The following is a 51,346-nucleotide window of genomic DNA, read 5'->3' as shown; positions in this document are numbered from 1 at the left end:
GGCTTTCACATCAGACTTAAGAGACCGCCTGCGCTCGCTTTACGCCCAATAAATCCGGACAACGCTTGCCACCTACGTATTACCGCGGCTGCTGGCACGTAGTTAGCCGTGGCTTTCTGGTTAGATACCGTCAAGGGGTGAACATTCTACTCTCACCCTTGTTCTTCTCTAACAACAGAGTTTTACGATCCGAAAACCTTCTTCACTCACGCGGCGTTGCTCGGTCAGACTTTCGTCCATTGCCGAAGATTCCCTACTGCTGCCTCCCGTAGGAGTCTGGGCCGTGTCTCAGTCCCAGTGTGGCCGATCACCCTCTCAGGTCGGCTATGCATCGTGGCCTTGGTGAGCCGTTACCTCACCAACTAGCTAATGCACCGCGGGTCCATCCTCAAGTGACGCAAAAGCGCCTTTCAAATCAAAATCATGCGATTCTGATTGTTATGCGGTATTAGCACCTGTTTCCAAGTGTTATCCCCCGCTTGAGGGCAGGTTACCCACGTGTTACTCACCCGTCCGCCACTCTTTTGTTTTCGGTGGAGCAAGCTCCGGTGAAAACAAAAGCGTTCGACTTGCATGTATTAGGCACGCCGCCAGCGTTCGTCCTGAGCCAGGATCAAACTCTCATAAAAAGTGTTTGAAATGAGATAAACTCGTTTAAGCTCATTTGTTAAAAATTGACTTTGCTAGCAATTGCTTGCAAATGTTGTTTGCTTTGATAAATCAAAGCGCCCTACACATTGGTTGTTTTGCTTTTTGTTCAGTTTTCAAAGGTCTACTGTGTCGCTATCAGCAACTCATTAATCATATCAGGTTGCTTTTCAAAAGTCAAACACTTTTTAAAACTTTTTTCGAAGTTTCAGTAGTGCTTTCATTCGAATGACGTTTCCGTCGAACAGCGACTTCGTTAGTTTAACAGGCTTAGACGACTCTGTCAACAGCAAATTTGAAATGTTTTTCAAGCTGTTTTCCAAAGTTGTTTTCTCACTTGCAACGTTGTCTAATTTATCATTTCTTAAAGAATTGGTCAAGGGAATTTTCAAAGTTTTTTTCAAAAAACAAAACACCTCGTAATTTACGAAGTGTTTTGTCGTTCAATTATTACTGTTGATCACGAGTTAAGAAATGAATTTGTTGCTCTTGATCCCGGTAAATCACCGTTTCCTCTTTTAAGTAGCGGAATTCTAACCGATCTAAGTCTTGGTTGGCCACCATTTTTTCATAGCCTTCAAAGATGTCGCGGATGTACTGCTTATACGCTTGTTTTTTTCGTTGTCGTTTCTTCATAATACACCTTCCTCAGAGGTATCATATCAATTGCCTTATTCCTTGACAAGTGTTTTCCAAGAGTCGCTGTAACTTTAGAATACTTACTAAAAAAACCGATGAAGTTAAAACTCCACCGGTTTACTGTATTAGGATGTTTTATTTTGGTTCAATATAGGTCACATTACTTGAACGAGCAATGGAGTTAGGAATCACGCGGTATGAAACAACCAGTGGACCTACTACATTCCCCTCTGAAACAAGGATTCCGTCTGAACCGACTGCTTCTACAAAGGCCACATGTCCATACTGAGTGCTGGAACCAGCTACTCCCGGATGGAAGCTCACTGCATAACCGGGTGTTGGTGTTTGCGTGGTGTGATAACCCATTCTCGCACCTTTTTGCCCCCACTCGCCGCCGTTACCCATAAAGTCATCCACCATGCCACCAAGCTGGTGAATCCGATTGTACGCATACCAGGTACATTGACCAACCGGATATGAACCACTGAAGTTGTAATTTACGCCGTTATAAGCAGGATAACGCATCTTACTACGATATTCAGCAGGAATTTGACTTGCATCCGAGATGATCATCCCCGCATCCGTTGCCAATGGTTCATCGTATTGAGTCAAATGGTAGGCTGCGATGATTGAATTCAGCTTGTTGTTGTACTGTGTGTCTGTAGCATAACGCCCAGTTAAGTATTCTGTAGCTTGTAGGTAGTTTTTAGCCTCAGACCGCCATGTCGGCTGGTAGAAAGATTTTAAACCAGCTGCTCCGTCACGGATTAGGGCCACATAGTCTTCTAGAGAAGCTTTCGCATTCGGATAATTGCGGAAACTTGCATCGATTGAAAACATGCTGCCTTGCCCATCGTCTTCCATCGTTTGCATGAGAACGGCATTTCCATTGTAAGAACCTTTGATTCCGAAAAGGTTGTAATAAGGTGCCCGAGACAGTCCACTCGTGCCGGACCCAGACTCCAAAATCGCCTGAGCAATCATCACAGAAGCGTAGACATCGTATTTCAGCCCTAGTTCTCGTGCATCTTCTGCAATTGTATCAATGAAAGCTTGCGTATTCTGATTCACACGGAAGTCAACGCTTGCCCCATAAGTTTTCAGCAGTTCTTTTCCCTTTTCCGTCAAAGTCCCGCTCGTAAAGCTATGAACTCCATAGCTAGGATTTTGAATGCTTCCGGACGTACGTGTGTCTGCTTGTTTTTCGATTGTTACACTACCATCTTCGGCTTCTTGGTATCCTTGGAGAGTGTAAATTGCCACTCCACCTTTTTCCTCTTTTTCTTCACCGTCTACCATCTGGGAGATTGGCGCTTCTGGATCAGCCATCAAATACTTTCCTTGTCCCAGATACAAAGCAACTCGGACAGGTCGCCCATTTTCTTCCCAAATAAGCAGATCCCCGATTTTCACTTGCTCTAAGTCGCATTTAGCCCCACTTTTCGCCTGAGCACTATACGTAGTTCCTAAATCTATACCGAGTACTTCTTGATACAGGTAGCGTGTCAAACTTAGATTGGTAAAGTTTTTGGGAACTCCTTGATCGTCTACTTCCTTTGTAAGGTTTCCATAAGCAGCCCCCAATGTTTTCAAACTTTGGGCAACTAAAGCCGCCTGACGCTCATCCTCATAAGAAGACAATAACGGCAATTCATAACCATTTAAGTTAGAATTTGTCAGACTATCCACTTGATAGCCGGCATCCAGTTCGTTTACCGTATCATCCCCAGAAGTAACCTCTCTTGCCTCTTGGCTTGAAGTACTTTCTGCAGGCTTTGTAGGAGCTGTTTTTTCGGTTGATTCTTCTACTGGTTTTTCCGGATTTTCTTTCGGTTGCTCTGGTGTAGTCTTTGGTGGCGTCGGTTTTGGCGTTTCCGGTTTTTCTACCGGCGCTTTAACCAAGGACGCCAAGGCTTTCTCCAATCCCGCCGTTATTGGCGCCAATTCTTCTGCTGTAGCATCGGCATTTTTTAAGATAGCTTGTGCTTTTTTGATCCACTGTTGTAATTCGGCAAAACTTTTCTCCGTATAATCACTGGCTTTAACTTGACCTGCTTGTTGGACCAATTTCGTCAACGAACTAGTATCCCCTTTTAAAACCAACGTTGCTAGCGCCTGCTGAATTTTTGCTGCACAAGCATCGACCATCCCTTGGTCAGCAGCAGAATTTGCCAATAAAGCAGAAGCCTCATCAACTAAAGCAGACAGTACGGCTTGATTAAAAGATGTACTCGTATAGGCTGCTTGATTTGCCAAGGCCGCTTTCAAGGCAGCCACTTGAGCTTGCAAACCACTTTGATCTACCGTTATTTCAGGTTCTTCCGGAGTAGTCTCTTCCGGTACCCCTGGCGTCGGTTCACTTGGATTTGGTTCACTTGGTTCTGGGGCTGTTTCTAACGGTTCTGACGGAATAGGAGCCGGCGTTGCCTCTGGTGTGACTTGTTCCGAAGCATTTGGACTATCAGAAACGCCCTCAGCTTCTATTGGTTGTTCTTCTGTTGCGGTATCTGCGGCAGGTGGTTCGGTTGGTGATGGCGCCACTTCTGTCGTGGCCGCCTCCTCTGACGCTGTATTTGTTGCCTGACTAACAGACGCTTCGTCCTCGCCTACTCCCCCGTCAGAAACACTGGCATAAACCGTGCTTCCTTGACCGAATAAAATGCACACCACACTAAAACTAGCTAATGCCTTGCGCATTCTCATGCTATTTTTCTTTTTCATCGAACTCCTCCTAACCAGGTATACTCCGCTTTCGGACCTTTCTGTTTTATTTTACCACACTTTCTCACTATATTCTAATTTAAAAAGGGCCTTTGTAAAAGAATACGCAATAAAGAGGATTTTTGTTCAAATGAAAAAGGTCAGGAATTTATCCTATGAAAAATTAAGCAGGAAAAACAAGTTGGTAAGCTACTCTTTCCCCGTGAGGAATCGGGAAATGTACTTTTCCTCGATAAATGAAGCCACAATTTTCAATTACTCGTCTCATTCCTAAATTAGCAGGATAAGTGTCGATTCGAATATCTCGGAATCCTTGACGCTTGCTTTCCTCCACCAGTGCCGACAAGAAACGACGACCAAGTCCTTTGCCAGCAGCGGACGTAGCCACAGCGAACCGATGAATCGACAGGTAGTCTCCTGCTTCTAACCACGCTCCTTCTGTGATAGCAGTATAAACAGCATCGACTCCCGGGATAAGGCACCCTACTGCAACGGGAACGTCATCGACTAATCCTAAATAACATTGTCCTTCTTGAATCATTTTCGCCATGCTCTCTGCACTTGGTCCCTGACCGTTTTGCCATTGAGGCAGACCTTGTTTTTGTAACGCCAGCCTTCCTGATTCGATGATTTCCATAACAGGAGTTAAATCATCAATCGTCCCTTGCCGAATTTCCATAACGTTTCCTCATTTCTAGAATCTAAAGAAGCAAAACTGCCTCTTCGAAAGGTTTGAAGTTTCGAGACAGTTTTGCCGTGTTTAGTTGCTTTAATTGATTGTTTTTACTTTTCCTCGAAAGTCAGCGATACTTTGGTAGCCTTTTTTCTTCATAATCGCTTCCAGCTCTTGGGCAATCCGTTCAAAAATTGCTGGGCCTTCTTTTTGCAATTGGGTCCCGATTTGTAGCATAGTCGCCCCACAAAGTAAGTGTTCATAGGCATCTTGACCGGTTAGAATGCCCCCGGTACCGATGATTTTGATTTCAGGTTTCAAACGGGTAGCAAAAGCCCGGACATTGGCTAAGGCCGTGGGTTTCACATATTCACCGCCAATTCCCCCGAAACCTTCTTTCGGCCGAATCACCACTTGATCGCTTTCAGGGTCAATGTATAACCCATTACCGATACTATTAATCGAGTTCACATAAGTTAGTGGAAACTTATTTAAAATTTCCGCCATTTGATCAAAATGAGCCATATCAAAATACGGAGGCAGTTTCACGCCTAATGGCTTTGTGAAAAACTGAAAAACTTCCGTCAAGATTTTTTCCGTCAATGGAAAGTCATAGGCCACTTGAGGTTTTCCGGGAACATTGGGACAAGAAAGGTTCAATTCCGTAATTCCTTGAAAATCACTGTCTTGGATTTTTTGCAATAAGGCGATATTTTCGTCCACACTGGTTCCCGCAACGGAGAAAAACAAAGGTGCTTCATGATTCATTTGATACTTTAGTGCATAGTCCAAATAATAATCCACGCCATTGTTCGGTAATCCCATAGAATTAATGCTTCCTAGAGGCACATCTGCATATCTTGGTTCTGGATTGCCTTCTCTGGGAGCTAGCGTTGCACTTTTAGTAATAAAAGCGCCGGCTGCGGAATTTTCCAAAGCGGTCAATTCTTCAACGGTCATACAATGAACACCGGAAGCATTCATCAATGGATTCTCGTAAATATAGTCTAAAAAGGTAGTCTGTAACATGGCGGAGTTGCCCCTTTCCAATCTTCTTTTTTTGTAGAATAGCGTGTTTACTTAGAAAAAGCAACATCTTTTCCGAACACTTCCACAAGTCTTGACCCAATCATTCACCTTTTACCCAAATGACCTGTTCGCTTTGTTCCAGTAAATCCCACGCTTAGCTTTCTTAGCCTTTCATAAAGCCGGAGAAAATCTGATTTACAAATTTTTGGAAACGCGGTATGATTTACGAAAGTTTACCAAAGGGGGAATTGGTCCATGAGTGAAGCTCGGACGGAACAAGAAATCGCAGAAATTAAAGAACGAATTTTAACAGCCCTAGAAACGGTAATCGATCCTGAATTAGGCATTGATATCGTCAACCTAGGTTTAGTATATGAAGTGGAATTTGAGGATGCAACGGGTGACACGGTGATTAAAATGACTTTGACCACCATGGGCTGCCCATTAGCAGATGTCCTAACCGACCAAATCCACCAAGCGCTAGCAGAAGTCCCAGAAGTCGGCAAAGCAGAAGTGAAGTTAGTTTGGTACCCGGCTTGGACTACCGATAAAATGAGCCGTTACGCTCGGATTGCTTTGGGGATTCGTTAAAACACCTTTCAAAGAACACAAAAATACCACCGCCAAAATTGGCAGTGGTATTTTTTTAGCGTCGTTTTCGTTGAGTCCGGACTTCTGGGAAAACTCCGGTCGCAGTAAACGTCCGCTGTTCATCTTGGGTAGCAAAACGACCGATAATCGACTGGGTCGCCAGCATATTCACGAAGGCATTTTCATCTGCTTCCAAAACTGCTTGTTCCAAATCATACAATTCATAGCGGGTAATGACCATCATAATGGTTTTACTTTCCACACCAGAATAACCCCCAATGGATGGCAACAGGGTCATCCCCCGAAAGACTCGTTGCGAAATACTTTTGCCCACTTCATCTGGTTTGGTCGTCACGATCAAGACCGTGAGTTTTTGGTGACTGGTGTGAATCATATCTACCACATAGCTCATTACATAGATACAAATAATCGTATACAAGGCACTTTCCCAAGAAAAGATAAAGCCGGCCACTACGACGATTAAGCCATTTAAGATAAACATGTATTTCCCTACCGTATTACCGGTGGTCTTGGATAGCACTAGAGACAGAATGTCCATGCCCCCAGTGGTAAAGCCCATTTTCAAAGCCAACCCGGCACCGATTCCCACGATGACCCCACCCATTAGTGAGTTCATCAAAATATTATCCGTTACGGCTCCTTGAGGAAAAATCATCGTCACCAATGAAATCGCCACGACATTGACGAAGCTCCAAATCGTGGCATCTTTTCCTAACTTCCAAAAACCTAAAGCAAAAACAGGAATGTTCAATAGGAAGATAAACAATCCAGTGCTCAAATGGAGGCCCAAGTGCTCGGCGCCGAGTGCCACGATGATTTGGGCTACTCCATTCATCCCCGCAGACATGACCTTTGCTGGAATCAAAAAGAAATTTAAAGACATGGCAGAAGTCAATGCACAAATAATGACGACGCCAATTCGTTTCATTAATTCGGTACTCTTATCGTTTGCGGTGATTCTCCTCATGGTGCCAACTCCTTATTCAAAAATTACCTTCTTAAGAATAACAATACTTTCGTTTTTTTCAACCATTTTCGCTTCAAAAAATGGACTTTTTAAATGGAACCCTTTCCCTGCGCTGTCCTTAGTCAATCTAAGCTCCCGCAAATGGAAAATGCTTGCTATAATAGAAAGGTCTACTAACCTAGAAAGGAAGGATCTAACATGGCAAAAGAAGTAAGCTTTGACATCGTGTCAGAAATCAATCTGGAAGAGGTAAAAAACGCCATTTCCATGACCACCAAAGAACTAAACAACCGTTTCGATTTCAAGAATTCCACTGTGGATATTTCATTGGAAGCAGACGGCTTGGTAATCCTAGGCGATGATGATTTTAAACTGGAACAGATTAAAGACGTGCTAATGGGCAAACTAATCAAGCGGGAAGTACCCGTAAAAAACTTACACTTTTCTGCAAGTGAACACGCTCTTGGAGGAAAAAGTCGTCAAAAAGCCACTTTGGTTAGCGGTATCGACCGGGAAAATAGCAAGAAAATCACCACGGCAATCAAAAATGCCAAATTAAAAGTCAAAACGCAAATTCAAGACGATCAAATTCGGGTCACTGGAAAAAGCCGGGACGACTTGCAAGCAGTCATCCAGCTTTTACGGAAAATGGACCTGCCTATTGAACTACAATTTACTAACTATCGTTAATTCATTTCGGTTGAATTCACTTAAAAAACAGTCGCAAGCGAGTTAGTTTGGGATCAGATAGACCCTTGGCCACAAGCTAAAGGACCTTAATCCCAGACCGAACTCGTTTTGCGACTTTTTTTGACTGTTTCTATTCATCTCGCTAATCAATCGGCTGCCTTTTGCTGTTGCCAAAAGGTCTGAAGCTCTGTTTGCAACCGCTGTGGGTTGTAAGCAATGCGGGCGTGTTGCCAATGAGCTGGAAATAACTTCCGGTACCGAGGCGTATTAAAGCGCTGATCTAAAAGTAACACCACCCCGTAATCGGTAGCATCTCGAATCACGCGACCGGCTGCCTGTAAGACTTTGTTCATCCCTGGTAGCTGATAGGCGTATTCAAAGCCTTGCTTTCTGGTTTCTTGAAAGTATTCTTTGATTAATTCCTGCTCGTGATTCATTTGAGGTAAGCCTACCCCTACCACGGCAGTGCCAATCAAACGACTGCCTTTCAAGTCAATCCCCTCAGAGAAGATACCACCTAAGACGCAAAAGCCCAAAAGTGTCGCTTGAGGATTTTCCTTAAAGCGGGCCAAGAATTGCTCCCGTTCGGTTTCATTCATTTGCGTATCTTGAATCAAAGTAGTCACTTCTGGATGCAGATCATGAAAAAGTGCAACAACCTCGTCTAAATACTGATAAGAAGGAAAGAAAACAAGGTAATTGCCTTGTTTTGCCTTGACCATTTCATAAACGGCATTGACCACCTCTGGCAAGCTAGATTGCCTTTGTTGATAAGTCGTCTGGATATAGTTGGCCAAGATAATCTTTTGCCGTGTGGGAGGAAAAGGACTGGGCAATTTGTAGCGCAAGGCCTCCCCACCGCCTCCGAGGACGTCTTGATAATAGTCCAAAGGTGAGAAACTAGCAGAAAACAATAACGCTCCTTTGCCTTTTTCTAGCATTCCTTCCAAAAACGGCGCCGGGGCAATGCAAAACAGTTTGATTTTCGTGCCTTGATAGCCCACTTCAATGGTCGTTTCAAAATGATCATCGTAAAGCTCGCTGATCTTTAAGAAATGCAAGACTTCAAAGTAATAGCTCAATCCTGTTGCTTCCCCTGGATCACTAGGATTGGCTGCTAACCACTCTTTCATCTTTTCGGCAAAGCGATACAGCTGATTGATCAAGGCTTCTGGCAGTAGTTTTTGATGTTTAAACTGCCATTTTTCGGTCTGAGCTTGTTCTTCTAGTAAGGCAAAGTGATTGTCGATTTTTCGTAATAACCGCCGCAAAGCCTTGTGCTCTTTTCCTAATTGCTGTTCAAAGGTTGCTCCCGTTCGCTGATTCAAAGTGGCAGAATACATTTCCCGGGAACGGCTCACCAAATTATGCGCTTCGTCCACCAAGAAAAAGTAGTCTTCTTTTGGATCCTCGAAAAAGCGGCGCAAGTACACCGTAGGATCAAATAGGTAGTTGTAATCCCCAACAATCACATCGCAAAACAAGCTCACATCTAAGGAAAATTCAAAAGGACAAAGTTGATGTTTTTCACTATAAGCCTCTATGACACTGCGGGTAATCTGGTTTTCGTGATGCAAGAGATCCCACAAGCCTTCATTGATTCGATCATAATACCCCGCCGCATAAGGACAGTGCTCCGGAGTACAATTACGTTCTGTTAAAAAGCAAATCTTATCTTTAGCAGTCAAGGTCACGGACTTCACTTCGCCGCCGGTTTTCCCTAAGGCTGCCAAGGCATCCTCCGCTACCTGACGCGTAATCGTCTTGGCCGTTAAGTAGAAGAGTCGATCCGCGGACTCCTCCCCCATGGCCTTTAGCGCTGGAAACAAGGTGGAGATCGTCTTTCCCGTACCTGTGGGCGCCTCCACGAATAAACGCCGGGAAGTCTTCAAAGTCTTGTAAGCCGCAGCGGCTAACTCCCGTTGTCCTTTACGAAATTCTTCGTAAGGAAAGGTCAGTTTTGTTAAGGAAGTATTTCGCACCCGGCGCCAGTCCCCTTGAAAGACCAGCCATTTATGATATTCTTCCAGCAGATGATTCATAAAAGCTGTTAACTCTTCCATGGTAAATTGCCGTTGGTTTCTCGTAATCAACTCTTCTGTGGTTTGATAGTAAGTCAGCTGGACACCGATTTCGCTGATGTCTTCTTCTAAGGCGTACAAATAGGCATACACCATCCCCTGGAAATAAAACAGCTCCACTTGGGATTCTGGTAAGTTTTCAAAATAGACTTCTGAAGTTTTAATCTCATCGATCACTACTTGCTCGTCTTTTGTAAAGATGCCATCCGCGCGCCCTTCAATGGTCAGGGTATCCTCATTTTCCAAAGTGAACTGCCTCTTTAAAGATACCTCTTTTTGATAGGCTTCCCCGGCGGCTTTTTGTAGCTTTCGGTGAATCCGTGCGCCTTCTAAAGCCGTATGGTTACTCGTGTGACGACTATCGATATCTCCCCGGCGCAAAACAAACTCAACAATCTTTCGCACCGATACACGACCATAGTCCATCAAATCTCCTCCTTTCACCATGGAATTTATTATAAGCCATTTGGTTACTTCGACAAAAAAATCCCCGAAAAAAATTCGAGGACTAAGGAAATATTGGATATGTTTTGGACTTTGTAACTATAACGTCTTCCCATGAGAAAATCATGAAGTATCCCTCATTCTTACCTTAAAAAATAGCCAAATCTCTCTCCAGTTATCAGAGAATTGTGAAAGTACATACAATTGCTATTTTCCTCGCTCCCGAATCGTTGAGTGGCTTTGGTCTTTGCGTTATACTGAAGAGGATAAATGAATGGAGTTGAAGAAAGATGAAAATCATTTCCTTGGTTACAGGTGTCATCCAAGAAAATTGCTATTTAGTCTATGATGAAAAAGATTTAGTAATCGTTGATCCCGGCGCAGAAGCCGACAAAATCAAGGCCGCGGTTAAAGAAACTGGTGCAACTCCCGTGGCGATTTTGCTGACCCATACCCATTACGACCATATCGGTGCCGTGGACGAGCTGCGGGATTTCTACCAAATTCCCGTTTATGTGAGCCCTTTGGAAGCCGACTGGTTAGGCGACCCTCAGATGAATCTCTCTGGCTTACCTCGTCACGACGATATGCCAGATGTAGTGGTACGTCCTGCCGACGAGCTTTTTGAGTTGCGGGAATACCAACTAGGTGGTCTGACCTTTACTGTGGTACCGACCCCCGGTCATTCCATCGGTAGTGTCAGCTTTGTCTTCCCAGAATTTGTCCTTTCAGGAGATGCTTTGTTTAATGGCAGCGTCGGTCGCACGGACTTGCCAACAGGTAATTTAGAGCAATTGTTAAATGGTATCCGGGATCAACTCTTCGTTTTGCCGGATGAATTTCCTGTTTATCCCGGTCATGGTCCTGCAACAACCATTCTCAAAGAAAAACGAACCAATCCCTTTTTTAACTAACCAATCGTTACACAACTGGAAAGGAGCAGCAAGATGACAACAACGGAACTATATGTGATTCGCCACGGTAAAACCATGTTCAACGCCTTACAGCGGGCCCAAGGTTGGTGCGATACCCCATTGACCAGTAAAGGTGCCCAAGACATTCACTACCTAGGACTGGGCTTACGGGACACGCAGTTCGTCGAAGCAATCTCCAGTGACTCCGGTCGGGCCATTGAAACTATGCGCCTTGTTCTAGGAGAAAATCGCGCCAAACCAAAACCACCGTACTCCGTAGATAGTCGCTTACGAGAGTGGTGCTGGGGTTCTTTGGAAGGCGGCTACGACTCCGAAATGTGGGGCGTCCTCCCTCGCGTCCTAGATTTTAAAACTAGTGAGCAGATGTGGGACACGGATATTACCTTTGAAGACATCGCCAACGCTGTAATGAAAGCCGATACCGCACACTGGGCCGAACCCTATGAACAAATTCGTGGGCGTGTCTTAAGCGGCATTGAAGATTTCGCTTATCGCATCGAAAAAAATGGTGGCGGAAAAGGCATCGTGGTCTCCCACGGGTTCACCATCGCTTTCTTATTAAATCTTTTAGACCCTAACCAACCGGTGCGTGTTGACTTGCAAAATGGTAGTGTCACCCGTTTGAGCTATCATGACGGTGACTTCACCATTGAAGAAATCGGCAGTACCGCCTTTATCGAAGCCGGTCGAGAAATTTCCACAAACTTACTTTCCTAAATCATTGTCTCCTCTGTTTTTTCGCCAGAGGAGGCTTTTTCTTTACTTTCTTTTAAGGAACGCCAGCCTAATAAAGAACTTTTTCGGAAAACATTTGGTTATCCTTAGAAAAAACGCTATACTGATTTTTGCAGGCTATCGTAGCCTTCAGTGATTGGGAAAGGAATGAAAACATGTTTTTTGCGAATATTATTAAAGCAATTATTTTAGGGATTATCGAAGGGATCACCGAGTGGCTACCCATCTCCAGTACCGGACACTTGATTTTAGTCGACGAGTTTATCAAACTCAAAATGTCGCCGGAATTCATGTCCATGTTCAATGTGGTAATTCAACTAGGAGCGATTCTTGCCGTAATCGTGCTGTACTTCCATAAATTAAATCCATTTGCCCCATCGAAGTCCAGCCAAGAGAAAAAAGATACTTGGAGCTTATGGTTCAAAGTTATCGTAGCGATTATTCCTTCTGGGATTTTGGGCATCTTATTGGACGACTGGCTAGATGCGAACTTGCACAAGTTCCTGCCCGTGGCCATCGTCTTAATCGTTTACGGGGTTGCTTTTATCTGGGTAGAAAAACGCAATCGCGGGGTCAAACCTGTTTACACGAGTTTACAAGGCTTTACCTATCGTGCATCGTTAATCGTCGGTTTCTTCCAAGTGCTTTCTTTAGTACCTGGGACTTCCCGTTCTGGTGCAACGATTCTCGGAGGAATTTTAATCGGCGCTTCTCGCTTTGTGGCTACGGAATTCTCCTTCTTTATGGGGATTCCTACCATGTTAGGGGCTAGCGGCTACAAGATTTTGAAATTCATCAAGCAAGGCAACAGCTTTGACTTTGAAACTAGCGTCATCTTGCTAGTAGGTACTGTGGTTTCTTTTGTAGTTTCCATCATCGCCATCAAATTCTTATTGAGCTATATTAAGAAAAATGACTTCACCGCTTTCGGTTGGTATCGAATCATTTTAGGGGCCATTTTGATTGGCTACTGGTTGATTGCGATGTAAGTATCCTTTCACTGACACCTTCTCCTTTTTTGGGGAAGGTGTTTTTTTATCTTTTCTGATTAATGAATCATTGAGAAACACTATCGTTATCAACTAAGGGATTTCTTTATCCATTCCCATTTTGCCTATGGTATGCTCAATGAGAAGGAAGGTGTTTTCTCATGGGAAAAAATGAAAAACGTGCACTAGTCGCAACTCTCGCTTGTCTGATCTTTATGTTGGTGGGCTGGTTCACCGAGAAAAGCGGGCTCTCCTGGTCCTGGGTCTTTTTCACCGTAGCCATCGTCAGCGGCGGTTTCAAGCAGACCTCGGAAGGAATCCAAGAACTACTAACTGATAAAACCGTCAATGTGGATTTATTAATGGCACTAGCCGCCATTGGAGCCTGTCTAACCGGCAATTGGTTTGAAGGGGCCATGTTGACCTTTATCTTTTGTCTAAGCGGTTATCTGGAAGAATACACGACGAATAAAAGTCGCAAGGAAATCACCGCTTTGATGAACTTGCAGCCCACCATGGCTCAGCGCTACAACGAGGCCGGAGAGTTAGAAACCGTTCCAGTCAGTGAATTGGCAATCGACGACGTACTGTTAGTACCAAAAGGCGATACGATTCCCATTGACAGTCTGATTTTGGAAGGAGCTTCCCCTATTAACGAAGCGGTGATCAACGGGGAATCCATGCCGGCAGATAAAACTGTGGGCGATGAAGTCTTCGGTGACACCCTCAATCTGGGAAATCCATTGACCATTCGGGTTACCAAAGATGTCGATGACACGATTATGGCGAAGATTCTCCGGCTGGTCGCCGAGGCCCAAGAAACTCCCACGAAGACCGCCAGTTTTATCGCCAGAATCGAAAATACCTATGTGAAAGTCGTCTTGATTGCCGTCCCTCTTTTGATTTTACTCTCCCACTTTCTCTTACAGTGGACTTGGGAAGAGAGTTTTTACCGGGGCATGGTCATGTTAGTAGTCGCATCTCCTTGTGCTTTAGTGGCCTCTGCTACTCCAGCGACCTTAGCGGCGATTTCCAGTAGCGCCCGCAATGGGATCTTATTGAAAAGCGGCGTGGCCTTGGAACAACTGGCGCACTTAAAAGCCATCGCCTTTGATAAAACCGGGACATTAACCAAGGGGCAGCCAGTGGTCACCGAAGCGATCTTTTTAGAAAAAGAGGCTTTAGCCAAAGAAATCATCGTCGCCATGGAGTCCGTCTCCACCCACCCTTTGGCAAAAGCCGTGGTGGATCATTTCGATGATGTAACCTTATCGGAGGCTTTAAAAGGAATCCAAGTCACAGATGTTACCGGCTTTGGCCTTGCCTGTGACTACAATGGCGCTACTTGGCGCATTGGGAAGCCAAGTTTTTCCGGAGAAACCTTTGCTTTTCCGGTGTCAGAAGAAGCCAATCTTGCGTACCTTCACGGACAAGGCAATACCATTGTCTACTTGACCCGGGACAATCAGCTAGTGGCTTATCTGGCCTTACAAGACGTAGCAAAACCAGAAGCTTTCCAAGTCGTCAAATACTTCAAAGAACAAGGAATCTATACCTGTATGCTCACTGGGGATAACGAAAAAACCGCCGCCGTCATCGCCAAAAACATCGGCGTTGACGAAGTACGGGCAGGCCTCTTGCCCCAAGACAAAGCAGCCATTACCGCTGAGTTCCATGAAACTTATGGCGTCAATGCCATGGTCGGCGACGGTATTAACGATGCTCCTGCTTTGGCCAATGCCACAGTAGGAGTTGCCATGGGAGACGGTACCGACCTAGCTGTGGAAGTAGCAGATTTAGTCTTAATGAAAAATGACTTAAACAAGTTGCAAATGGTGCATCAGCAATCACAAAAAATGGAGCGCATTATCAAGCAAAACGTCGCCTTCTCCATCGCTGTCATCTGCCTGTTGCTCCTCTCGAACTTCGTACAAATCCTCTCGCTTCCTTTTGGTGTGATTGGTCACGAAGGCAGCACCATTCTGGTTATCCTAAACGGCTTGCGAATGTTACGCATGACACCGATTCAAAGAACCAAGGAAGAATGTGCCACTTGTCCATTGCAACAAGCTACACCAGAAGACGCGCAGTAAACTAAAAAAGGGTAGCGACAAAATTAGTCGCTACCCTTTTTGGGTTAAGAGTTTTTAATGATGATTCCATCGATGATGTCTACTGCATCTTCACTGGCGTTGATGATTTCTTCAAACTTGTCATAGATTTCTTTCCATTTGATAATCGTCAAAAGATCGGTTTCTTCGCTGAAAAGACGCTTCTTCAACTTGGAATACAAGCGGTCAGCCTCGGATTCCGTGCTGTTCACTTCATCAATCATGGACTTCAATGTTTTGGATACTTTAAACTTCGGTAACTCTTCCGTGGCGGTGTGAACCCCTTTTGCCGCTGTGGCAATCATTTGGGCAAAGATTTCTGTTTCCGGACGCATTTCGGAGACTACCAAGTTTTCAAAAAGGTAAGTCAAGCCGTTGATGCCATCCAAGATATCATCGATGCGTTCGGAAATCACAAGGATATCTTCCCGATCGATTGGGGTAATAAACGCATCGTAAAGTTCATTGGTCAGCTCAGCGATTACTTGGTCGGAGTCTTTTTCCAAAGTGTGAATCTTTTCCGAATCCGCAATCAAGGTTGCCGGATCATAATTTTGCACTAGAACCGCAAAACTTTCCGCCGCCTGATGGGTATTATCCGCTAATTGTGCGATTGCTTTAAAAAAATCATACTGTTTCTTTCGTGCCATGTCTTTCACTCCTTAAAAGATTGCAATAAATAGCTTGGCCATAACAAAGGCAATTAAGCCACAGCCTGGGAAGGTCATCACCCAAGCAAAAACCATTTCTTTCACGATCCGCCAATCCACACTGGAAAGCCGTCTTGAAGCCCCGACACCCATGATTGCGGTTGTTTTCGTATGGGTTGTGGAAACCGGAATCCCGAAGACAGAAGCCGCAAACAGACAAATTGCCGCACTTAAATCCGCGGAGAAACCTTGGTAACGTTCTAACTTGACCATATCCATGCCTACTGATTTGATGATTTTCATACCACCTACAGAAGTCCCAAAGCCCATGGTCAAGGAACAAAAGGCCATGACCCAAATCGGAATCACAAAGCCATTGCCACTCTTCTCTGCTAAGCCATTATAGAACAGACCTAACATGAAGACCCCCATGAATTTCTGACCATCTTGCGCCCCGTGTAAAAAGGCGTTGGCCGCAGCTGCCGTCGCTTGACCAATGGTAAAAAACTTATTGGCTGTCCGCCGGCGCACGTTGGTAAAAATCAGAACGATTAATTTGGTTATCAGGTAACCCCCACCAAAACCGAAGACCGTGGAAACCACTAACCCAATCAATACTTTGATCCATTCTTGGCCATTTACCGCACCAATCCCGCCTAAAGCCATGGCTGATCCTGTCAGACCTGCAATTAAAGCATGGGATTCACTTGTCGGAATACCAAAATACCACGCCGCCACGGACCAAACTACGATGGAAAACAAGGACGCCGCTAAGGCCACTTGAGAGGCTTGGATGTTGCCCCCACCTTCAAAACTCACAATGTTACTGATTGTTTCAGCAACTTGGGAGTTGAAATAGGTCATGACTAAGGCCCCTAAAAAGTTCATAGCAACCGCTATCCAAATTGCCACATTTGGTTTTAAGACTCGGGTTGAAACAGCTGTCGCAATCGCGTTAGGCGCGTCCGTCCAACCGTTTACAAAAATAACCCCCATGACCAAAACCACTGTCACGACTAATGCAATACTCATATGCACACCACCAAAGTTATTTTTACATCAAGGATACCGTAACACGGCATCCTCGCTTTGTCACTTTTTTCTTGATATGATAGTACAAACCTAGATTATTCTATCTTGTTTTTTAGCCAGGCGCAATAGCTGATTCATGCTATTTTCATGAGAGATGGCTCATTTGCATCAAAAGTCTCTGGAAATTTTCTGGTGATTTCCTTTTACGGAAACGAATTTGGCTGTTAAGGAAAAATTCTTTACAACTTTTATTGCATTGGCGACAAGGTTTAGGTATAATGACTAGTGTTGATTTGTGTGAATTTGATTCACGCAAAACTTTTTATCCGGAGGTGAAACCCACATGCCAAACATTGAATCTGCTATCAAACGTGTGAAAACTAGCGACGCTGCAAATGCGAAGAACACATCTCAATTGAGCGCTATGCGTACAGCTGTCAAGAAATTTGAAGAAGCTGTTGCTGCTGGTGCCGACAACGTAGATGCGTTGTACAAAGAAGCGATTGTTGCTGTAGACAAAGCTGAAACGAAAGGCTTAATCCACAAAAACAAAGCAAACCGCGACAAATCTCGTCTAACTAGCAAACTTGCTAAATAATAAAGAAAACGACCTCTTCTGCGGAGGTCGTTTTTTTGTATCTATTTTTCACTAGTGGCGAGAATTTCCAAGAAGTCCTCCCCATATTTATCCAATTTATTGACCCCAACACCTTTTATTTGGAGCATCTCCAAACGGCTTTGGGGTTGTTTTTGTGCCAACTCCCGTAAAGTCTGGTCCGAAAAGACCACATAAGGGGGCAAGTTTTGTGCCTGAGCTAGCTGATTGCGCTTTAGGCGTAAACGTTCAAACAAGGCGTCATCCGTCTCTAACTGACGGACTTTCGGCTGCTTGCGATAAACGTTTTCTTCCCCTTTAAGTACCGCCACGCCACTATTCGTCAAGCGCAGCGCGGGAAACTGTCCATCCCCGGCATCTAAGTAGCCACTGGCCGTCAAGTATTCCACCAAATCCGTTAAATCCTTTTGACGCCAGTCTTTCATCAGGCCATAGGTGGATAAGGTTTCGAAATGCCACTGGGTAACTTTCTGATTTTTGGAACCACTGAGGACTTGCACTACCAGACCTTTACCAAAGCGTTCCCCCATGCGTTTCACACAGGAAAGGACCATTTGGGCCTCTCTGGTGATTTCCACGGTTTCTCCCTCATCTAGGCAATTACTACAGCGACCGCAATCACTGCCACTCTCCCCAAAATACCGCAAAATGTAGCGTTGCAAGCACATTTGGGTATGAGCGTATTGGTTCATCTCCCGCAGTTTTAAGTACTCTTGCTGTTTGTAAGCCAAGTCCCCCTCTGACTGCTGAATAAAGTAATGCTGAATCTGAATGTCTTGGGGACTATAGAGTAAGATTGCCTCACTTGGTCCCCCATCTCGGCCGGCACGTCCGGCTTCTTGATAGTAAGACTCTAAATTTCCAGGAATCTGCTGATGAATCACAAAGCGCACGTTGCTCTTGTCGATCCCCATGCCAAACGCATTCGTAGCCACCATGACCTGAATGCGATCATAGATAAAATCTTCTTGATTGCGGGTGCGTTCTTGCTCACTGAGGCCTCCATGATAGCGACCCACTTTAATACCGGCGTGTTGCAAGCGTTGGTATTGCTTTTCCACTTCTTTTCGCGTGGCACAGTACAAAATTCCCGCGGAAGACTGATTCATGCGTAAATACTCCAACAAAAAAGTATCCGGACTTTCTTTTACCACGGAAAAAGCTAAATTTTCCCGCTGAAAGCTCGTTTGCACGAGATTTTCATCAGGGATAGCTAACAGTTCCTGGATATCCTTGGCTACTTGAGGCGTGGCGGTGGCGGTCAAAGCAATCACTGGCACCTCTCCGGAAAATGTGGCCAATAAGGTCGGGAGCGCCAAATAACTAGGGCGAAAATCATGGCCCCACTGGGAAATACAATGCGCCTCGTCCACCGCAATCAAAGAAACTTGGATGCAGGAAAGTAAACGCACCAACTCCCCACTTTGCAAGCGTTCCGGAGCCACATACAAAAGTTTGTAGCGACCTTGGGCTAAGTCTTGCAGGCGACTTTGATTTTCCATCGCACTCAAAGAGCTATTGAGAAAAGTTGCGGGGATGCCATTGTCCACCAAGGCATCCACTTGATCTTTCATCAAAGCGATCAAAGGGGAGACTACTAAGGTCACTCCGGGCAAAAGTAGCGCCGGTAATTGATAACAAATCGACTTCCCGCCGCCTGTGGGCATGATCCCTAGAACATTTTTCTTCTCTAGGACATGACGAATCAGCTCTTCTTGGCCCGGGCGAAACCCTTGGTAGCCGAATGTTTCCTGTAAGAGCCGGGTTGCATTTTCCAAAAATCTTCCTCCTCCATGAAAAGAGCAGATCAAAATTGACCTGCTGCTTCCAGTACCGTTAATTCAAATAAAAGTTCTTTATCCATCCGACCGGTTTTCACCAAATAGTCATTTTCAATCAGACGATCATACAAGTGTTGCAACCGTTGTGGGGAAAATTTCCGCACTCGTTGCATGGCCAGCTTCACACGATAAGGATGAACCCCTAAAGTTTTGGCAATATTTGACTGCTGATATCCGAGCTTCATCAAAATCTGCGTCTGTAGGTACAAGCGCAGCTGACTGATTAACACCGCGTTGAGCTTAATGGTCTCTTCACCTTGCAAAAGCAGGTCCTGATACAAACGCAAAGCCTGCTCCGTGCGCCCTTGCAACAAGTGGTCGGTCAAATCAAAGAGATTGTGATCCAGACTCTTCGGAATCAAGGCCAGTAAATCTTTCTCAGTGATTTTTCCCTGTTTGCCGGCATAGATTCGCAGTTTTTGCAATTCATTCATGGCCTTGGTTAAGTCCAGATCGGTTAATTGAACGAATAAAGCCAAGGTTTTTCGGTCCATATCCAAGCCACTCGCTTCCACGGAGCGCTTAATGTAGACCTCCGCATCTTTTTCACCTAAAGGCTGGGTGTCGATTAACACGCTGGCTTTTTTCAAAATCTTCGTGATTTTCTTACGCTCATCTAGCTTTTCATAAGGAGCGAAAAAAACCATAATCGCCGTATCACTAGGATGCTCCAGATAGTTTAATAAATCCGCGAAGTCATGCTCTGGGGCATTGGTTTTCTTTTCCGCCGTTAGAAAATAGCAGTTTTCTACAAAAATCAAGCGCTTGTCCTCTGCCGAAAACAAAGGGAGTGCTTCTGCTTCGGCTACCGCAACGTTGACCAGATCTTCCTCCATATCAAAGAAGACAAAGTCCAAGTCATCCTTTTGCAACTGCAACCGACTGAAAAAGGCGGCTTTAATCTTATCAATCAAAAAACTTTCCGTGCCCAACACCAAATACACCGGTGCCAAGGGCTGCTCCTGAATGGCTTGAAGCGCCGTTTGCGTGTCCATCTGCTCACATCCTTACCGCATTATCCTACCACTTACGCCAGTCTTTTGCCAGTCCTTCCTGACCCATGCGGCTTGGGCGGACTGACTAGAAAAATAGATCATCCCCTGTTGATCCGTGCGCCAAACTTGCACTTGGGCTTTTTTTAATGCGGTGAGTACTTCTTCATGGGGATGTCCAAAGGAATTCTTCACTCCACAGGAAATGACCGCCTCTTTCACTTGCAACGCTTGTAAAAACACCGGATCCGTGCTACTCCGACTGCCGTGATGACCGACTTTTAAAACATCTGCCCGCAACTGGTGATAGTCTTTTAACAAACGGCGTTCCCCAGCTTGATCCAAATCTCCGGTAAATAAGAAACGGCGGTGATTCCAGTAGGCGGTGAGTACTAGGGAGTCTTCATTTTCCCCTTTTCCCACAGTTTCTGGCGCTAAGACTTCCAAGGAAAATACTCCGCCGATTCGTTCCGGCGCTAAAATCTCTCGGACCACAGTCTTTTCAGGGAGCAGTCTGATTAACTTTTGAATGTTTTCATGTTGATGACTGCCTGCTGGAAGGAGTACTTCCTCAACCACAAATGTTTCAAAGAGACTTTGGGCATCTCCCATGTGATCCACGTCCCCATGAGTTAAGATCAAACGAGAAATCCGCCGTACTCCTTGGGACTTCAAAAAAGGAATCAAGGTGTACTCACTATTAGGTGCTTGATAGCCTTGAGCCCAGTCTTCTTTAAAATTCAGACGCCCGCCAGTATCTAAAACCATAACTTCCCGATTACCTCGGCTACGAAAAACGACGCTGTCCCCTTGTCCTACATCCACAAAGCTAATTCGCTCATCGAAAGGAAAACTGCCCACAAAAAGGGGGAAGCACACACACAGCATCACCGTCCACTTACTCCGGCACTCATAGAGATACACCCCACCTAACAAGCAACCAATCACCAAAAGAACCGGTGGCTGACCGGTAATCCAAGAAAAACCACCGCCACCACTTAAAAGGTTTCCTAATACTTCAAAGAACCCTTCAACAATCTCCAGAAAAACTTTCGGCAAAGGAGTTATCAGGGAAGCGCCTAATAGCAGTAAGCTTCCCGGTAACAAAAGCCAACTGAATAACGGCACACAAAGTACCGTTAAAATACCGCCGACCCAGGACCATTCCGCAAATAAATACATCAACAAAGGTGCGGGTAAAAGCGACAGCCACAGACCTTGTCGCCATTTTCCTGGCCGTTGAGGGACGTAAAGTAGTAGCCAAGCCAAATACAAGGATAAGTGTCCCCCAGTGGTCAATAAATATGTGGGCCAGACTAGCTGTACCCCGACTAATACCAAGGAAAAGCGATCTAAAGAAGACAATCGCCAATGCCCTAGGGCTAAAACTCGCTGCAAAAAGACGGCACAAGTGGCCCGCAAAACGCTCGCACTGCCGCCAAATAACCAAAAACCACCGACTAAGACTAGAACCATAGGAAGAAAGGACTCCTCCTTGGTTAAGCCCACTCGTCGTAAGAATTTGTCCACCAAGCCGAAGAAAAACCAAAGATGTAGCCCGGAAATACTAAACAGATGTAAAATTCCCGTCTGCTTAAATCCTTGGGCGATACTTTGAAAAGCCCCGTCTTTGTGACCAAATAATAAAGCTTTTAAGTACAATCCCGTTTTTGGAGGAAAAGTGGTTTCCACATGACTGATTAAGTATCCTCTAAGCCTTTGCACCGAAAAAGAGGCCGGCGTTTCCGTTTTGCCAAGAATCTTCTTGATTTGAAAACTACCGCTGTAGCCATGGGCATAGAGATAGTAGCGATAGGAAAACCCACCGAGATTTCGTTGTGGTGTTCCTCTGGAGTACACGCCTTGCCCTTTTATCTGAAGCTCCTTATTCCGCAAAGTCCGCCACGTAGCCACTTCATCTTTAGCGGCATAAGTGGTTACCGCAAGTTTTCCTCTGGTGGTCCAAGCATCAAACGTGATTTTGTCGCCATTGATTTCAATCGTATCGCCTTTCACCGTACAAGTCAGTTGGCAGGTTTCATCTGCTACTGCGCCCAATTCCAAGGTAGGCCAGTAAGAGAGACGCCAAAGACAAAAAAAGCCGCAAAAGACCGCCACGGCCAAAAGCCGCCACTGTCTTTTACAGCAGAGTACAAGTAAAAAATAAATCGCCACTAACCAAAACCAGGAATTACCGGTGGTTGATGCTAGTAGCACGGATGAAACCAAGAGACTCGGGAAAATCAATTGGTTTAATCCGTTAGCTTTGGACATGTCCCTCCAAAGCTTTAGCAGAAAGCTTTTCGAAGTACTTCGGATCCAATGTCACCTGATGCACGGAAGAGCCAACTCGGGCGATCAACTCTCTGGCATACGTGTCATTGTTGTAATCGTGTAAATAATGAATCTTCCGCACCCCGGCTTGCAACAGCGCCTTAGTACAGTTCAAACATGGAAAATGGGTGACATAGATTTCCGATTGATCGGCGGAAATCCCTAATTTTGCACATTGCAATAATGCATTGATTTCTGCGTGGAGGGTGCGGATACAGTGGCCATCTACCATGTAACAACCCTCGTCGATACAATGCACGTCCCCGGAGACTGCACCGTTATAGCCTCCTGCAATGATTCGTTTGTCCTTTACTAACGTAGCCCCGACTTCAAGTCTCGTACAGGTACTACGTAGGGAAAGCAATACTGCCTGGGCCATAAAATACTGGTCCCAAGGTATTCGTTGATCACTCATATGTTTCTCCTTTGCTGACAATAGTCTAAACCTCTAGCTATATTGTAATGGAAGCCCGGAGTTTTTCAACTGTCTTTTCGCCAATTCCGGAAACTTCTTGAAGATCATCGACCGAAGCAAAGGGTCCATGTTCCTCCCGGTAGGCAATAATGGCTTCCGCTTTTTTGATCCCGATTCCCGATAGTGTTTGTAAGAGACTTGCATCTGCTGTGTTAATATTGACTTTGGCTTCACTTTGACCTGGGGTATTTCCAGTTGCCGGAGCGGTGGCCGGTAAAGGCGTGTCACTTTGGGTGGCTTCTACTTCTGTCATTACATAGATCAATTGTTGATCCTCCACTTTCGCCGCCAAGTTGACGTAAGCTGTCGCGGCATCCTCTCGCAGACCCCCGGCTAAGCCCACGATATCTTGTACTCGGGATCCTGGAGGCACTTGATAGACCCCTGGGGTTACCACCGCTCCTTTGATGTCCACAAAATAAGCCGACTCCGTGGTGGTCTCCCTAGTTTCTTGGCTGACTTGACTGGTTAACAAAAAGGGCGCTTCTTTTCCTGGTGCTTCCTTTTTTTCGACGAAGCCAAACCAAAAAATCGCTCCCGCAAGCAGTGCTAGTAACAGACCTATAGGAACGGCATACTTACGCACAGTTTCCTGCCACTGGTTCATGAACTCCCTCCTTTCTCCTTGGCATAAGATACGCAAAAAAAGCTGACCCTAGTCACGACTAAGGTCAGCTTTTTCCTGTTTACTTTTCTAATAGTGTCAAAATTTCTTTGGGGCTTCGACAAACAAAGTCCGCCGGAACATCGTTTAAGAGTTGCTCATTGTCAAAGAAGCAAGAAGCAATTCCCGCAGCGTTGCCAGCCAATACATCCATAAAGCGATCACCAATCATCACCGTTTGATTTTTTGGCATCTGATACTTGTCCACTAAATAGTTAATCGCCTCTGGATCTGGCTTTCTGGCAAAGTTCCGCTCAGGGCCCACGATTTCCTCAAAATAACCTTCCAGGCCATGGAGCGCTAATAAGCGTTTCGTATCATCCGCCATGCGGTGCGTCATGATAAACTGTCGGCCACCTTGAGCTTGAATTTCAGCCAAGGTTTCCGCCATCCCCTCAAAAGGCAAGGGCTCTCTTTGATCTGCATTTTCGAAAGTATGGAGATCTTCTGTAAAAGCCGCAAAATCAAGATCATAAGTTTCAGCAACTTTTTTTGAAGAAAATTCTTTTAACATCCGATAGACATCCCGCTCTGGTGCTTCAACGTGATTTTTTACTAAAACTTTCATCACTGCGGGTAAAATCATTGGATAGGTGTCGTACAATGTGCCATCAAAATCCCAAATGAAAAACTTCATATAACTCTTGCATCTCCTAGTTTTTAAATGAATGAATCGGTGCCGGAATTCGGCCACCCCGTTGAATAAAATCAGCTGAAGCCGCTGGATTGGTTTTCATCACCGGTGCTTGACCTAATAATCCACCAAACTCCACCATGTCACCGACTTTCGTACCTTTAGCGGGAATAATCCGCACCGCCGTAGTTTTTTGATTGATTACCCCAATCGCCGCTTCATCGGCAATCATAGCCGCAATCGTTGTCGCCGGGGTGTCTCCTGGAATGGCAATCATGTCCAAGCCTACAGAACAAATCGCTGTCATGGCTTCTAATTTTTCCAAGTTTAACAAGCCTTTTTCCACTGCGGTAATCATCCCAGCGTCTTCTGAAACTGGAATAAATGCGCCGGATAAGCCCCCCACGTGGTTACACGCCATTACGCCGCCTTTTTTCACAGCATCGTTTAACAAGGCCAAAGCCGCCGTGGTGCCATGGGTACCCACGGATTCTAAGCCCATTTCTTCTAAAATCCCAGCAACACTGTCCCCTACAGCAGGTGTCGGCGCCAAGGATAAGTCCACAATTCCAAAAGGCACACCTAAGCGCTGAGAAGCGATTTGCCCGACCATTTGTCCCATGCGGGTAATCTTAAAGGCAGTCTTCTTCACGGTTTCAGCAACTACGTCAAAAGATTCCCCTTTGACTTTTTCCAAAGCCCGCATGACTACTCCGGGACCGGAAACGCCGATATTGATTTCACAGTCGGCTTCTCCTACCCCATGAAAAGCGCCGGCCATGAATGGATTGTCTTCCACCGCATTGGCGAAGACAACCAATTTCGCACAGCCCATATCAGAAGCTTCGGCGGTTTTCTTCACGGTTTCCCCCATTAAGCGCACCGCATCCATATTGATGCCGGCTTTGGTGGAGCCGATATTCACGGAAGAGCACACAAAATTCGTTTCCGCTAAGGCTTCTGGAATTGATTCGATTAAAGCTAAATCTGCTCCTTGGTAGCCTTTTTCCACCAATGCGGAATAGCCACCGATAAAGTTCACCCCTAAAGTCTCTGCACAACGATCCAAGGTTTTGGCAAACGCCACACAGTCCTGGCCACCACTAGCCGAAGCAATAATCGCAATCGGTGTCACCGAGATTCGTTTGTTAATGATTGGAATCCCAAACTCCATTTCGATATCATTGCCGACTTTGACCAAGTCTCGGGCTTTCGTGGTGACTTTGCGGTAAATATTGTCACAAGTTTTTTGAACATCCGTCGAAATACAGTCCAAGAGTGAAATCCCCATGGTAATCGTCCGGACATCTAAGTTTTCTTCTTCTACCATGCGAATGGTTTCTAAAATTTGATTTGTCTCCATCTGCTTCCCCCGTTCTCACAGTTTGTGCATGGCGTTAAAGATTTCTTCGTTTTGCACTTTAATCGAAACGCCCATGTCCTTGCCCACTTCGTTCAACTCGGACTTAATCTTTTCAAAATCACTATTCTTATCCATGGAAAGCATCATCATCATGGTGAAGTAATCGTCCATGATGGTTTGGGACACATCCAAAATGTTGATTTCCAAAGCTGCCAATTTCTGACTGACCCCAGCGATAATGCCCACTTTGTCTTTTCCAATTACCGTTAAAATTGCCCGCATATTCCCTTTTCCCCCTTTTGGTTTTTCATAGTATAGCATAAATCCCGGGAAATTCCCGCAGATTCATTAACGTTTTCACTATAGGAAGATATTTTGTTCGTGATTAAAGTAAGATTTTTCGAGAAATCTGCAAATCTGCCGCAAATTCATACAAAACCGGTGTGGCATTGGGAATCTCGATCTGATCCACTTGTTCCGGTGGGATGTCTTCCAAATACTTGACCAAGGCCCGTAAGCTATTGCCGTGGCCGACAACTAAAACATTCTTATCTTGTAAAAGCAACGGTGCCAGCCAATCTTGCCACAAAGGCAACACCCGCTCTGTGGTCAAAGCCAAACTTTCCCCTTTTGGAATCAAAGACTGGTCCAAATTGTCGTAACGACGATCAAAATGATTTTGCTCCACCAAGGGCGGTAGCTGGTAATACCCTCGGCGCCAACGCTTCACTTGTTCCGCACCGAACTCGGCTTTCATTTCGTCTTTATTCTTCCCCACTAATGCGCCGTAATGGCGTTCATTTAAACGCCAAGTCTTTTCCACTGGCAGCCACAGCTGGTCACAGGCTTCCAATACTTCCTGACACGTAATCAAGGAACGCTGCAACACTGAGGTAAACGCATAGTCAAACTCCAGTCCTGCTTGTTTAATTTTCTCACCGGCTGCTTGGGCTTGTCTGCGGCCCTTTTCTGTCAGGGGAACGTCTAGCCAACCAGTCCAATAGTTTTGGAAATTGGCCTCGCTTTCCCCGTGGCGAATCAATACCATCTGCATCTGATTCCCTCCTGTCTCTTCTATTATGGCAGTTTTTTTGGTTCTTGTCATGGCCTGGCAAATTTTTCAGGAAAACAGCGCTGATTCTTTCATAAAATACCACAAGAAAAATAATAAGATATTCCATATTTTTTTCTCAGGGAATGTGATAGACTAATGCAAGTTTAAAGACAAGGGAGTACGAACATGCGCGATTTAACCAAGGGCAGTCCTGCCAAACTGATTCTGATTTTTACCATTCCCTTATTAGTGGGAAATGTGTTTCAACAATTTTATAATATGGTGGATATGATTATCGTCGGTCAAACGCTGGGAAAAGAGGCGCTGGCAGCGGTTGGCTCTACCGGGAGCATCACCTTTTTGATTATCGGTTTTGCCCAAGGGCTCAGTGCCGGTCTGTCGATCATCACCGCTCAGCGCTACGGGGCGAAAGACTACCGTGGGGTCAAACGCAGCTTTGCCGTCAGCGTCTTAATCAGCTTATTAGTGACTTTGATTTTAACGGGGTTGAGTCTCCTTTTGATTGATCCCCTGCTGCAAGTCATGCAAACCCCGGCAGACATTTACAATCAAGCCAAGGAATTCATCACCATTATTCTCGGAGGGATGGTAGCTTCCATGGCCTTTAACCTTTTGTCGAATATGATTCGGGCTTTAGGGGACAGCCGCACGCCCTTGTTCTTCTTGATTTTTGCCGTGATTATCAACGTGGTATTGGACCTGGTCTTCATCCAAAACTTCGGTATGGGGGTCGCTGGTGCAGCTTGGGCGACCTTAATCGCCCAGTTGGCTTCTTCTTTAATGTGCTACATCTACATTCTGCGCCGGATTCCTTTGCTACAGTTGAAAAAAGAAGACTTCCAGCTGACAAAAAACGAGTACGTCACTCATTTAAATGCCGGTTTGCCCATGGCTTTCCAATCTTCCATTATCGCCATTGGTACCGTAATTTTACAAACCGCATTGAACAGTTTGGGAACCGATGTGGTAGCGGCTCAAGCAGCTGCCGGACGAATCGACCAATTCGCCACTCAACCCATGATGTCCTTTGGCGTTACCATGGCGACTTTTACCGGCCAAAACTTTGGGGCGAAACAATACCAACGAATCCTCACAGGGGTTCGCCAGTGCTTGACCATGAGTATCGGCTTTAGTATCGTGGCGGGGATTGCCGTGATCATCTTTGGCCGTAATTTCGTTTCTTTATTTGTCAGTGCCAAGGAAACCAAGGTCTTTGAATTGGCCCAAACCTACTTCAACATCACCGCTAGTCTTTACTGGATTTTGGCGATTCTCTTTATCTTACGCTATACGTTACAAGGCCTTGGTCAAGCCAAGGTACCGACCATTGCCGGTGTTATGGAACTATTCATGCGAGCCTTTGCGGCGATCTTTTTGACTCAGCTTATGGGCTATCCCGGAGCCGTGCTAGCCTCCCCTTTAGCTTGGATTGGCTCGGTGGCGGTATTGCTATATTCCTACTTAAAAGCCATGAAAACACTCAAACATTTGGCACAAGAGCAAAACAATCTTCCCCACTCTCCAGAAACTACACCGTAAAACAAAAAAACGACTGGTTCCGCCACACGGGAGCCAGTCGTTTTTCTAATCTTTACTCTTCATTATCCAAAAATGTCTCCATATCTACCACTTTACGATAGGAATTAATCGCGGTAATCCCCATGACTTTGTCGATATCAATGGAAAAGCAAATGCCGTTGCCAGGCTGATCGATCTTCAAGCCTTTGCCAATAGCATCCATAACGGTCGCCGTCAACGTATCCGGCACCAAGGTTAACACGATATCTTTTTCCGGTTCAATCTCCAAACCAAAGAAACGATTTTTTTCTTTGGTGCTCGTCCCTTTCCCATGGAGAATCGTTCCGCCATTGGCTCCGGCTTGCTTGGAGTACTCATTCACATCTTCTCCCACGCCTCGGTCTACAATTGTCACAATCATCTCCAAATTTAACGCTACTGGTTTATCCATTTTCAGCCCCCGCTTCTTGCAATTTCTGCTTTTCTTTTTGATCGCGCTCTTCTTTTTTCTTATACAAATACCCTAGTGCTAAAGTGGACAAAATCGGTGTCAAAGCAATCAGTGCCACAACACCAAAGCCATCGATTAATGGACTGCGCCCTTCAATCTCCGCGGCAATCGCCACCGCCATGGAAAGGATAAAGGTAGAACACATCGGCCCCGTCGCCACTCCACCATTATCAAAAGCCATGGCCAAGAACATCTTATCCACTTTGCGACCCAATAGGAATACTAACAGATAGCCAGGAATAAGGAAATAGTAGATGCTAAAGCCAGCCAATAAGCGCCACATGGACAAGGCCACCGCTGCTCCAATTCCCAGTGAAACCACTGCTAATAATACTTTTCGCTTAACCGTACCGCCACTTTCGTCTTCTACCTGCTTCACCATGACATGAATCGCCGGTTCCGCAAAGCCCACTAGAAAGCCCATTACAAAACCGATCGGAATCAAAAGCCAGTTGTTTTCTAAACGAGCCAATTCCGTTCCTAAGTGGCGCCCTACAGGTACATAAGCGATGTTTACCCCGTGTAAAAATAGAATCAAACCTAATGTTGTAATGAAAAAGCCCAACATAATTCGCCAAAACTTTTTCGGCTTCAAGCGAAAACTCACTAGATTTAAAAAGATAAACAAGAGAACAATCGGAGCAATTGCTAAAAGAACTTCTTCAATCTGTGTTCCCAAGCCAGTAAAAATCTGTTGTAAAAGGTTCATCTAAAAACCCCCCCCAACAACATAACCGCTAAAATTGGGCCTAATGAAGAGACACCCACCATACCGAAACTATCGCTTTCTCCTTTGCCTTGATGGATCATACTGGTGACCCCACTGGCCAAAGCAAGAATAAAGGGCACGGTTACTGGTCCAGTGGTTACCCCGCCAGCATCAAAGGCAATCGGCATAAACTCAGGACTGGTGAAAAATGACAGGGCAAAAACCCCCACATAGCCAATCAACATCATCTTGTAATAAGACAGGCGAAAAACCGTCCGCAACAATGCAAAAGATAAGAAGATACCGGTTCCAATACTTACTACGCCAATTAAGACGAACTTGGTAATCGTCCCCTCCGAAATATCCCGCACTTGCTGCGCTAGTACTTGAACCGAGGGCTCAGCAATGGTAATGCCAATCCCAATTGCGAAGCCGAGACTGCACATAATCGCCAAACTGCGCTTTTTAATCATGTATTCCCCGACTAGTGAACCCACCCGGAGCATGGAATAATCAGCGCCGAATAAAAACAAAGCCATTCCCACCATCATAATGGCCGCACCAACAATAAAAATAATCAAATCGTCCATAGATAAGGGCGCAAAGATGAAGGTTAAAATAACAATCAAAACGGTCATTGGGAGAATCGCCACAATCACTTCTTCAAAGCTTTTTTTCATAGTATTCCTCCTTTTTTATGATTTCGTTATCGATTGAGGAACGATTTCTTAGAAAAAGACAAGCATTCCTCAACGGACACTAATCTTAGTTTAGCCTAAAAAATGACAAAACTCAAATCGCTTTCTCGGCTTTTCGGTCTTTTTATGGTAGGATTGTCTCTGGAAATGAGGAAAGAACATGAAAAAAAGACTACTTACAGGTCTGGTGGGACTAGCCCTTGCCGGCGGAATATTTTGGGGATTCCACAGCAATCATTCGGCGGAAACACCCTTGGCTCAAACCGAAGAAGAGACCTTTATGCTACTGACGGATGTGCATTTTCTAGCACCGGAACTCCACGATACCGGTAAAGCATTTACCTTTATTAAAGCCACCGCGGCCGGAAAAGACTTGGAATATCAAACACAAAGCCTTCAAGCTTTTGTGGCGGAAGCGCTAGCCACCAAACCTCAAGGAGTGATCATCACCGGTGATCTAACCCTAAATGGCGAAAAAATTAGCGGGGAACAACTTGCGAAAGAGTTAGCCCCATTAAAAGAGCAAGGGATTGCTTTGTACTGTCTACCTGGAAATCATGATTTATACGATGGCTGGGCACGCAGCTTCCACGGGGACAAGCAAGCAAAAACGGCTCAAATCAGCCCAGAAGACTTTAAAAAGATTTTCCCTGATGGCTACAAAGACGCCCACTCCACTGCCCCTGATGACTTGAGTTATGCCCTCTCTGTTAGTCCTGATTATCGTTTTGTCTTGCTTGACAGCAATCATTATCCAATGACCGAAAGCCGCGCACAACCGGCCACCGGTGGGAGTATTCGTGACAGCACCATGACTTGGCTAGAAACACAGCTCAAAGAAGCACAACAGAATCACCAACAAACGCTGGTTTTCCTCCATCACAATCTGCTGCAACACAATGATACGGTGAATCAAGGGTATGTCTTGGACAACGCAGCCGAAGTCAAAAAACTTTTAAAAGATTACGGAGTCAAAGTCGTCTTTTCCGGGCATATTCACGCTCAGGATATCATGGCCGAAGACGACCTGACCGAAATCGTCACCAGTTCTTACAATATCATCGACCACGGCTATGGCCTTTTGAAGCTCAATGACTCACAAGTAGCCTACGACCGCAAGACCATTAGCGTGTCGAATTGGGCCAAAGGAAAACCGGGGCTTCCCGCTGAAGTTTATAAACACGACACCTACTTAAAAGACCTTTTTCTGAACGATGGCGAACGTTTAGCTTATGAGACCCTTTTGAATCAAGGAATCACGGAGAAAGAGACTTTAGAAACCGGCGCCGATTTTTTAGGCCAAGTCAATTTGGATTTCTTTCAAGGAAATGATGGGCGCACCACAGCAGAAGTGGCAGAACTCAAAAAAGCCCCGGGCTATCAACTACTGGCCCAGGATAAATTTTTAAAAGACTATTTGGATGGTGTTTTACAAGACAAAAACTTAGCCGATCAACACTGGCGTAGCAAATAATAGTTGATTAAAAAAAGGGACTGACAATTGTCAGTCCCTTTTACTTATTCTGGATTAGTCTAGGATGGTTACTTTTACTTGACGACGACCCCAAGCAACACATTGGTCATAACTTGAAAAATGCACGTCGATGATATTTCCTTGGATGGCGCTACCGGTATCCACTGCATAAGCTTCCCCGTAGCCTTCCACGTACAAGTGTGTCCCTAGTGGAATCACGCTTGGGTCAACAGCCACTGCCATTGGGTTTTCTAAAAGATTTTGGCCGGTTGCGGTAACAGTCCCGCCTCCTAGTGCGTCGGCTGGGTCACTACTATAAGCAGTTGCTTCCATGTACATCGTTGTCCCGGAGTAGTTTGCTTCTTCTGTAGTTGTCGTTACTGGTTCGCTTGTTTCAGCGGGAGCAGCTTCAGTAGTCGTTTCAGCAACAGCTTTTGGTGTTTCAGTTTGCGCAGCAGTTGCAGCTGGAGAATCGGTATTAATTTTTAAAACTTCGCCGTCGTAAATCATGTCGGCATTTTCGATGTTGTTATCATTCGCGATGGTTTGGATGTAATCATCTGAACCATAGTATTTCATAGACAAGCCCCAAAGTGTATCGGAGGATGTTACGGTATGTTCGATTTCAGCGGCATCGGATTGACTACCGAATGCTGCAACTCCTGCTAAGACTGCTGTTCCAAATAAGATTGATTTGATCAGTTTCATGTATGTGTCTCCTTCAAGTTGTTTTTCGTTAGTCTTATTGACAGGAACATCATAACAAGGTGCGGGCTCTTGTGGGTAACAACACCTTGACAGAATGTTGCAGATTTGTGAATATCTTACAAAACCCTTGGTCAAAAAAAATAACCGTCGTTACATCCTTGTAACGACGGGCTTTTTATTTTTTGAAGAATTCTGATAATTGTAATAAGGTTATTAAGAGAAGGTAAAGACGGCTTTTTTAGGATTTTTCTCTTGGTTATTTTGCATTTGTTGAATCGTTTTCATTACAAAAACTTCGCAGCTGTAATCTTTCATTGCGACTTTTTTCACAGTTTCTCCTAGTGATTTCACAGGTGTTACCTTCAAAAAAAGAAAACCTGAACAAGATTTTCTCCCGTTCAGGTTTTCTTTTTAGCCGATTAGCCGATTTTTTTGTAAACATCGATGATTTCTTTTGCTAAGTCTGTAAAAGCAATCGAAGTCATCAAATGATCTTGACTGTGTACGGTTAACAAAGTTACTTCCATGTGATTTCCTTGGGCTTCTTGCGTCAAAAGTCCGGTTTGAGAATGGTGCGCTTCGTTTAATGCCGTCTCCGCCTGTTTGATTTTCTCATCCGCCGTGGCAAAGTCGCCTTCTTTTGCTGCTTGTAAAGCTTCCATGGCGCTACTTTTCGCATCCCCACCATGGATGATTAACCCCATGATTGCCTCTAAATTCTGTTCATTCATTGCTTTAGCCCACCTTTGCTTCCATCATTTGTACTGCTTGTTCCAAGACCTTAGCTCCATTCATCATGCCGTAATCCGCCATATTGATTACTTCAACAGGAATCTTTAAGGGCTCTAACTTTTCTTGAAATTGTTTAGCCATAAAGCGAACTTGTGGGCCTAATAAGACCACATCAATGGTTTGGCTGGCTAACTTCTTGTCTGCCTCCGAAGCAGCTACTGCGAAAATTTCCGCGTCTAGTCCTTTTTCTTTGGCGGCATTTTGCATTTTTGTCACTAGCATACTAGTACTCATCCCCGCTGCACAAACTAACATAATTGTACTTTTACTCATCCTTGACACTCCTCATTCATTATTTTCGATTTGACTCTCTTAGCGTCACGACAGAAATCGTTTACAAGAATATCTTACGTAATTTTACGAGGAAAAGGTAGTCATTATCGCATTTGTGGAACATGTTCCGCAAGATAAAACAGCCCGTGCTCCCTTTGAAGAAAAAGACTCCTCGGCTAACGAATGTTTCCAAACGAAACCTTTGCCAAAGCATGCGGGGTTTGATAACATAATAGAGGTTCAAGAAACGATTCTTTACTATAGAAAGGAATATCACCCATATGCGCATTCAAAAATCAAAAGTAGCCATTATCGGTAGCGGCTTAGTGGGCTCTTCCACAGCCTTTAGTCTGATTACCCAAGGGGTTTGTGACGAAGTTTTAATGGTGGATCTCAACCACGAAAAAGCCCTAGGTGAAGTCCGAGATTTAAAAAACTCGATTAAATACCTGGATCGTAATGTGAAAGTAACGGCTGGGGAGTACCAAGATTGTGGCGACGCAGATATCGTCGTAATCACTGCGGGGGCACCACCAAAACCCGGTCAAACTCGCCTAGATACGTTGGATATCAGTGCCAAAATCGCAAAATCCATCGTGGATCCGATTATGGCCAGTGGCTTCGACGGCATCTTCTTGGTCGTTTCCAATCCAGTTGATATGTTGGCTTACTTAGTCTACAAACTATCCGGTCTGCCGAAAAATCAGGTCATTGGTAGCGGTACTTCCATCGACTCGGCCCGCTTGCAAAACTTTTTAGCTGATTTAGTCGATGTGGACCCTCGGAGCGTCTATGGGTATGCTTTAGGTGAACACGGGGACTCCTTGATGGTTCCTTGGTCCACCGTCACCATCGCCGGAAAATCCTTTAAAGATGTCATTACAGACAATCCTGAATTAGTCGGCGATATTGATTTAGACGACTTGGTTTTGAAAACGACTCGAGAAGGCTGGGAAATCTTCAACCGCAAGGGCACCACTTACTACGGCATCGCTTCGGCGGCGGTGGGAATCATTAAAGCGATTCTCTTTAATGAAAACTCCATCATCCCGGTCTCCACCCTACTAGAAGGGGAATACGGAGAACAAGATCTCTTTGCCGGTGTTCCAGCGATCCTTAATCGCACGGGGGTAGCAGATATTTTGGAAATTCACATGACACCAAGTGAACAAGAAAAATTCCGCGCTTCTGCTGTAGTGATTCGGGAAAACACAGAAAAAATCAAAAAATACGCAGAATAAGCTCTAAAAAAGCCTGGTAGTAAGTAGCTACCGGGCTTTTTTCTTACCATTCTTTACGGAAATTAACTTGTTTTTTCTTTCTCTGATAGCCACAGGCTGTGTAAAATTCATGTGCTTCTATGCGTTCTTCCCCAGAAACCAAGCGAACACCAGCTGCTCCCGTAGTTCTCGCCCACTGTTCGATCCCCTGTAACAAAGTACGGCCTATGCCTTGATGCTGATAGTCTTTGGCCACTGCCAGAGCTAAAATATTCTTATAAGAAGGCATGTAAAGCACTTCATAGTCAGCGCCATGAATGTAGCCCACTACTTCTCCATCCACCTGAGCGATTAAAATACAGTGTTCGGGGTTTTCAGCTAGCAGTGCAAGTTTTGCCGCCGTCTCCTCATAAGAAAAAGGATAACCTAACACTTGGGTATTTAACTGCCAGATTCCTGCCTCGTCTCCTGCATGATACCGGCGAATGGTTACGTCCATTAGACACACTCCTTTATTGGTTGAGCTGCATAAAAACGTTTTCTAAATCAGTCTAGGCTTCTCCATCCTGCTTGTCAACTAAACAAGTAACTAAAAAAGGCCGGGATAACTCCCGACCTTTTGCTACTAATTTAAGATTAGACTTCTTTTAAATCTGGTACAATTCCTTTGTCTTTATCCCGACGTGCAATGGCTGGCAAGATCATGCCCAACAAAATCAAGACGATTGGCGTCAAGATATTGGTTGCCAATTGGAACCACCAAGCTTTTGGATCTACGGCATAGTCCAATTTTGGTACCATTCCCAAGATACAAGCGAACGCGGTGAAAGCAAAGCACCAAGTTCCGGCGATAAAGCCAAGTTTTGGATTTTTCATGAATTTGTATTCGGATTTGTAGTTCTTCCAAGCTTTGTTCAACATCATGTAAGCGAAGAATACCCACAAATAACGCATTGGCATTACAACAGAGTTTAAGTTGGTCATCCATTTTACCAACTCATCCATATTGCCAATTCCGAGAATCGGTAGCAAGATGATGATACTTACCAGAATCCCAGTGAACAAGTACCCATTGACCAAGGTACCTTTTTTCGAACGTTTCCGTAACCAGTTTGGTACAAACATTGGATCGGCATCCGCCAAAAGGATTTGCAATGGCGCATCGATGGAAAAGGCCAAGGCCGAAATTTGGCCCACGGTATTCGTCAATGCGTAGACAATCATCAAGAAGTTGCCCACGCCATAGTATTCCCCTAATTGTTGGAAAGCGGTGTAAGCACCATTTCGCATTAAGTCGGCAGGAATATTGTTGCTAGCAAAAAGCATCCCCATGGCGATGGATCCGAGAATCGCAGACACACCCACCATCCCGGCTAACAAGAACATCCCTTTTGGAAATTCTTTAGCTGGATTTTTCGTTTGGTTAACGTAAGGCGAGATTTTTTCTGCTCCCCCTACTGCAAAGACCAACATGGAAATCGTCGTGAAGTAAGAGAAATCAAACTTCGGAATATAGGTTTTGATATTCCCCATATCTGGTGTCGCAAACTGCATACCATTGCTGACAGCAGGCGCGCCTACTGCAAGTAAGATAAAGAGAATGGACATCACAAACATGGCAGTCCCGGCCAAGCCCCCGATGACTTTCAAAGTGGAAAGACCTTTTGTAGATAAATACAAGAATAGTAAGAAAATTACCAAGCTCACCAAAGCAATGGTAGTCATGGACATATTGGAAAGCATATCCCCATTTCCTTGTACCGCCCAACCTAGGGCAATCATAATGGCTTGTGGTTTTTGGGCCAAATACGGGATGTGTACCACCCAGTAGGTCCAAGCCGCATAGTAGGCTAAGCGCTTCGTGGACGTATTTTCCACCCAAGAACTAACCCCACCCTTACTGTCTTTAAATGTCGAACCCAATTGGCCCACGATTAAAGCATAAGGAATAAAATATAACGCTAGAATCAGGATCCATGAGGTAACTACGGAAATCCCTTGTTGGGCGTAGTTGTTCACCACATTTCCTAAGCCCCAAACCATGTTGAAGGCAATTAGTCCCACTGTAAACCAGCGTAGTTGCTTTTGATTTTGACTCATATTATCGCTCCTTTATTAAAAATAAAATGACAACAGACTAAATGATATAGAGTTTTTTTAGTTTTCGCAATATTATGTTTTTTAATATGAAGAGACTCTTATCTTTCAGCCATTTTGCTTTCATGTTTCCTGAAAAGCAAAAACCGTCAATGACAAAATCACTCTGTCATCGACGGCATTAAAGTTCAGTTTACATAATAGAATTATGTTTCTTTTTATAGTAGCCAAATTTCTGCATTTTCACTACAAAAACAGTTGCTTTATTTAAAAATGTTCGGTTCTACAGATTTTTGTGTAAGTAAAAAAACGATTTCGATGAATTTTTCTCCCTAATCCTGAAGGCCTATGTTATACTAACAAAAATCTTTCACAATTATTAAGGAGGCTTTTTCATGTTTAGTGAATTAAGTGCACGGATCCAGGCCAGTGCCAAACAAATCCCCGCAGAGTTGGTCATTAAAAACGCCAAAGTGGTTAATGTCTTTACTCGGAAAATCATGGAAACCGACATCGCCATTACCCAAGGAATCGTCGTAGGTCTCGGGCAATACGAGGGCCAACAAGTAATCGATGCTAAGGGCCAGTACGTTGTGCCTGGTTTGATTGACGGCCATGTGCACATTGAGAGCACCCTCTTGCCACCTCACGAATTTGCTAAAGTCTCCTTACTTCACGGGGTTACCAGTGCCATTACGGACCCCCACGAAATCGCCAATGTAGCCGGTACTACCGGACTAGAATACATGATTTCTGACGCCCAAGCCACACCGATGAATATTTTCACCATGCTGCCTTCTTGTGTCCCTGTGACCCCTTTTGAAACCAATGGTGCCACATTGGATGCGGCCACATTAGCACCTTTTATGGAGAAAGCTGAGGTTTTGGGGCTAGCCGAGGTAATGAATTACCAAGCCGTGGCGAACCAAGAAGCAGACATTTTAGAAAAAATCACCGCCATTCAGCAAGCCGGCGGGGTAATCGATGGTCATGCTGCTGGGATAGCGCAAGGGGATTTGTCCGTCTACCCCACGGCTCAAATTCGCACGGATCATGAGGCGGTCAATGCAGAAGAAGCCCAAGCCCGCTTAGATTTAGGAATGTACTTGATGATTCGAGAAGGTACCGTGGCCAAGGATCTCCAGTCACTTTTACCCGTAGTCACCGAACAAACCGCCCGCCGCTGTGTTTTTGTTACGGATGATTTACTGCTGGACGACTTATTGACAAAAGGATCCATCGATCATATTTTGCGCTTAGCCATTCAAGCAGGCTTAGATCCTTTACTAGCCATCCAAATGGCTACGTTAAATGCCGCGGAATGTTTCCAATTAAAAACCATCGGCGCCATCGCTCCCGGGTATCAAGCAGACTTCTTCTTTACAGATGACTTGACGACCTTGCCGATTCACGAGGTTTTTGTCAAAGGCCAACAAGTCAAAACACGGGAGCAACTGGTTACCGAACTGTTTCCAACAGCCACGGAAAATCCCTTATTGAGAGCATTGCCGAATATGAATGCGACTCCTTTGTCTGCTACAAGTTTTGATTTGAAACTAAACAGCACACAAGCCAAAATTATCGAAATCATCCCCAACAGTTTGATTACTAAGGAATTAATTGCTCCGGTCACCAAGGATAAAGGTCACTTTATTCCTTCTATTAAAGACGACTTTTTAAAAATCGCCGTGGTGGAGCGCCACAAACAAACGGGAAATATTGGCCTAGGGATCGTCAGAGGATTTGAATTAAAAGCCGGTGCTCTGGCCACCAGTGTCTCCCACGATTCCCACAATATCGTAGTGGTAGGTACCAATGATGAAGATATGCTCTTTGCAGTGGAGCGCCTGTTGGCCATTGGCGGTGGGATGATTGCCGTTAAAGATCAAACCGAGCTGGCTTGTCTGCCCCTAGCAATCGGTGGTCTCATGTCTACCTTAGGCTACCAAACCACTTATGAAAAGCTGACAAACTTGACCGCTACTGCCCGCAAATTAGGCGCCAGTAGTGCTTTTGATCCTTTCTTGACACTGTCCTTTTTGACCCTCTCCGTGATTCCAGAGCTTAAGATTACCGATATGGGCCTTTTTTCTTTCAATGAATTTGCTTTAACCACGATTGATGCTTAATCCTTCACTTACAAATACGGCCCGGCAGGATTCTACATAGAGCTGCCGGGCCTTTTTTTATCTTTTCTTGTCCAGATACCCTTCCGCTACTAATAAGTTCATTACCCGGCTCTCTCGCTGGATCATCAAAGGATCAGCCGAAGCGTGGTCTTTTAGTTGATTTTCTTGAAGAGCTTCCTCCGAGGTGACAAAAGCCAATGTGAAACCCTCAGCTTCTTCATAGTCATCCAAATGGGTACCGCCCACACCTTGTCTAGTTTCACAAAAATAGTAATAATTGTCTTGAATAAAAATCCCCTCAGGTTCTCCTTTTTGAATCCGGTGAACATAGCCATATTCCCGAATGGAAGTTGGAATCACTGCTAAGCCAGTTTCTTCCAGGGTTTCTCTAATCAACGCGCTTTTTGGATCTTCCTGCGCCTCAATTCCCCCACCAGGAAATTTGTAATAATGATACTTTTGACTGTAAACCAAGGCCAATCGATTTTCTTTTATAATAATGCTTCGAGTAGACGGCCGGACAATCCGCTTGCCATCTTTTGGATAATCTTTCGTATCCATGGTAAACAAACACCGCAATTCGAACACTCCCTTTTGTAAACTAGCTAAAATAACCTTTTCCCATCCGTAATATCCAATTGAAAAGACTTAGCCAACGCTCCCTGTTTAAAAGGATTAACCTTTACTACTTCTTCTTGGGTACGAATGCGAGTGCCGGTACTCTTAAACCAAAATGTTTTCCCGGCTGCTTGGCACTGCTTTTGTATTTTTTCAATCCAAGCGTACTCGCACAAACGACCATCCCGGCCATTTTCCCCACAAACCGTCACATGGTCCACTTTTGCCAAATAAGGGGATAAATCAAGTTCTTCCAGTAAGGGCGACGCAGCGATAAAGCGTCGTTTTAGAGGATAGCTTAAAAATAGCGGCAAGCGCTGATCCGCTAGCGCTTGGGTTTCCACGGTACAGCCGATATTGACATTGTCATAGCCATCTCCCCAGTCCTCAGGCAAACTCTCCTTGAAACGGTCAATGCGTTTGGTAATAATCAAAAAATCAATGTCTTGCCGTTCCTTAATCATGGCCCAAGCCTCTTTGCGCCATAGGTCGGCTTCTGGTAAGAAGAAATCCGTGGCAAAACAGGTGGCTAGAATTTTTCCGCCTTTAATGCAGTATTCCCCTTTTTTATTTCGACGAATAGGCCAGTCGAATTTATCGGTTTTGGTAATCTCATTTTGGCCAAAGCGCTTGGCATTTGGTCCATAAAAATAGCAGTTGTTACAGCCGGTACTCACCGGGTAGCACCCCGTCCACGGTTCCCAATTCATGAAGCTAGCCTCCTTTTTCAATCAGCATCCTTCTTACATAGTGGCAATTTTGCGCAAAGTATTTGCCGTGCGAATGGTGATGTTTTGACGAATACTAGCCTTCGTGGTTTTCCCCCACCAGTTGGTCTTTTGATGATCTTTGCGCAAAAAGGACCAGAAAACCACCCTTTCATAAAACTGCACTTGCTCATATTCTGGATGAGGTACGCCCATTTCCTGGGAAAATACTTCACCGGATAATCCCGGATATAAAAAGATCAAGTTGTCATAAATTTCTTTGTCACTGGTCCCCCACCAATCCGGCGCCTCTTTTAAGGCCGCTACTAGCTGACTTTGCGGCAAGAGTAATACGGGAATCTTTAAGAAAAATCGGTTCCGGATCATGGTTTCAATCTGTTGGGTCAGCTCTGGTAATGGACTTTCCGTCGTGGAAAAGAGCACATTGCCACTATTTAAATGACTGACCACTTGCTCATAGCCCAGTTCTTCAAACCCTTGTCTGAGTTCAGGCATGGAGATTTTATTTTTACCACCGACATTGATGCCTCGTAGCAATGCGATATAGCGCTCCATAGACTTACCTTCCTTATCTCGTTTCTTAATTCTTTTGAATCTGACGTAAAACCTGTTGGATATCTTGAGCTAATAGTTTCTGCATACTTTCTTGGTAACCAGTAAGCTTGACCTGCTTTAAGGCAGCGACTATTGCCGGAGCAGTAACCGGTTTTTCGTCTACAATCTGCGGTAAGCACTGGATGCACTGGCGAGCGGTAATCGGTTTGGGATCGGCAATATGTTCTAAAAGTTTGGGTAGAATACGTTCCAATTCTTTTTCTGAAATCCATTTGGCATTCGCCGCCAACAAGATGATGCCTCGAGTGCGTACATAGGAACGCTTGCTATCAAGCAGCTCATAAAAATGCGGTACAAACACTGCAACCTCTGGCCCTTGTTCGCTTGCCTCTTGTAATTTTTGCAAGGATTTATAGGCCACACTGTGGTTTTTATCGGATAGTAATGCCACTGTTTCGGATAATTCCACGAAACTCCCACCTTTCCACTCCATTACGTCGTTTTTCTTACTCAAATTGTAACAAAATTCATAAAACGGTTTCCTTTTTTTGACAAAAAAAGCAGGAAAGCTCTGGAGCTCTCCCACTATCTCATACTTCTTTTATTGCCCATTGTGCCGCCTCATAATCAGCCACGTAATACCTAAAGTGCTTCCGCCCCCGCCGGATTACATGATGGCCTTCTGCTTCTAATTTTTCCTTTTGAGCTAAGATGCCGCCAGGATATTTTGGATTTAATTCTCCCTTGGCCTTTAAAATCCGCCAATATGGGGTTTTATCGCTGGTCCGTTAGTGGCTAGACCAAGCTGCAATCGACACAAAAATCCCCGCCGTAATCGGTTCGGTAAAATCTGCGCCGGCCTGTTCAGCGAAATACTCACGAATTTTCCCTACTGTTACCACTTGCCCATAAGGAACTTGTTTCATCACTTGGTCGTAATCCAGCGGCGGTGCAAAATACATCCGCTTGCCTCCATACTTTTCGATACTTTTTTGATCCGTGATGATCTGTATCTTGGGCATGTCCTTATTATCATGAAGCATCTTATTAAAATCCTTGCGCTCTTCATTGGCCATTACTGCCACCTCCTACTTCAAGAATAAGCAAGTCTTTTACCTGATGCAATGAGGTGATTCAAAAAAACTCATGAAAAACGTGCGCTGCCCCACCAATTTGGCAAGAGTTCCTTTAATTTGCTGACTTTTCTTTCTTCATAGTCCAATAACACGTCAATCTCGCCGCTATCTTTAGCCAATTGCATCATAGACTCCCGACAAACCCCACAAGGAGCCACCACACTGCCATCAGAAAGTACGGCAACGATTTTTTCGATTTGACTTTCCCCATTGGTCAGCATGTTGGCTATGGCATTGCGCTCGGCACACATGCCCAGACTAGACGCCGTATCGATGCAGACTCCCACATAGACCGTTCCTTTTTTCGTCAATAAGGCTGCCGCAACCCCACCAGCTTCAATAAAAGGAGAGACTTCCCATGCCTTTTGAACCCTTCTTGCTTCATTGTATAACTCTGTCCACTGGTCCATTCTTTTCCTCCTTGTCTACTAGTACTAAAGGAACTCAATCATCTGCTTTTCCGCGTCCACTCTGACTTTCGCGCCATAAGGCAAAAAGGTTCGCGGTGTAGCATGGCCAAAGTTCACATTATAGACAATTGGGAGGTTCTGATTGGCTACGATCTCTTTTAAAACGGACTTGTACTCTTCGTAGTAGCTTTCATCTTGAGGCTTGCCGACGATTATCCCCCGAATCACCTCGAAAATCCCTTGCTCTTTCAACGCAAGCAACTCTTTTGCAAATAATTCTGGAGCAGGCTTTTCCTCACAGGTTTCAATAAAGAGGATCTTGTCACGCCATTCTTCCACATTCGGAAAAAGACCGTATTTTTCGCAAACAGCCTTTTGATCCGGATAACGATTGCTGGTGAGCACATCATACAAGCTTTCCAAACAGCCTCCTAGCAACTTACCTTCAAAAACACCCGCCCCTTGCAAAAGTTCAAAGCCCCGTTCTTCCTTGTGAGCAATTCGTTCCATCCCGATGGCATTGCGGGAAAAATCACGCCGCTCTTTATACCAAACTTCACTGGGAACGATTTTTTTGCCCGACCAATCTTCAAAATACCCTTCAAACGCCGCTTTCGTATAAGGCAACATCTCATCAGAAATTTCAGCCAAATCCGTTATGAAAGCCAAACCATAGTAAGTCGATAGGCCTAATTGATAAAACATCAGATGGTTAATCGTCGTATCAGAAAACCCTGTGAACAATTTTGGATTGCGTTGCACTGCCTCGATGAACTCACGATCTTCCATTAAAAAGGGCAACAGTCGATACGTATCATCCCCACCAATCGCACAAATAATGCCGGCAATCGAATCGTCTAAAAAAGCTTGTTTCAGATCACTGGCGCGGGCTTCGGGATGTTCTTTTAGATAGTCAATACCTTTTAAGGCATGGGGCATAAAGACTGGCTCTAAACCAAAATCCTGTAATCGCTTCGTACCAATTTCAACATTATGCCGACAAAATTCTTCACCTAGCATGCCACTGGACAAGCTGACAATCGCAACTTTATCCCCGGATTTTAACTTCTTTGGAAAAATCATTGCCTTCCTCCTCACTATTGCCAATAGTTTTTTTCATTCAAGCTAGTACAAAACTAAAACGATTATTTCATCTTTGATTCGCATCAACTTAGCTGTGAGCACTTTTCAAAATCGCTTATGCTAAAGCCTTAATCTGCCGTTTAAGCTTTTTTATCGCCCAATTGTAGTGACTACTTGTTGCGGAGACACAATAGGCGCCCACACTGGTAGTGCCACTCCAAGGGAAATACACCTTAGTGAATAGTTCCTCATCAGAAAAACTCTCAATCAGTGAAAGCACTTCGGTATGACTTTTTTGTAGCAACCGCTTCGCTTCCACAAGCCCCGTTGACTGATGCTTCTCCCAAAAATCCCTATTCAGTCTCCCGTAATTTCTCCAATTATAGGGTGCCGGCAAAAAAGGAATGACCTCCGTACTACCTCGGTTATTTTTAACAAAGATTAAGAGCAACTGATGCCACTCATAAAGATGAATCAAAACATCTCGCAAATTTCGATCTCGTTTCCAGTGAGTCTCCTTATCTTTATCTGTGAGTTGAAAACAAAAGTCACGGTCTTGTTGCGCTTCACTCATACTTGCGATTAAGGCCTGTAATTTCTCAAACTGCATAGTTGCCTGATCTAGTAACTCCTTTTTAGTAGTCGGTCTCGCCATTTCCAGTTCCTCCCCCATCAGTTAGTTTTTAATTACTGAAAGATATTCTAATTATACGTTATCATGTCTCTATACAAACTACAAACTCACAATTCACGGATTTACTTAACTTTCCTCTTAGTCTTAGAACCTAAAAAGATGCTAAAGGCCGCTCCCTGAATGAAATTGAAAAATCAGAATAACCACTAAAGCAGAGGCCCTTCGCTTCTGCTTTTTTTCATTCTACCCTCATATCCCACCGATTCTTTCACTTTATAATGTATTCTACTAAACACAAAAAAGAGCTAAAACTAAAAGTTTCAGCTCTCAAGATTACCAGAGATTAAGCTCATTCATACTAGATATAAAAACTCCAGTCTTACTTTCTGCGCAACAACGCCACGCACTCCACATGCGTTGAAAGTACACTCTGTATCTTACTACTATAATGACGGTTGTTTATAATTTTTGAGTTGATAGATTGAATAGGTTTGTGGGAACAAATCAGCCTTTCTCAAGAACGTTAAACATTTCCCTTTGATGTTTATGAGCTAATTCTTGATTCCAGTTATTATCATTCTGTCTCATCATCTCAGTCATTATTTTTAACTTCAAACTTTGTTCAATAATTCCAGGGTTGGTGCTAGCTTTCCCAACCGGCATCGCATTGTTAAACGTTGAATTCCCTGAAACTGTAATTAGTGCTAAGTTCCCGAAACAGTTCAAATCTTCATTAGCCCATACCACCAATTCAGTAGGATGCTGTGGATAAAAATGTTCTATTGAACTTCTAAACTGGAATTGCCAGTCATCAGCAAGAGGTCTTACCACTTCTTTTCCATTATATGAATATCCGTTTCGATAAAGAAGATAATCCAAATAGCTAAATACAATTCTTTCAAAACTGAATCCAGTCGCCGTTGTGTATCCCGAAGCATCTACTTTAGTTTGACCATAAGCTTCAAGAATTTGTAAAATATCAGAATCATCATTATTTAAACAGCTTGTCAGAATTAGAGAAATCCAATGCATAGTTTTAGGTGATGTGTAGGTAATACGAAGTGCAGATTGTAATGTGCGAATTTGTTTATTTCGATTATCTTCATCGCCACCAAAAGTCCCAACGTATTTTGGCTTATTACCTTTATTATCCGTATATTTCTCAAGCTTTTGAAGTGACCATTTCCCTGTTTCTTTATAATCACGAGCATACTCACGTTTCAAAACGAACTTATCAAATAAAACACGTGACTTCAACAACATGAACAAGAAGTCCTTAGCTGAAGATTCATCTTTCCAGTTTTTTTCTAAATTGATTAAAAAATTCTTATCATCAAGGCTTGAGTCATCGTCATCATTGCTTGACCTAGTAAGTGCCGCGTTGACTTGCAATAAAAAGTTAGGAAATGAAATAATAGACTCAAAGCGTTCGTTTTCTGGTTCTTCAGAATCGTTATTAGAATCTTTTGTTTTTCCTTTTCCTTGTAGAATATCTCTGAGAGACATCTTCTCATCTACTATAACTACATCATGATAATAGGATCTTAACGAATCAAAATTTACAGTTTTAACTGACAAATCGCTCCAATCACTATTGAAGATTTTATCCCTCTTATCTTTTGGATAATTCATTTGAATATACGAATCCATATTAGAGCAGTATTCCCAAATATCATTTGCGATGGCCTTATCTTCTTTAGATTCGATTTTTGACAGAAAATTGGCCTTTGCAATTTCATGGAGTTCAAGTTGCTCGCCTCGAGTGTTCATAATTTCAAAATAATGATTTAAGTCAATCTTAGCTGGAACCTGAACACGAATAAGATTGACTTTATCCAATCGTCTAATAAAAGATTCCTGCTCGGATTTTAGTCCCATCTTTTCAAAGTAATCATCAATAATTTTAAAACCTGATTTAATTTCAGCAGATTGCAATTCATCCGTTAATTGATTAGTATCAGGCAAAGCAGATAACGTTCTATTGGATTTTTCTCGGGCTTCAAATCTTAGTGCATCCTTTGCGAATGGAATGCCTAAATATCGTTCAAGTAAGTATAAAGTGGTTAAACGCTGCTGACCGTCAATGACCTCGTAAACATTGTTTTCTTTTTGATTGACTATTAAATTTCCAAGGAAGTAGTCATCTTTAGAGCTATTAATATCCTCAATCAATTGTTCTATCTGATCGGTCTCCCAAGCATAATTTCTCTGATAAATTGGTACTTCATAATGTACATTAGAAAATATCCTTGATACCGGTATCATCTTTAAATTCTTATCCATTATTTCCACCCATTCCATCGTTTCATTAACTCATATGATGTTTTGTATTGATTATTTTGCACATCAGATTCATCCACTTTTTCCATAATTACTGCTTTTAATTCTTGAGGATCTACCATTTCGCTTAACAAATTGAACAGGTCTTTATCCTTATTAATTCGATCATGTTGCCCACGAGCATACTTATTTATCGTTTGAGGATAAACTGCCTTCATCTTTAACCTTAGCGAATAGCTCCACGTATACAATTGATGCATAATTGAATCATCAATCGCATCAAAACCAAATCTATCTGCAAAAAACATTAATGCTGCTTCATAAAGCTGTTTGATATAAATGTCCCCAGTACGTTTGTCTGGGATTTCAGATTTATTATGATTATGGTAGTTATCAATTTTATTCTTCACTTGCTCCAATAAAACTGAGTAATGCAGCGTCCATGCAAAAAATCTTTTACCTGCAATAATTGGCTGAGTTAATTGAAATTGATTTAGCTCTCCAGAACTGAGTAGTTCACTCGAACCACTTGAATTAACTTGCTCAATGAAAATATTACTCGCCTTATGATAAATAGCATAATTGTATGTATTAGCTTGTTTAATTCCCTTAAAATCCTGAATCTTATCAGATGAGTAATTCAAACCGTCACGATTTCTAAACCAACGTATAACCGGATAAAGATACGTTCTAAACAATTCTTCCAAAGCATTTTGATTAGTGTCTTCCCACTCAGATATCAACTTAATTTTTAATTCTTCAGGATCTCTTGTCATTTCTCTTAGATGGTACGACTTTAAGAGATCTTGAGGTTTAAGTGCCTTTCCACGAGAGTTCTGCGAATCAAAGAATTGGAATGCTTCTTGTTCACTATCAGTAACAATCTTTACAACCGTACAATTTTCTTTAAGATATTTTTTGTAACTAACCCTCTCGTCATCTTGCAATTCATTAACTCGTTTCTGAAATAACGTATAGTTGTTATTAATTGAGTTCTGAGAAGTCGGCTTAAACTCCTCATTCAGAAGAACTTGAAAATCTTCCCCTAATGCAAACAATAAAATGGAAAGAGTAGTTGTTCTTTGTTGCCCATCAACCAAATTATATTCATATTCCTGAGTGTTTGGATTTTTGGATTTATGTAGAATTACTGAACCCAACCGATACTCATTAATTTTAGACTTGAAAGCTTCGTAAGTATCTGTAAATAAAGTATTTGTTGAACTTGAAGACCAACGGTATGGACGTTGATATTCAGGAATTTTAAGATTCAACTTCATCAGAGTGTCGACATTGATTATTTGTAGTTCTTCTTGAAGTAGTGTCAAATCACTTACCCCCTTAATTTAAATCATTAATTCTATTCCTGAATAATTCATAGCTCTAAATTTAAGCTATTTTTTTGAACAAAGTGCCTATATTTAAATTAGGCAGATACATTCTCCCAAAATAATGTGTTTTCGAACAGGATATATACGGAAGAAGGCTATAATAAAAATTATTTGTCTATTTAAGGGCAGACTGACCCCTTGGAAAAATAGGTTAAAAATTTTTACGATAACTAGCCTAAATCCATTGCCTAGATCGCCGTAGGCGTTCAAAAACCTTATAAAATTCAGTTTGATACACATGATAACTCGACAGTTTGAGATAGACTTGTCTACCTGTTTTAACGAGTTTTCCGGCAACTTTAAGCAATGTCAATCGTATAGAATGAATCGTCATCCCCCGATTCACTTGTTCAAATCCAATGGTCTTTAAAAAATTGACGAGGTTGTAAGCCAGGACACTGATCATCATTCTGACATGATTTTCCAGGAAACGCGGACTATCTGTTTTGTCAAAATAAAAGCCTGATTTCGCTTCTTTGATGAAATTTTCCATTGTTCCACGCTTGCCGTAAAGAGAGAATATGACTTCAGGCGAGACATTATCGGATAGATTCGTCACAATGAATGCGTGGTGAAAAAGAAGCTCTCCTGCTTCACGGATTGATCGAATACAAACGCGACGGGGTTTTGACCAGGATTGTGCTTGATAAGGGAGTGAAAAATACTGTATTTCTCGGTCTTCCCATTTTTTATTATCCCCATAAAGAACAGAGTGTTCAGCTAACTGACTTAACCTCCGATTGCTCTTTAATCGGATAACGTACTGGCTTTCAGTTGCTTCACAAGATTCATACACCTCTGGTGTGGCGAAGCCGCTGTCACCCCGAACCAATATCTCGGTATGAGGTAACGTGCTCTTGTAGTGGTGTAACAGCGGGTCGATAAAGGCTTTTACCCCTTTAGACGTGTACTGATTGCCTGAACGCAGTTCAGCTTTTAGGAAATCTCCGGTCAATCCGTCAAATGCAACTAATGGGTGATAGCCGTAGGTTTGATAATGGGCATTATAATCTGTTTGTTCTTGGCGTCCAAAGGTATCCGAATGTGTGGAATCGACATCAATGATTAACTCGGTGTCATTGCGAATCAAACGCGCTTTATCAATCAGCGACTGATTTAATGCTTGGAGTTGATCCATGTTCTCCTCGGTGAAACGATCTAAAAACCGTGAGATTGACGATTGTGAGGCCAACTCTTTTTTACCGAGTACAGCTTGAAAGACTGGATCCTGTCTTAATAGATTAGCTGATGAGTCTGCCGAGTACCCAGCAATTAACTGCATAATGAGTTGTTCTAATATCGCTAAGTTATCATGTGTGAAGTAAACACGTTTGTCTTTAATATGGAGCCACTGTTTAGCTACGTGTGAAAAGTCGAAGGTATTCATCACCTCTTGAACTAAGACCAAACCCGAATCACTCGATAAGCGACCACCTGTATGTGAAATAGTCAAATTTGAATTGAATTTTACCTGGTTTTTGTGTAAGCTAGTCATGAGAAGAACTCCTTTCTTATGGTTGGTTTCGACACCTTTACCATATCAGAATGGGGTTCTTTTTGCATCACTTAACAGGTGAAAATGAAAAAGAAAATGAAGACTGCCGTTAGGCAGTTTCAGACGGTTTGAAGTCAAAGTATGAATTATTCAGGACTATTATAACATGTATCTACCTTTGGAACGGTTCAGGATTAATATTATAGACAAAGAAACATGCTCACGGATTACCGCAAGCATTAACTTTTAATTTCTATATTTCAACCGCCATACTCACACCACTCTTGAAATCAACAACAATGTTCTTTTTAAAAATGGTGACCTTCTCAATCAGTCTTCGAACAAGCACTTCGCTATACTCGGTGATGACATCGTGTTCTTTTACAAATGCTTCCATCTCATCAACACGTTGTTGCAAATTAGTATTCGCTGCTATTTGTTTTGCAACCGCATCTCGTTCATCTCTTAGTGAAAATATTTGGCTTACAAGTTCATCATAGCCCTGACCACCAATTGCCACGCTAATGATTTCAGATTCTAAATCTTTTAATTGTTTATCCAAAACCACAAGTTGTTCAGTCAATACGTCTGTCAGAACTGAATTGATGTTGTCCGTTAGCTGTTGGAGAAAAATGTCTCGATCAATTAGCGTTTCATTAATCGCTTGCAGAATTCCTTGGTGTAAATCTTTTTCATAGATTGTGCGACCACTACAGTTGTGTTCTCGTTTATCCACTCTGGACTTACAACGCCATACGGTTCCTCGATTCTTCCAATGAACTCTGCGATAAACATTCCCACAGTCACCACAAATGGTGATACCAGTTAATGCGTACTTCCCTGAAAAGCATTGGGAATTTTTATTTTTCATTGATTTACGTCTATCCAGTTCTTGTTGTGCTTGCATAAAGATATCTTTGGGAATAATTGCTGGATGACTATTTTCAACATAATATTGCTGAGCGTAACTACCATCATTCTTCACACGTTTTTTGGTAAGGAAATCCACTGTGAATGTCTTTTGGAGCAAGGCATCGCCCATGTATTTTTCGTTTCGAAGAATCAGCCGAACGCCCTCTGCACGCCATAATTTTCTTTTTCCACCCGTTAAGATACCGTCATCCATCAATCCTTTCGCAATCTCCTGCAAGGAACTCCCTTCAAGGTATTCTCGGAAAATGCGTTTAATGACTTCTGCTTCATTAGGCTCAACCACCAAGTTCCCATCCTCATCTTTGGTGTAACCGAGAAAATGATTATGGTTGATTCTAAGCTGTCCTTGTTGAAAGCGATATTGCACGCCCATCTTGGTATTCTGACTCAGGGATTGACTTTCTTGCTGTGCCAGACTTGCCATAATCGTTAGCAACACTTCCCCCTTGGCATCCATCGTATTGATATTTTCTTTTTCAAAGAACACTGCAATCTTTAGTTCCTTTAGTTTCCTGATGTATTGCAGACAATCTACTGTATTTCTAGCAAAACGTGAAATCGATTTGGTAATGATGTATTCAATCTCGCCGTTCTTACAAGCATCAATCATTCGGTTGAACTCGGCACGTTTTTTCGTATCTGTCCCGGAAATCCCTTCATCTGCAAATATCCCCGCAAGCTCCCAATCAGGATTTTTCTGAATGTAATCCGTGTAGTGTTGGACTTGTGCCTCATAAGAACTTGCCTGTTCTTCCATCTCAGTTGAAACTCGACAATAGGCCGCAACCTTTAATTTTGGTTTTTCTTCAGTATTATCCGCCACCCATTTCTTTGGCTTCATTGGGATGACGGTGACTTGTTTTCCAGTCATTTCATTTTGCCTCCTTAATTTTTGAATATGCATATTGAGCCTGTTTGAATGGGTCGGAATATGTTTCAATTACCGCACCCATTTCAAACTGGATAGGTATCTCTTTTCTTTCGACAGGTTTTGCTTTTTGCGG

The 51,346-nt window shown here is 43.7% G+C and carries 49 protein-coding genes and 1 rRNA gene (1 of these 50 only partly in view); 11 read left to right on the top strand and 39 right to left on the bottom strand.

Annotation, left to right across the window (positions count from 1 at the left end; genetic code table 11):
- The 5 genes from I579_RS09800 to I579_RS09775 form a co-directional block, all read right to left on the bottom strand.
- Positions 1-629 (bottom strand): 16S ribosomal RNA (locus I579_RS09800); the annotation flags it as partial.
- A gap of 469 nt (positions 630-1,098) precedes the next feature.
- The gene (locus I579_RS09790) at positions 1,099-1,284 is read right to left on the bottom strand and encodes a hypothetical protein (protein WP_010753759.1); all 186 of its coding nucleotides are present in this window, start codon (positions 1,282-1,284) and stop codon (positions 1,099-1,101) included.
- A 138-nt stretch (positions 1,285-1,422) separates the two neighbouring features.
- Entirely contained in the window at positions 1,423-4,008 is a 2,586-nt protein-coding gene (locus tag I579_RS09785) for a glucosaminidase domain-containing protein (protein WP_010753760.1), read from the bottom strand.
- A gap of 163 nt (positions 4,009-4,171) precedes the next feature.
- Entirely contained in the window at positions 4,172-4,687 is a 516-nt protein-coding gene (locus I579_RS09780; RefSeq protein ID WP_010753761.1) for a GNAT family N-acetyltransferase, read from the bottom strand.
- Positions 4,688-4,777: 90 nt separating this feature from the next.
- Complete coding sequence (locus I579_RS09775) at positions 4,778-5,710, bottom strand: dihydroorotate oxidase (protein WP_010753762.1); 933 nt, start codon at positions 5,708-5,710, stop codon at positions 4,778-4,780.
- Between the two features lie 255 nt (positions 5,711-5,965).
- Here I579_RS09775 and I579_RS09770 point away from each other — a divergent pair, with 255 nt between their 5' ends.
- Positions 5,966-6,301 (top strand): metal-sulfur cluster assembly factor, encoded by a 336-nt coding sequence (locus I579_RS09770; RefSeq protein ID WP_010753763.1) that lies wholly within the window; start codon positions 5,966-5,968, stop codon positions 6,299-6,301.
- 55 nt (positions 6,302-6,356) lie between these two features.
- Here the strand turns inward: I579_RS09770 and I579_RS09765 are convergent, their stop codons facing one another.
- On the bottom strand, positions 6,357-7,289 hold the full coding sequence (locus I579_RS09765; protein ID WP_010753764.1) for a YitT family protein: 933 nt from the start codon (positions 7,287-7,289) through the stop codon (positions 6,357-6,359).
- Positions 7,290-7,487: 198 nt separating this feature from the next.
- Between I579_RS09765 and I579_RS09760 the strand changes: the two genes are divergently transcribed.
- A complete protein-coding gene (locus I579_RS09760; protein WP_010753765.1) occupies positions 7,488-7,979 on the top strand; it encodes a YajQ family cyclic di-GMP-binding protein in 492 nt (163 codons plus the stop codon).
- Positions 7,980-8,125: 146 nt separating this feature from the next.
- On the opposite strand, the gene I579_RS09755 is transcribed toward I579_RS09760, so the two are convergent.
- Positions 8,126-10,486 (bottom strand): ATP-dependent DNA helicase, encoded by a 2,361-nt coding sequence (locus tag I579_RS09755; RefSeq protein ID WP_010753766.1) that lies wholly within the window; start codon positions 10,484-10,486, stop codon positions 8,126-8,128.
- 308 nt (positions 10,487-10,794) lie between these two features.
- Between I579_RS09755 and I579_RS09750 the strand changes: the two genes are divergently transcribed.
- The 4 genes from I579_RS09750 to I579_RS09735 all read left to right on the top strand — a co-directional run bounded on the left by I579_RS09750 (position 10,795) and on the right by I579_RS09735 (position 15,256).
- The gene (locus I579_RS09750) at positions 10,795-11,418 is read left to right on the top strand and encodes an MBL fold metallo-hydrolase (RefSeq protein ID WP_010753767.1); all 624 of its coding nucleotides are present in this window, start codon (positions 10,795-10,797) and stop codon (positions 11,416-11,418) included.
- A 33-nt stretch (positions 11,419-11,451) separates the two neighbouring features.
- Positions 11,452-12,156 carry a histidine phosphatase family protein gene (locus I579_RS09745; protein ID WP_010753768.1) on the top strand — a complete coding sequence of 235 codons (705 nt, stop codon included), beginning with the start codon at positions 11,452-11,454 and terminating at the stop codon, positions 12,154-12,156.
- 173 nt (positions 12,157-12,329) lie between these two features.
- Positions 12,330-13,163 carry an undecaprenyl-diphosphate phosphatase gene (locus I579_RS09740; RefSeq protein ID WP_010753769.1) on the top strand — a complete coding sequence of 278 codons (834 nt, stop codon included), beginning with the start codon at positions 12,330-12,332 and terminating at the stop codon, positions 13,161-13,163.
- Positions 13,164-13,324: 161 nt separating this feature from the next.
- A complete protein-coding gene (locus I579_RS09735) occupies positions 13,325-15,256 on the top strand; it encodes a heavy metal translocating P-type ATPase (RefSeq protein WP_010753770.1) in 1,932 nt (643 codons plus the stop codon).
- Between the two features lie 44 nt (positions 15,257-15,300).
- On the opposite strand, the gene I579_RS09730 is transcribed toward I579_RS09735, so the two are convergent.
- On the bottom strand, positions 15,301-15,924 hold the full coding sequence (locus tag I579_RS09730) for a DUF47 domain-containing protein (protein ID WP_010753771.1): 624 nt from the start codon (positions 15,922-15,924) through the stop codon (positions 15,301-15,303).
- A gap of 12 nt (positions 15,925-15,936) precedes the next feature.
- The gene (locus I579_RS09725; RefSeq protein WP_010753772.1) at positions 15,937-16,956 is read right to left on the bottom strand and encodes an inorganic phosphate transporter; all 1,020 of its coding nucleotides are present in this window, start codon (positions 16,954-16,956) and stop codon (positions 15,937-15,939) included.
- Positions 16,957-17,299: 343 nt separating this feature from the next.
- On the opposite strand from I579_RS09725, the gene rpsT reads away from it, so the two are divergent.
- The gene (rpsT, locus tag I579_RS09720) at positions 17,300-17,554 is read left to right on the top strand and encodes a 30S ribosomal protein S20 (RefSeq protein WP_010753773.1); all 255 of its coding nucleotides are present in this window, start codon (positions 17,300-17,302) and stop codon (positions 17,552-17,554) included.
- Between the two features lie 41 nt (positions 17,555-17,595).
- Here rpsT and recQ read toward each other — a convergent pair whose 3' ends face one another.
- The 9 genes from recQ to I579_RS09675 form a co-directional block, all read right to left on the bottom strand.
- Complete coding sequence (gene recQ / locus I579_RS09715) at positions 17,596-19,350, bottom strand: DNA helicase RecQ (RefSeq protein ID WP_010753774.1); 1,755 nt, start codon at positions 19,348-19,350, stop codon at positions 17,596-17,598.
- A gap of 29 nt (positions 19,351-19,379) precedes the next feature.
- Complete coding sequence (gene holA / locus I579_RS09710) at positions 19,380-20,408, bottom strand: DNA polymerase III subunit delta (protein WP_010753775.1); 1,029 nt, start codon at positions 20,406-20,408, stop codon at positions 19,380-19,382.
- A 12-nt stretch (positions 20,409-20,420) separates the two neighbouring features.
- Entirely contained in the window at positions 20,421-22,679 is a 2,259-nt protein-coding gene (locus tag I579_RS09705) for a DNA internalization-related competence protein ComEC/Rec2 (RefSeq protein ID WP_010753776.1), read from the bottom strand.
- Positions 22,666-23,154: a ComE operon protein 2 gene (locus tag I579_RS09700; protein ID WP_010753777.1), complete on the bottom strand. Its 489-nt coding sequence runs from the start codon at positions 23,152-23,154 to the stop codon at positions 22,666-22,668. Before I579_RS09700 ends, I579_RS09705 begins: the two co-directional genes overlap by 14 nt.
- Before the next feature lie 37 nt (positions 23,155-23,191).
- Positions 23,192-23,821, bottom strand: a complete 630-nt coding sequence (locus tag I579_RS09695) for a ComEA family DNA-binding protein (protein ID WP_010753778.1) — start codon at positions 23,819-23,821, stop codon at positions 23,192-23,194.
- A 79-nt stretch (positions 23,822-23,900) separates the two neighbouring features.
- Complete coding sequence (locus I579_RS09690) at positions 23,901-24,515, bottom strand: HAD-IA family hydrolase (RefSeq protein WP_010753779.1); 615 nt, start codon at positions 24,513-24,515, stop codon at positions 23,901-23,903.
- Between the two features lie 16 nt (positions 24,516-24,531).
- Positions 24,532-25,875, bottom strand: coding sequence for a PFL family protein (locus tag I579_RS09685; RefSeq protein WP_010753780.1), 1,344 nt, complete (start codon positions 25,873-25,875; stop codon positions 24,532-24,534).
- Positions 25,876-25,890: 15 nt separating this feature from the next.
- Positions 25,891-26,157 carry an ACT domain-containing protein gene (locus I579_RS09680; protein WP_010753781.1) on the bottom strand — a complete coding sequence of 89 codons (267 nt, stop codon included), beginning with the start codon at positions 26,155-26,157 and terminating at the stop codon, positions 25,891-25,893.
- A 103-nt stretch (positions 26,158-26,260) separates the two neighbouring features.
- Positions 26,261-26,929 (bottom strand): 2,3-bisphosphoglycerate-dependent phosphoglycerate mutase, encoded by a 669-nt coding sequence (locus I579_RS09675; RefSeq protein WP_010753782.1) that lies wholly within the window; start codon positions 26,927-26,929, stop codon positions 26,261-26,263.
- Between the two features lie 186 nt (positions 26,930-27,115).
- Here I579_RS09675 and I579_RS09670 point away from each other — a divergent pair, with 186 nt between their 5' ends.
- Entirely contained in the window at positions 27,116-28,489 is a 1,374-nt protein-coding gene (locus I579_RS09670) for an MATE family efflux transporter (RefSeq protein WP_010753783.1), read from the top strand.
- Between the two features lie 52 nt (positions 28,490-28,541).
- Here I579_RS09670 and I579_RS09665 read toward each other — a convergent pair whose 3' ends face one another.
- The 3 genes from I579_RS09665 to I579_RS09655 are packed head-to-tail and all read right to left on the bottom strand — an operon-like array spanning position 28,542 to position 30,368.
- Complete coding sequence (locus I579_RS09665; RefSeq protein WP_010753784.1) at positions 28,542-28,919, bottom strand: P-II family nitrogen regulator; 378 nt, start codon at positions 28,917-28,919, stop codon at positions 28,542-28,544.
- On the bottom strand, positions 28,912-29,688 hold the full coding sequence (locus I579_RS09660; RefSeq protein WP_010753785.1) for a DUF1538 domain-containing protein: 777 nt from the start codon (positions 29,686-29,688) through the stop codon (positions 28,912-28,914). Before I579_RS09660 ends, I579_RS09665 begins: the two co-directional genes overlap by 8 nt.
- Positions 29,685-30,368, bottom strand: coding sequence for a DUF1538 domain-containing protein (locus tag I579_RS09655; RefSeq protein ID WP_010753786.1), 684 nt, complete (start codon positions 30,366-30,368; stop codon positions 29,685-29,687). Before I579_RS09655 ends, I579_RS09660 begins: the two co-directional genes overlap by 4 nt.
- A 178-nt stretch (positions 30,369-30,546) precedes the next feature.
- On the opposite strand from I579_RS09655, the gene I579_RS09650 reads away from it, so the two are divergent.
- A complete protein-coding gene (locus I579_RS09650) occupies positions 30,547-31,860 on the top strand; it encodes a metallophosphoesterase (RefSeq protein WP_010753787.1) in 1,314 nt (437 codons plus the stop codon).
- Between the two features lie 54 nt (positions 31,861-31,914).
- Here I579_RS09650 and I579_RS09645 read toward each other — a convergent pair whose 3' ends face one another.
- From I579_RS09645 to I579_RS09635, 3 genes are all read right to left on the bottom strand, one after another.
- Positions 31,915-32,568 (bottom strand): 3D domain-containing protein, encoded by a 654-nt coding sequence (locus I579_RS09645; RefSeq protein ID WP_010753788.1) that lies wholly within the window; start codon positions 32,566-32,568, stop codon positions 31,915-31,917.
- Between the two features lie 419 nt (positions 32,569-32,987).
- Positions 32,988-33,299 (bottom strand): PTS lactose/cellobiose transporter subunit IIA, encoded by a 312-nt coding sequence (locus tag I579_RS09640; protein WP_010753789.1) that lies wholly within the window; start codon positions 33,297-33,299, stop codon positions 32,988-32,990.
- Positions 33,300-33,303: 4 nt separating this feature from the next.
- The gene (locus I579_RS09635; RefSeq protein WP_010753790.1) at positions 33,304-33,633 is read right to left on the bottom strand and encodes a PTS sugar transporter subunit IIB; all 330 of its coding nucleotides are present in this window, start codon (positions 33,631-33,633) and stop codon (positions 33,304-33,306) included.
- Positions 33,634-33,914: 281 nt separating this feature from the next.
- Here I579_RS09635 and I579_RS09630 point away from each other — a divergent pair, with 281 nt between their 5' ends.
- On the top strand, positions 33,915-34,874 hold the full coding sequence (locus tag I579_RS09630; protein ID WP_010753791.1) for an L-lactate dehydrogenase: 960 nt from the start codon (positions 33,915-33,917) through the stop codon (positions 34,872-34,874).
- A 43-nt stretch (positions 34,875-34,917) separates the two neighbouring features.
- Here I579_RS09630 and I579_RS09625 read toward each other — a convergent pair whose 3' ends face one another.
- Together I579_RS09625 and I579_RS09620 are read right to left on the bottom strand one after the other, a co-directional pair.
- Positions 34,918-35,352: a GNAT family N-acetyltransferase gene (locus I579_RS09625; RefSeq protein WP_010753792.1), complete on the bottom strand. Its 435-nt coding sequence runs from the start codon at positions 35,350-35,352 to the stop codon at positions 34,918-34,920.
- 137 nt (positions 35,353-35,489) lie between these two features.
- Complete coding sequence (locus tag I579_RS09620) at positions 35,490-36,953, bottom strand: APC family permease (protein WP_010753793.1); 1,464 nt, start codon at positions 36,951-36,953, stop codon at positions 35,490-35,492.
- Between the two features lie 392 nt (positions 36,954-37,345).
- Between I579_RS09620 and ade the strand changes: the two genes are divergently transcribed.
- Positions 37,346-39,079, top strand: coding sequence for an adenine deaminase (ade, locus tag I579_RS09615; RefSeq protein WP_010753794.1), 1,734 nt, complete (start codon positions 37,346-37,348; stop codon positions 39,077-39,079).
- Between the two features lie 57 nt (positions 39,080-39,136).
- Here ade and I579_RS09610 read toward each other — a convergent pair whose 3' ends face one another.
- From I579_RS09610 to I579_RS09550, 13 genes are all read right to left on the bottom strand, one after another.
- Entirely contained in the window at positions 39,137-39,640 is a 504-nt protein-coding gene (locus tag I579_RS09610; protein WP_143139887.1) for an NUDIX domain-containing protein, read from the bottom strand.
- A gap of 44 nt (positions 39,641-39,684) precedes the next feature.
- Complete coding sequence (locus I579_RS09605; protein WP_010753796.1) at positions 39,685-40,407, bottom strand: DUF5131 family protein; 723 nt, start codon at positions 40,405-40,407, stop codon at positions 39,685-39,687.
- Positions 40,408-40,440: 33 nt separating this feature from the next.
- Positions 40,441-40,980, bottom strand: coding sequence for a DUF1697 domain-containing protein (locus tag I579_RS09600; protein ID WP_010753797.1), 540 nt, complete (start codon positions 40,978-40,980; stop codon positions 40,441-40,443).
- A gap of 25 nt (positions 40,981-41,005) precedes the next feature.
- On the bottom strand, positions 41,006-41,473 hold the full coding sequence (locus I579_RS09595; protein WP_034810538.1) for a hypothetical protein: 468 nt from the start codon (positions 41,471-41,473) through the stop codon (positions 41,006-41,008).
- Between the two features lie 295 nt (positions 41,474-41,768).
- Positions 41,769-42,056 (bottom strand): hypothetical protein, encoded by a 288-nt coding sequence (locus tag I579_RS13145; RefSeq protein WP_010753799.1) that lies wholly within the window; start codon positions 42,054-42,056, stop codon positions 41,769-41,771.
- Positions 42,057-42,124: 68 nt separating this feature from the next.
- Positions 42,125-42,526, bottom strand: a complete 402-nt coding sequence (locus tag I579_RS09585) for a cytidine deaminase family protein (RefSeq protein ID WP_010753800.1) — start codon at positions 42,524-42,526, stop codon at positions 42,125-42,127.
- 24 nt (positions 42,527-42,550) lie between these two features.
- Positions 42,551-43,609, bottom strand: a complete 1,059-nt coding sequence (locus I579_RS09580; RefSeq protein WP_010753801.1) for a S66 family peptidase — start codon at positions 43,607-43,609, stop codon at positions 42,551-42,553.
- Positions 43,610-43,724: 115 nt separating this feature from the next.
- Positions 43,725-44,264 (bottom strand): ClbS/DfsB family four-helix bundle protein, encoded by a 540-nt coding sequence (locus I579_RS09575; RefSeq protein WP_010753802.1) that lies wholly within the window; start codon positions 44,262-44,264, stop codon positions 43,725-43,727.
- Positions 44,265-44,747: 483 nt separating this feature from the next.
- The gene (locus I579_RS09570; protein WP_010753803.1) at positions 44,748-46,526 is read right to left on the bottom strand and encodes a GmrSD restriction endonuclease domain-containing protein; all 1,779 of its coding nucleotides are present in this window, start codon (positions 46,524-46,526) and stop codon (positions 44,748-44,750) included.
- Entirely contained in the window at positions 46,526-47,803 is a 1,278-nt protein-coding gene (locus I579_RS09565) for a DUF262 domain-containing protein (RefSeq protein ID WP_233419267.1), read from the bottom strand. The genes I579_RS09570 and I579_RS09565 overlap by 1 nt, the downstream gene beginning before the upstream one ends.
- A 286-nt stretch (positions 47,804-48,089) precedes the next feature.
- Positions 48,090-49,409: an IS1380 family transposase gene (locus tag I579_RS09560; protein WP_010753805.1), complete on the bottom strand. Its 1,320-nt coding sequence runs from the start codon at positions 49,407-49,409 to the stop codon at positions 48,090-48,092.
- Between the two features lie 253 nt (positions 49,410-49,662).
- On the bottom strand, positions 49,663-51,213 hold the full coding sequence (locus I579_RS09555) for a recombinase family protein (RefSeq protein ID WP_010753806.1): 1,551 nt from the start codon (positions 51,211-51,213) through the stop codon (positions 49,663-49,665).
- A gap of 1 nt (position 51,214) precedes the next feature.
- Positions 51,215-51,346, bottom strand: the end of a protein-coding gene (locus tag I579_RS09550) for a hypothetical protein (RefSeq protein ID WP_034810431.1). 285 nt of this gene lie beyond the right edge of the window; the window shows 132 of its 417 coding nt (coding positions 286-417); the start codon falls outside the window, past its right edge; its stop codon occupies positions 51,215-51,217.

Source organism: Enterococcus asini ATCC 700915 (assembly GCF_000407365.1).
Lineage (GTDB): Bacteria > Bacillota > Bacilli > Lactobacillales > Enterococcaceae > Enterococcus_C > Enterococcus_C asini.
Note: the sequence above shows the minus strand (reverse complement) of the source record. Positions and strands in the feature narration are given on the sequence as shown.

Bases quoted from the DNA above. Each gene is read 5' to 3' on its own strand.
- I579_RS09790 (WP_010753759.1), bottom strand. From the start codon at position 1,284: ATGAAGAAACGACAACGAAAAAAACAAGCGTATAAGCAGTACATCCGC.
- I579_RS09785 (WP_010753760.1), bottom strand. From the start codon at position 4,008: ATGAAAAAGAAAAATAGCATGAGAATGCGCAAGGCATTAGCTAGTTTT.
- I579_RS09780 (WP_010753761.1), bottom strand. From the start codon at position 4,687: ATGGAAATTCGGCAAGGGACGATTGATGATTTAACTCCTGTTATGGAA.
- I579_RS09775 (WP_010753762.1), bottom strand. From the start codon at position 5,710: ATGTTACAGACTACCTTTTTAGACTATATTTACGAGAATCCATTGATG.
- I579_RS09770 (WP_010753763.1), top strand. From the start codon at position 5,966: ATGAGTGAAGCTCGGACGGAACAAGAAATCGCAGAAATTAAAGAACGA.
- I579_RS09765 (WP_010753764.1), bottom strand. From the start codon at position 7,289: ATGAGGAGAATCACCGCAAACGATAAGAGTACCGAATTAATGAAACGA.
- I579_RS09760 (WP_010753765.1), top strand. From the start codon at position 7,488: ATGGCAAAAGAAGTAAGCTTTGACATCGTGTCAGAAATCAATCTGGAA.
- I579_RS09755 (WP_010753766.1), bottom strand. From the start codon at position 10,486: ATGGACTATGGTCGTGTATCGGTGCGAAAGATTGTTGAGTTTGTTTTG.
- I579_RS09750 (WP_010753767.1), top strand. From the start codon at position 10,795: ATGAAAATCATTTCCTTGGTTACAGGTGTCATCCAAGAAAATTGCTAT.
- I579_RS09745 (WP_010753768.1), top strand. From the start codon at position 11,452: ATGACAACAACGGAACTATATGTGATTCGCCACGGTAAAACCATGTTC.
- I579_RS09740 (WP_010753769.1), top strand. From the start codon at position 12,330: ATGTTTTTTGCGAATATTATTAAAGCAATTATTTTAGGGATTATCGAA.
- I579_RS09735 (WP_010753770.1), top strand. From the start codon at position 13,325: ATGGGAAAAAATGAAAAACGTGCACTAGTCGCAACTCTCGCTTGTCTG.
- I579_RS09730 (WP_010753771.1), bottom strand. From the start codon at position 15,924: ATGGCACGAAAGAAACAGTATGATTTTTTTAAAGCAATCGCACAATTA.
- I579_RS09725 (WP_010753772.1), bottom strand. From the start codon at position 16,956: ATGAGTATTGCATTAGTCGTGACAGTGGTTTTGGTCATGGGGGTTATT.
- rpsT (WP_010753773.1), top strand. From the start codon at position 17,300: ATGCCAAACATTGAATCTGCTATCAAACGTGTGAAAACTAGCGACGCT.
- holA (WP_010753775.1), bottom strand. From the start codon at position 20,408: ATGGACACGCAAACGGCGCTTCAAGCCATTCAGGAGCAGCCCTTGGCA.
- I579_RS09705 (WP_010753776.1), bottom strand. From the start codon at position 22,679: ATGTCCAAAGCTAACGGATTAAACCAATTGATTTTCCCGAGTCTCTTG.
- I579_RS09700 (WP_010753777.1), bottom strand. From the start codon at position 23,154: ATGAGTGATCAACGAATACCTTGGGACCAGTATTTTATGGCCCAGGCA.
- I579_RS09695 (WP_010753778.1), bottom strand. From the start codon at position 23,821: ATGAACCAGTGGCAGGAAACTGTGCGTAAGTATGCCGTTCCTATAGGT.
- I579_RS09690 (WP_010753779.1), bottom strand. From the start codon at position 24,515: ATGAAGTTTTTCATTTGGGATTTTGATGGCACATTGTACGACACCTAT.
- I579_RS09685 (WP_010753780.1), bottom strand. From the start codon at position 25,875: ATGGAGACAAATCAAATTTTAGAAACCATTCGCATGGTAGAAGAAGAA.
- I579_RS09680 (WP_010753781.1), bottom strand. From the start codon at position 26,157: ATGCGGGCAATTTTAACGGTAATTGGAAAAGACAAAGTGGGCATTATC.
- I579_RS09675 (WP_010753782.1), bottom strand. From the start codon at position 26,929: ATGCAGATGGTATTGATTCGCCACGGGGAAAGCGAGGCCAATTTCCAA.
- I579_RS09670 (WP_010753783.1), top strand. From the start codon at position 27,116: ATGCGCGATTTAACCAAGGGCAGTCCTGCCAAACTGATTCTGATTTTT.
- I579_RS09665 (WP_010753784.1), bottom strand. From the start codon at position 28,919: ATGGATAAACCAGTAGCGTTAAATTTGGAGATGATTGTGACAATTGTA.
- I579_RS09660 (WP_010753785.1), bottom strand. From the start codon at position 29,688: ATGAACCTTTTACAACAGATTTTTACTGGCTTGGGAACACAGATTGAA.
- I579_RS09655 (WP_010753786.1), bottom strand. From the start codon at position 30,368: ATGAAAAAAAGCTTTGAAGAAGTGATTGTGGCGATTCTCCCAATGACC.
- I579_RS09650 (WP_010753787.1), top strand. From the start codon at position 30,547: ATGAAAAAAAGACTACTTACAGGTCTGGTGGGACTAGCCCTTGCCGGC.
- I579_RS09645 (WP_010753788.1), bottom strand. From the start codon at position 32,568: ATGAAACTGATCAAATCAATCTTATTTGGAACAGCAGTCTTAGCAGGA.
- I579_RS09640 (WP_010753789.1), bottom strand. From the start codon at position 33,299: ATGAATGAACAGAATTTAGAGGCAATCATGGGGTTAATCATCCATGGT.
- I579_RS09635 (WP_010753790.1), bottom strand. From the start codon at position 33,633: ATGAGTAAAAGTACAATTATGTTAGTTTGTGCAGCGGGGATGAGTACT.
- I579_RS09630 (WP_010753791.1), top strand. From the start codon at position 33,915: ATGCGCATTCAAAAATCAAAAGTAGCCATTATCGGTAGCGGCTTAGTG.
- I579_RS09625 (WP_010753792.1), bottom strand. From the start codon at position 35,352: ATGGACGTAACCATTCGCCGGTATCATGCAGGAGACGAGGCAGGAATC.
- I579_RS09620 (WP_010753793.1), bottom strand. From the start codon at position 36,953: ATGAGTCAAAATCAAAAGCAACTACGCTGGTTTACAGTGGGACTAATT.
- ade (WP_010753794.1), top strand. From the start codon at position 37,346: ATGTTTAGTGAATTAAGTGCACGGATCCAGGCCAGTGCCAAACAAATC.
- I579_RS09610 (WP_143139887.1), bottom strand. From the start codon at position 39,640: ATGGATACGAAAGATTATCCAAAAGATGGCAAGCGGATTGTCCGGCCG.
- I579_RS09605 (WP_010753796.1), bottom strand. From the start codon at position 40,407: ATGAATTGGGAACCGTGGACGGGGTGCTACCCGGTGAGTACCGGCTGT.
- I579_RS09600 (WP_010753797.1), bottom strand. From the start codon at position 40,980: ATGGAGCGCTATATCGCATTGCTACGAGGCATCAATGTCGGTGGTAAA.
- I579_RS09595 (WP_034810538.1), bottom strand. From the start codon at position 41,473: ATGGAGTGGAAAGGTGGGAGTTTCGTGGAATTATCCGAAACAGTGGCA.
- I579_RS13145 (WP_010753799.1), bottom strand. From the start codon at position 42,056: ATGGCCAATGAAGAGCGCAAGGATTTTAATAAGATGCTTCATGATAAT.
- I579_RS09585 (WP_010753800.1), bottom strand. From the start codon at position 42,526: ATGGACCAGTGGACAGAGTTATACAATGAAGCAAGAAGGGTTCAAAAG.
- I579_RS09580 (WP_010753801.1), bottom strand. From the start codon at position 43,609: ATGATTTTTCCAAAGAAGTTAAAATCCGGGGATAAAGTTGCGATTGTC.
- I579_RS09575 (WP_010753802.1), bottom strand. From the start codon at position 44,264: ATGGCGAGACCGACTACTAAAAAGGAGTTACTAGATCAGGCAACTATG.
- I579_RS09570 (WP_010753803.1), bottom strand. From the start codon at position 46,526: ATGGATAAGAATTTAAAGATGATACCGGTATCAAGGATATTTTCTAAT.
- I579_RS09565 (WP_233419267.1), bottom strand. From the start codon at position 47,803: ATGAAGTTGAATCTTAAAATTCCTGAATATCAACGTCCATACCGTTGG.
- I579_RS09560 (WP_010753805.1), bottom strand. From the start codon at position 49,409: ATGACTAGCTTACACAAAAACCAGGTAAAATTCAATTCAAATTTGACT.
- I579_RS09555 (WP_010753806.1), bottom strand. From the start codon at position 51,213: ATGACTGGAAAACAAGTCACCGTCATCCCAATGAAGCCAAAGAAATGG.